Genomic DNA, 56,988 nt, shown 5'->3' with positions numbered 1-56,988 from the left:
CAGGGTGGCGGGTCACAGTTACCGGCTGCCGCGGGCATTGGCAAGGCATCATGCCCCCAGGTGGCGTCATCTCGGGGCCATCCGTCAGGTCAGCCTGCCCCTGGACGAGATGGGGGCGCGGGCCAACCTGCTGCACATTGAGGCGGGGGGGCGGATCCCGGAGCACACCCACAAGGGATATGAGCTGACCCTGCTGCTGGCGGGCACCATCGAGGATGGCGACACCCGCTATCAGGCGGGGGACTTCATCTGGCGCGATGCCAGCCACGCCCACAGCCCCCGTACCCCGGACGGCTGCCTCTGCTACACGGTGCAGGATGCCCCTGTGCAGTTCACCAAGGGGCTGTCACGGCTGCTCAACGGCATCAGTCAGCACCTCTATTGAGTTGGGCTCACGGCTGCCCGGTGATCGCGGGCTGCCGCGCGACTGAGGCGGTATCACGGCATGAAAAAAGGGACCCTCGGGTCCCTTTTTTGTTGCTTGGGGGCGAAGCCCATCAGGCCACGAAGACCAGGTAGACGACGAAGGCCAGCAGGAAGCGGTAGATGGCGAACGGGATGAAGTCGAGACGACGGATCAGCGCCAGGAAGGTCTTGATGGCGACCATGGCCACCACGAAGGCGGTGACGAAGCCCACCGCAAACATGGGGAAGTCCGCCATGGAGAGGAAATCGCGGCTCTTGTAGAGATCCAGGCCGCTGGCCGCGATCATCATGGGTACCGCCATGATGAAGGAGAATTCCGCTGCCGCGTGGCGGCTGATGCCCATCAGCATGCCGCCGCTGATGGTGGCGCCGGAGCGGGAGAAGCCGGGCCAGAGTGCCAGGCACTGGAACAGGCCGATGCCGAAGGCCTGCTTGTAGCTGATGTCGTCCAGGGTCTCCGCGGTCACGGCGGGGCGGAACTTTTCGGCGATGATGAGCAGGATGCCACCGGCCACCAGGGCATACATCACGGTTTCCGGCCCGAACAGATTGGCCTTGATCCAGCTGTGGATAGCCAGCCCGACGAGCACGGCGGGCAGCATGCCGAGGATGACGTGCACCAGGGAGAGGGTCGCGTGGCCCGGGGTCGGTTTCTGACCGAAGTGAATGCCGATGAGTCCGAACAGGCGGCGCCAGAACATGACGACCACTGCCAGGATGGAGCCGAGCTGGATCACCACCTCGAAGGTGGCGGCCTTGGGTCCTTCAAACCCGAGGAGGTGGCCGACGATGATCATGTGGCCGGTGGATGAGACGGGGAGGAACTCGGTCAGGCCTTCCACTATGCCCAGCACAAAGGCGACGAACAGGGCGTAGGATTCGGTCATGGTGCAGATCTCTTGGTTATGGGGTCTGGATAAAATCAACCCCGAACGGGTCGGGGCGGCCAATGATGGCGGAAAATCGCGCGGGCAACCAGTGAATATTGGGGATTTCAGCGCCCTGTCCCGGCCGGGAAAGGGCGCTGGCGGACCATGCAGGGCGCGGCTTGAAGCATGTTGTCAGAAGCCATGACTGCCCCGTCACGTTCTGACAGGGCCGTCACGCCTGTTGACCTCTGCTTTATGATCTCTTTGTGCTGTCAGGCCAGTATGGACAGGATTTTCTGTTGAAGATCATCGTCCAGGGGGGGCTGCCCCAGGGCGTCGACGGCGCTCCTTATCTGTTGGGGATGGCTGGCGCCGATCAGGGCGCAGCTCACCACGGGGTCGCGCAGCACCCATTGCAGTGCGAGTTGCGACAGGGACTGACCCCGTTGCAGGGCCAGTGCATGCAGGGCGCGGACGGTGGCGAGCTTCTCCTCGGTGATCTGGTCCGCCGTGAGGAAGGGGCTGGCACTGGCGGCGCGGGAATCCGCGGGAATGCCCGCCAGGTAGCGATCGCTCAGCAGCCCCCCCGCCAGGGGGGAGAAGGCGACCACCCCCATGCCGTGCTCCCGGCAGGCCGGCAGGGTGTCGGGCTCAATATCGCGCTGGAACAGGGAGTATTTGAGCTGGTTGACCAGGCAGGGGGTGCCGAGCTCCGCCAGCCGGGCGGCAGCCTTGGCCGCGAGCGGTGCCGGGTAGTTGGAGAGGCCGATGTAGAGCGCCTTGCCCTGGCGCACCATCAGGGCCAGGGCCTGGCAGGTCTCCTCGAGCGGGGTGCGGGGATCCGGCCTGTGGTGATAGAAGATGTCCACGTAGTCGAGGCCCAGACGGCGCAGGCTCTGGTGCAGGCTGGCGAAGAGGTACTTGGCGCTGCCGCCATCGCCGTAGGGGCCGTCCCACATCACGTAGCCCGCCTTGCTGGCGATGATGAGCTCGTCCCGATAGGGAGCCAGGCTCCTCTTGAGCAGCGTGCCGAAGGTCAGTTCGGCAGATCCCGGCGGCGGCCCGTAGTTGTTGGCGAGATCGAAGTGGGTGATCCCCAGATCGAACGCCTGGTGCACCATGGCCTTCGCGGTGGCGGGATCGCTCCCGGCGCCGAAGTTGTGCCAAAGGCCCAGACCGATGCCGGGCAGGCGCAGGCCGTGGCGGCCCGCCGGTCGGTAGGACTGGCGCTGGTAGCGGTCGGGGGCGGCGAGGTAGTTGTCATCCATCACGGTGCGGTTCCTTGGGCTGGTGTGCAATGAGGAGCGGCGGGCCCTGCGGCCGGCCTCACCCCGGCTGATTCGGCGGTGCCATCGGGGCCGCCATGACGTGGCGGCGCGCCCGGGCCCCTTCGTCTGCCCGAGCGGGGCTGTCAGGGGGCAGGCATAAAGCGATAACGGGTCTGGTGGCGATAACGCTGCCCCGGCAGCAACCAGGGATCGCCGAGGGCGGGCCGGTTCGGGCTGTCGGGCAATTGCTGGGCCTCCAGGCAGAAGCCGTCGTAATCCCGGTAGGGTCGGCCCTGACGATCCGGCGTGCCGGTCAGCCAGTTGCCGCTGTAGAACTGCAGGGAGGGCTGATTGGTGTAGACCGCCATGGTCAGCTTGCCATCCCCCGAGATCACCCGGGCGGCCCATGGCTGATTGGACCCACCAAACGGCTCATCAGCAGGCTCAAAATCGCTGTTGTTGAGCAGAAATGCGTGATCGTACCCCTTGGCCAATTGCTGCTGGGGGTGGTCCAGCCACGCCTGGCCGATGGGGCGGGGGGCGCGCAGATCGAAGGGGCCTTCCACCGGGGCGATGGCCAGCGGCAGGCTCTGGTCATCCGTGGGCAGGTAGCGGTCGGCGTCGAGGCTGATGGTGTGGTGGCGGATGTCGCCACCGCCATCCAGGTTGAAGTAGGCGTGGCTGGTGAGGCTGACCGGGCTGGGGGCGTCCGTGCTGGCGCAGAAGTCGACCACCAGATCGCACTGCTCCAGCCGATACTCCAGGCTCACCCTCAGATTGCCGGGAAAGCCCTGATCCCCCGCCTGGGAGAGGAGCGCCAGCTTGACCCTGTCCGCCTCCTGCTCCTTGATCTGCCAGGTGCGGCGATGGAACCCGTCGCGCCCGCCGTGCAGGCAGTTGGCCCCCTGGTTGGCGTCCAGCGTCCAGCACTGGCCTTCCCGCTCAAGGCGGGCGCCGCCGATGCGGTTGGCAAAGCGCCCCGCCACGGCCCCCAGCCATACCTGCTGGGTGAGGTAGGCCTCGTCGGCGCAACCCAGCAGCACCTCCCGCCGCTCTCCCGCCACCGGCAGGGTGAGGGAGGTGAGGGTGGCCCCGTATGCGAGACCGCGCAGCCGCAGTCCCTCCTCGTTTTCCAGCTCGAATCTCATCATGGTTTGCGGTTCCCCGTCGTGATCCCGTCGCCCCCTGTCGGCGTCGCGAGTGCCGGGCAGGGGGCGTCACCCGTTGTCAGGCGTGCGTTACAGTCTGCCGGCCCCTGCGCTGGCACGGCAGACGTAGCAGTCCGCCTTGAGGCCGAAACGGGCCGGGTATTCCGCCTCCACCACGGCGATCACCTCGGCCACCTTCTCGGGGCGCAGCAGGGCGACCACGCAGCCACCAAAACCGCCGCCGGTCATGCGCACACCGCCTTCGCTGCCGATCCGGGCCTTGATGATCTCCACCAGGCCGTCGATGGGGGGCACGGTGATCTCGAAGTCATCCCGCATGGCGGCGTGGGACTGGCCCATCAGCTCGCCGAGGCGCACCAGATCGCCCTGTGCCAGCGCATCGGCCGCCGCCAGAGTGCGGGCGTTCTCGCCGACCACGTGGCGGGCACGGCGATAGCAGGCCTCGTCCAGACCGGCCTTGCCCGCTTCCAGGGTCGCCAGATCCAGGTCGCGCAGGGCCTTGACCCCGTAGTGACGGGCGGCGGTTTCGCACTGCTGACGACGGGTGTTGTATTCGCTGTCCACCAGGCCGCGGCGCACGTTGGAGTTGACGATGAGCACCGCCAGATCGGTGGGCATGGGGATGAGCCGGGTCTCCAGGGAACGGCAATCGAGCAGCAGGGCGTGATCCTGCTTGCCGCTCGCGGAGATCATCTGATCCATGATGCCGCAGTTGCAGCCGACGAACTGGTTCTCCGCCTGCTGGCCGTTGAGGGCGATTTCCGCCTGGCTGATGGCCAGCCCCTGGGCCTCCTTGAAGGCCTGGCCGATGGCCACCTCCAGGGAAGCGGAGGAGGAGAGACCCGTCCCCTGGGGCACGTTGCCGGAGACCACCAGATTGAGGCCGCGCAGGGCGTGGCCCCGTGCCTGCAGGTGTTTCACCACGCCGCGGATATAGTCGCTCCAGCGCTGGCTGGGGTGGTGCTCGATGGGTTGATCGAGACTGAACCGGTCGCGCTGGTTGTCGTAGTCGGCGGCGATCACTTCGACCAGGTTGTCGCCGCGCAGGCCGATGGCGACGCAGGTCTCGTAGTCGATGGCGCAGGGCAGCACGAAGCCGTCGTTGTAGTCGGTGTGCTCGCCGATGAGGTTGACGCGGCCTGGAGCCCGTACCAGCAGGTCGGGTTGTTGCTCAAACTGCTCGGCAAACACGGCGCTGACGCGCTGGCTCGGGGTCATAGGGCCTCCTCGTTGGACTGGTTCTGGTCGTTGTAGTGGATGGGACTGAGGGCGCGCAGCCGTTCCGCCGCCTGTTCCGGGGTGAGATCGCGCTGGGTTTCGGCCAGCATCTCGAAGCCCACCATGAATTTGCGCACCGTGGCGGAGCGCAGCAGGGGCGGATAGAAGTGGGCGTGCAGTTGCCACGCCTCGGGGCAGTCGGAACGGGGCGGGGCGAAGTGCCAGCCCATGGAGTAGGGGAAGCTGCACTGGAACAGGTTGTCGTAGCGGCTGGTGAGCTCCTTGAGCGCGATGGCCAGATCCTGTTGCTGTTCCCGGGTGAGATCCAGCATGGAGGGGACATGGGCCTTGGGCAGCAGCAGGGTCTCGAACGGCCAGGCCGCCCAGAAGGGCACCACCGCCAGCCAGTGGGCGGTCTCCACCACGATGCGGGAGCGATCCGCCAGCTCCCGCTCCACATAGTCCAGCAGCAGGGGGCGGCCGTGTTCGGCCAGCCAGGCGCGCTGGTGCGCCTCTTCCCTGGCAATCTCGTTGGGCAGGAAGTCGCTGCCCCAGAGCTGGCCGTGAGGGTGAGGGTTGGAGCAGCCCATGACGGCGCCCTTGTTTTCAAAGACTTGGACCCATTCCCACTGGTCAGAGAGCTCGGCCACCTGGTCCATCCAGGTGGTGATCACCCCTTCGATGGCGGGCAGGGGCAGCTCGGGCAGGGTCTTGCCGTGATCCGGCGAGAAGCAGATGACCCGGCTGGTGCCCCGGGCGGCTTCCAGCTTCAGCAGGGGATCCGGCGCCGCGTCAGCGGCCGGGGTGTCCTGCATCAGGGCGGCGAAGTCGTTGGTAAAGACGAAGGTGCCCTGATAGTCGGGGTTGATATCGCCGGTCACACGGGCGTTGCCCGCACAGAGGAAGCAGTCGGGATCATGGGCCTGGCTCGGCGCCTGGCTCACCTTCTCGACCTGGCCTTGCCAGGGGCGCTTGGCCCTGTGAGGGGAGACCAGCACGTACTGGCCGGTGAGTGGGTTGAAGCGGCGGTGGGGGTGATCAACGGGGTTGAACATCATCACTCCAGTCTGTGAGTTGAATACATCCGAAGGCGCAGGCCAGGGCCTACGCCTCGTAACCATTGGGGTTGGCGGACTGCCAGCGCCAGCTGTCGGCGCACATGGCGGCGAGATCCCGGCTGGCGTGCCAGTCCAGTTCCCGAGCGGCCTTGGCGGGATCGGCCCAGCACTCGGCGATGTCGCCGGGACGCCGTGGCTCGATCCGGTAGGGAAGGGGCCGACCGCAGGCGGCCTCGAACGCCGCGACCATCTGCAGCACGCTCTGGCCCTGGCCCGTGCCCAGGTTGTAGGCGTGGACACCGCCCCGTCCGGCGCAGTGTTCCAGAGCCTTGACGTGCCCTTCGGCGAGATCCATCACATGGATGTAGTCGCGCACCCCGGTGCCGTCGACGGTTGGGTAATCGTTACCAAAGACCGAGAGGCAGTCGCGCCGGCCGATGGCGACCTGGGTCAAAAACGGCATCAGATTGTTGGGGATGCCCTGGGGATCCTCCCCCAGAGTGCCGGACTCGTGGGCGCCGACGGGGTTGAAATAGCGCAGCAGGGTCATGCTCCAATGGGGCTCGGCCCGCTGCAGATCCTCGAGGATCTCCTCGATGATCAGCTTGGATCGGCCGTAGGGGTTGGTGGCGCTGCGGGGGAAATCCTCCCGGATCGGGGTGCTGGCGGGATCGCCGTAGACGGTGGCCGACGAGCTGAACACCAGATTGCGTACCCCGGCCCGTTTCATCGCCTGCAGCAATACCAGGGTGCCGCTCAGGTTGTTCTCGTAGTAGTCCAGCGGGATGCGGGTCGACTCGCCGACCGCCTTGAGGGCGGCGAAGTGGATCACGGCGTCGATGTGCTGCTCCCTGAAGATGCGATCCAGCAGGGCCGGGTCACGGATGTCCCCCACGTAGAAGCGGGGCTCGCGCCCGCTGATGGCGGCGACACGGGTCAGGACGCTCGCCTTGCTGTTGCAGAGGTTGTCTACCACCACGGGCTCCATGCCTGCGGCCTGCAAGGCCAGACAGGTGTGGCTGCCGATGTAGCCGCAACCGCCGGTGACCAGTACTTTCATCCGTTGTTCCACCCTCAACTCCTCGCATCAGGAAAGCCTGAGCAGGAGTCTAGCCGAGGGGCTGACGGGCAAACTGTGAGCTGCTTAACAAATATGTGTAAACGATTACACTTGTTTTCATCGACCAATGTGGCAAGTTCTGATTTTTCCCCCTGTTATCAGTGACATTGAACGGTATAATGCGGTCAGTTGCAGCGTGAAATAAGTGAAAACAGCATGAGCACCATCAAGGATGTCGCCCGTTTGGCCAATGTGTCAGTGGCAACGGTTTCACGGGTGATGAACAACTCACCCAAGGCCAGTGCCGCCTCCCGCGAGGTGGTGCTGAAGGCCATGGCCGAGCTGGGCTATACCCCCAACGCCAACGCGCGGGCCCTGGTCAGCCAGACCTGTGACACCATGGGAGTGGTGGTGGGCGACGTGGCGGATCCTTTCTTCGGCGCCCTGGTCAAAGGGGTCGCGGCGGTGGCGGTGGAGCAGGGCTTGCATCTGTTGATGGGTAATGGTTTTCACCGCGCCCAGCAGGAGCGGGAGGCCATCGAGCTGCTCATCGGTAAACGCTGCGAGGCACTGGTGGTGCACAGCAAGGCGCTCGGCGACGAGGAGCTGGTCGACTACGCCCTGCGCGCCCCCGGCATGGTGCTGATCAACCGCGACATTCCGAGTCTGAGGGGGCGCTGCATCGCCCTCAACAACCGCCAGGGTGCGGCGACCGCCACCCGTCATCTGCTGGATCTCGGCCACCGCCATATCGCCTTCCTGAGCTCGGATCACGCCATCGAGGATGCGCTGTTGCGCCACCAGGGCTATCAGGATGCCCTGGCGGAGGCGGAGGTCTTCGCCGATCCCGAGCTGGTGGAGAGCGGCATGCCCAATGAAGAGGGGGGCGAGCGCGCCATGCTCAACCTGCTGGCCAAGGGGTTGCCCATCACGGCGGTGGTGGCCTACAACGACGCCATGGCGGCAGGGGCCATCTCTGTGCTGGCGGACAACGGCCTCAAGGTGCCGGAAGAGGTGTCTGTGGTGGGCTTCGATGACATCATCTACGCCAGATACCTGAGGCCCAAGCTCTCCACCATGCGCTATCCCATCGAGCTGATGGCGGCCCAGGCGGCCAAGCTGGCGCTGCAACTCGCCGCAGGGGAGAGCGAATCGGTGCAGAGCCGCATCTATACCCCCACCCTGATCAACCGCCATTCGGTCGCTCCCGTCAGGTCCTGATCGCAGCGCTTGCGCCCGTCGGCGCAAGCGCTGCACCTGGCGAACCCGTACTGCAGCCCATAAAGCGCCCCTCCATCGCTCAGACGATAGATAGCTCAGACCATGGATAGCTGAGAGCATGGCTAGCGCAGACCACAGAGGGTTGCCTGAGGAATGATAACCGTCCCCTCACGCTCCCTGCCTGCCGAACTCGGCAGCTCTTCCCGCTCGTCTGTCACGAGCCCCTCTCCCCCGGTCTGCCGAGCCTCACTTCTTGCCAGATCCTGCCAGACGCCCGCCATGGCTTTTCTCTGCGCCGGGCAGGGGCTCTCGTGGCCTCTGCACACTCCTTCGAGAGGCCGGGCTGCGTGCGTGCCCGGAACCGGGTTGAGGCGCTCCAGCGCCTGATGGAGCGAGGGGGGCGCGATGTCGGGTCTTTGCCATGGCTTGCTCCGCTGGCTCGGCCATTGCCTTCCGGTTTCACACTCCCGGGCATCTTCTGCCCTTCCGAAGGTCCGCTTTTTCCCCCATGGGGTCATTTACCCGGATTTATCCGATTTTTACTCCGTTTTACTTAACAAAATGAGTGTAATCGTTTACATCTGTGTGAGCGGGATCGCCGATCACCGGGCAAAACTCTCCTACACTGCAGTGGTTTTCAGCGTGAATGCAGGGAGAAGTGAAGCATGCTCAGGGAGATAGTGGCCCGTCAGGATTGGCAGACCCAGGGGATCACCGCCGTGAACCGGTTGCCAGCCCATACCCCCTTGTCCAGTTGGCGCAGTGAAGGGGAAGCCAGGATGGGGGGGTTGTCACCTTTCCGCCTGCTGCTGGACGGCGAGTGGCAGTTCTCCTGGTTCGAGGCCCCGGAGCGGGTGCCGGAGCAGTGGCTGGTAGAGGATCTGCCGGATGCCTGCCCCATCAAGGTGCCGGGCAACTGGCAACTGGCTGCGGCCTATCCGGGGGCGCGACCCGTCACGGATGTGCCCATCTACACCAACATCAAGTACCCCTTTCCCTGCGACCCGCCCCGGGTGCCTGCCGAGAATCCCACCGGTTGCTACTCCCGCGAGTTCACCATTGCTGCGGACTGGCTGGCCGAGGGGCAGACCCGGATCATCTTCGACGGAGTGGACAGCGCGTTTCACCTCTTCTGCAACGGCCGCTGGGTCGGCTACTCCCAGGACAGCCGGCTGCCGGCGGAATTCGATCTGACCCCCTTCCTTCAGGCCGGGGCCAACCGCCTCGCCGTCCTGGTGCTGCGCTGGTCTGACGGCTCCTATCTGGAAGATCAGGACATGTGGCGCATGAGCGGCATCTTCCGCTCCGTCAGCCTGCTGCACAAACCGACCCGTCATCTGATGGATATCCGGGTGACGCCCGAGCTCGACGCCTGCTACCGGGATGCCCGCCTCAAGGTTGAATTGCAGGCGGCCAACGGAGCCGGTCTGTCGGTGGAGGCCAACCTCTATGATGGCGACGAGCGGGTTGCGACCCTGCGCCAGCAGATCGGCACCCAGGCCATCGACGAGAAAGGGGTGTATGACGATCGCGCCGAGCTGTGCCTGACGGTAACGGCGCCACACAAGTGGAGCGCCGAGACCCCGCACCTCTATCGCCTGACCCTGACCCTGCTGGACGAGCAGGGAAGCGCTCTCGAGAGCGAGGCCCATGACGTGGGCTTTCGGGCGGTGGAAATCCGTGGCGGCCTGCTGCGGGTCAACGGCCAACCCCTGCTCATTCGTGGCGCCAATCGCCATGAACACCATCCCGCCACGGGTCACGTGGTGACCCCGGCCGACATGGAGCAGGATCTGCTGCTGATGAAGCGGCACAACTTCAACGCGGTGCGCTGCTCCCACTATCCCAATCACCCCGAGCTCTATCGCCTGTGCGACCGGCTCGGCCTCTATGTGGTGGACGAGGCGAACCTGGAGACCCACGGCATGACCCCCATGGGGCGGCTGGCGCGGGATCCCGCCTGGAGCAACGCCTTCCTGGAGCGGGTCACCCGCATGGTGGCCAGGGACTTCAACCACCCCTGCATCATCATCTGGTCCCTAGGGAACGAATCCGGTTATGGTCCGGCCCACGACGCCATGTATCGCTGGGTGAAGGGGGCGGATCCCAGCCGCCCGGTGCAGTACGAAGGGGGCGGGGCCGACACCCCGGCCACCGACATCATCTGCCCCATGTATGCCCGTACCCACCAAGATCAACCCTTCCCGGCGGTGCCCAAGTGGGCGCTGGCCAAGTGGATCGGCCTGCCGGAAGAGACCCGGCCGCTGATCCTGTGCGAATACGCCCACGCCATGGGCAACAGCCTGGGGGGCTATGCCCATTACTGGCAGGCATTTCGCGATCATCCGCGGCTGCAGGGTGGGTTTGTCTGGGATTGGGTCGATCAGGGGCTGGACAAGCAGACCGACGATGGCCGCCATTTCTGGGCCTATGGTGGCGATTTTGGCGACACTCCCAACGATCGCCAGTTCTGCTGCAACGGCCTGCTGTTCCCCGATCGCACCCCCCATCCCTCCCTGTTTGAAGCCCGGCGTGCCCAGCAGCCCTTTGTTCTGACCCTGCAGGGTCGCCAGCCGCTGACGGTGGAGATCCGCAGCGAATACCTGTTCCGCGAGACGGATAACGAGACTCTGCAGTGGCGTCTGTGTGAAGACGGCGTGGTGGTGAGCCAGGGTGAATGCCCGCTCGAGCTGGCCCCCCGGGGGAGCGTAACGCTGACCCTGCTGGAGCAACTGCCGGCCTTTGCGCCGGGGGCGCTCGCCTGGCTGGATCTCGCCATCGTGCAGCCCACCGCCACGGCCTGGGCCGGAGCGGGTCACGAGGTGGCTCGCCAGCAATGCCTGTTGCCCGCGCCCCTGGCGCTGCCGTCGGCCTGCCCGGCGGTCAGCCTGACCGAGCAGCGCGATCACTGGGTGCTTGGCGCCGCAGATTCCCTGTGGCAGCTCGACAAGGCCAGTGGTCGCATCGTCAGCTGGCAGAAGCAGGGCCGCGAGCGGCTGCGCGACGCCATCGCCGATCACTTCTATCGGGCGCCGCTCGACAACGATATCGGCACCAGCGAGGCGGATCACGCCGATCCCAACGCCTGGATTGCCCGCTGGCAGGAGGCCGGACTCAATGATCTGCAGCACCGCTGTCTCGGCCTGGAGGCGAGTCCGGAGCTGGGTCTTATCACGGCGCACCACGGCTACTTCGTGGGTGACGAGCCGAAGATCCTGACCCGCTGGCATCACAGGGTGGACGGGGAGGGCGCCATGCACCTCGCCATCGAGGTGGAGGTGGCCGCCGACATGCCCTCCCTGCCGCGCATCGGTGCCCGGCTCTGGCTGGCCGATGAACCGGCCGAAGGTGCCCCGGTGAGCTGGCTGGGGCTTGGCCCCCACGAGAATTACCCGGATCGCCGGCTCGCCGCCGATCTCGGTCGCTGGCAATTGCCCATCGAGGCGTTGCACACCCCTTATGTCTTCCCGACCGACAACGGACTGCGCTGCGATACCCGCGCACTGCAACTGGGGGATCTGGCGGTGGAGGGGCGCTTCCACTTCAGCGTCAGCCGCTACAGTCAGCAGCAGCTGGCCGAAGCCCGTCACCAGACCGATCTGGTGGCTCTGGGGGGCACGCACCTGTGCCTCGATGGCTTCCACATGGGGGTAGGAGGCGACGACTCCTGGAGCCAGAGCGTGCGGCCCGAGTTCTGGCTGTTGCCGGGGCGTTATCACTGGCACTGCCGTCTGAGCTAGCCGGACCCGCCGTCGCGAGATGGCGAGACTCAAAGGCGGTTTCTCACGTAACTATTTAATTTTTAACAATATTACGGCTATGTAACAGAGTGTAAACGTTTTCATTTTGTTGCCAGGATCACAGACCGCCTCACAACAAACTGATTACATTAGGCTGGCGCCAGCTCAAACGGTGTACAGCATTCCCTACAAAAAACAGATAGAGATCGGAGCATAACAATGAAAAAACTCACGACAGTTGCCACCTTGCTGATGGGACTGATGGCGGGAGCCCAAGCCCAGGCCGATACCCGTATCGGGGTCACCGTCTACAAGTACGACGACAACTTCATGGCCGTGGTGCGCAAGGCCATCGAGAAAGAAGCGGCGGCCACCCCGGGTGTGGAACTGCTGATGAACGACTCCCAGAACGACCAGTCCAAGCAGAACGACCAGATCGACGTGCTGCTGGCCAAGGGCGTGAAGGCCCTGGCCATCAACCTGGTTGACCCGGCGGCGGCCCCTGTCGTGATTGAGAAAGCCCGTGCGGACGAGATCCCCGTGGTCTTCTACAACAAGGAACCGAGCGCGGCCGACCTGGCCAGCTATGACAAGGCCTACTACGTGGGCACCGACTCCAAGGAGTCCGGCATCATCCAGGGCCAGCTGATCGCCAAGCACTGGAAAGCGCACCCCGAGTGGGATCTGAACAAGGATGGCGTCATCCAGTTCGTGCTGCTCAAGGGTGAGCCTGGCCACCCGGATGCGGAAGCCCGCACCACCTACGTCGTCAAGACTCTGAACGATGGCGGCATCAAGACCGAGCAGCTGCACATGGATACCGGTATGTGGGATACCGCCATGGCCAAGGACAAGATGGACGCCTGGATCTCCGGTCCGAACGCCAACAAGATCGAAGTGGTCATCGCCAACAACGACGGCATGGCGATGGGCGCCGTGGAATCCCTGAAGGCCCAGGGCAAGACCGCCATCCCGGTGTTCGGTGTTGACGCCCTGCCGGAAGCCCTGGCCATGGTCAAGAGCGGTGCCATGGCCGGTACCGTGCTGAACGATGCGGCCAACCAGGCCAAGGCCACCTTCGAGCTGACCAAGAACCTGGCCGAAGGCAAGCCGGCCGGTGAAGGCACCAACTGGAAGATCGACAACAAGGTCGTCCGCGTTGCCTACGTGGGCGTAGACAAAGACAACCTGTCCCAATTCGAGTAATTCCTCCCCTCAGGGCAAGGGAGATCCCCTTGCCCTCTTTTCAACCAGATGTGATGGCTGATATGACAACACGGCAACAATCAGAATGGCTGTTGGAGATGATTGACGTCAGTAAGAGCTTTCCTGGCGTCAAGGCACTCGATAATGTCAATTTACGGGTCCGTCCTCATTCTGTGCATGCGTTGATGGGCGAGAATGGCGCAGGGAAGTCCACGCTGCTCAAGTGCCTGTTCGGCATCTACGAGAAGGATCAGGGCAAGATCTTCTTCAAGGGACAGGAGATCAACTTCACCTCGTCCAAAGAGGCGCTGGAGAATGGCGTTTCCATGGTGCACCAGGAGCTGAACCTGGTACTGCAACGCACCGTGATGGACAACATGTGGCTCGGCCGCTATCCCACCAAGGGACTGTTTGTCGACCACGGCAAGATGTATCAGGACACCAAGCATATCTTCGAGGAGCTGGACATCGACATCGACCCCAGGGTCAAGGTCGGCACCCTGTCGGTTTCCCAGATGCAGATGATCGAGATTGCCAAGGCATTCTCCTATGACGCCAAGATCGTCATCATGGATGAACCCACCTCCTCCCTGACCGAGAAAGAGGTCAACCACCTCTTCAAGATCATCAACAAGCTCAAGGAGAAGGGGTGCGGCATCGTCTACATCTCCCACAAGATGGAAGAGATCTTCCAGCTCTGTGACGAGATCACCATATTGCGGGATGGCCAGTGGGTGGCGACCCAGCCCCTCAAGGGCATGACCATGGATCAGATCATCGGCATGATGGTCGGCCGCGAGCTCACCCAGCGCTTCCCGGAAAAAACCAACCAGCCCAAAGAGGTGATCCTCGAGGTCGAGCACCTGACGGCCAAGAACCAGCCTTCCATCAAGGACGTGACCTTCAACCTGCACAAGGGGGAGATCCTCGGCATCGCCGGTCTGGTGGGGGCCAAGCGCACCGACATCGTGGAGACCCTGTTCGGCATCCGCGATCGCAGCGAAGGGACCATCAAGCTGCACGGCAAAGAGGTGGCGAACCACAACGCCCACGAGGCGATCCAGAACGGCTTCGCCCTGGTGACCGAGGAGCGCCGCTCCACCGGGATCTATTCACGCCTCGACATCGCCTTCAACTCCCTGATCGCCAACATGGACAACTACAAGGGATCCATGGGGCTGCTCAGCGACAACAAGATGAAGAGTGATACCCAGTGGGTCATCGACTCCATGCGGGTCAAGACACCGACCCAGCAGACCCAGATCGGCTCCCTCTCCGGTGGCAACCAGCAGAAGGTGATCATCGGTCGCTGGCTGCTGACCCAGCCCGAGATCCTGATGCTGGATGAACCGACCCGGGGTATCGACGTCGGCGCCAAGTTCGAGATCTACCAGCTCATCCTGGAGCTGGCGAAGAAGGACAAGGGCATCGTCATCATCTCCTCCGAAATGCCGGAACTGCTCGGCATCACGGACCGCATCATGGTCATGAGCAATGGCCGGGTCGCGGGGATTGTCAACACCAAAGAAACTGACCAGAGCGAGATCCTGCGCCTGGCATCTCTGTACCTATAAAGACAGGAAGACATTATGGAGTCGGCTAAAAATTTCAATCTGATGCAGGCGCTCAAAGAGAACGGCATCTATGTGGTGTTGCTGGTGTTGCTCATGATCATCGTGATCAAGGAGCCCTCCTTCCTCAGCCTCACCAACCTCAGCAACATCCTGACCCAGTCCTCGGTACGGGTCATCATCGCCCTCGGGGTGGCGGGCATCATCATCACCCAGGGTACTGACCTGTCGGCCGGTCGTCAGGTCGGTCTGGCGGCGCTGATCGCGGCCACCATGCTGCAGGCCCTGACCAACGTCAACAAGGTCTTCCCCACCCTGGGGGAGGTGCCCATTCCGGCGGTGATCCTCCTGGTGTGCGTGGTGGGCGCCCTGATTGGTCTGGTCAACGGCCTGATCGTCGCCTACCTGAACGTGACGCCCTTCATTACCACCCTGGGCACCATGATCATCGTCTACGGCATCAACTCCCTCTATTTCGACTCCGTAGGGGCTTCCCCGGTAGCCGGGTTTGATCCTCGCTTCTCCAACTTTGCGCAGGGCTTCATCCGGATTGGCGGGTTCAAGCTCTCGTACCTGACCTTCTATGCGGCCATCGCCAGCGTCTTCGTCTGGGTGCTGTGGAACAAGACCCGCTTTGGCAAGAACATCTTCGCCATCGGTGGCAACCCGGAAGCGGCCAAGGTGTCCGGCGTCAACGTCGCCGTCAACCTGGTGGTCATCTATGCCCTGGCCGGTGTCTTCTACGCCTTCGGCGGCATGCTGGAAGCGGGGCGGATCGGCAGTGCCACCAACAACCTCGGCTTCATGTATGAGCTGGATGCCATCGCGGCCTGCGTGGTGGGGGGCGTTTCGTTTGCCGGCGGTGTGGGAACTGTCGCGGGTGTGATCACCGGCGTACTTATCTTCACGCTGATCAACTATGGTTTGACCTACATCGGTGTCAGCCCTTACTGGCAGTTCATCATCAAGGGCGGCATCATCATCCTGGCGGTAGCCCTGGACTCCATGAAGTACGCCAAGAAGAAGTAAGCATTGGCAGGGAGGGCCGGGTCATCCCGGCCCTTTCACTCTGGAGGGACCCATACCATGGCATTCAAAGTCAAAATCAACGTGCTGCTGCTGCTCGCCATTCTGGTCACCATCGGTACCGCCTGGTTCAGCGTCAACCACTTCATCAGCGGCTACATCCGCACCCAGGCCACCCAGAACATCAACGAGCAGATCACCCTGGTCAGGGAGAAGCTGGCGGGTGACATCAACCAGAAGGTGCTGCTGGCCGCCAACCTCAACCTCGGGGTGACCAGCGTCAAGAAGGCGCTGCAGGAGACCGGCTTTCACAACATCGTCAAGCTCATTGGCGACATGGCATTCGACGCGAACGGGGTCATCGACGACAAGGCCAGGGTTGACGCCCTGCGCAAGCTGATCCCCGCCGCCAACAACCAGATCACCGTCAGCCCGCTGGAGCAGCTGGACGGCAAACCCGTCATCTCCATCCTGGTGCCGCGCGGTGCCGACTCCGCCTACCTCTACTACCTCGACATGAGCGAGTTCAAGACGCTGCTGACCAAGGTAAGCGGGGAAGGGCGTTACTTCTCCCTCACCGACAGTCAGGGACAGGTGCTCTACAGCAGCAAGCCCCAGGGAGAGAGCGAGAGCCGCCCCAACAAGCTGGATATTCGCGGCAGCGAGTGGACCCTGACCGGTTATGTGGATCTCGACTATATCCGGGCCATGACCCAGGCGCTCAACGGCAAGATCACCCTGGCCCTGCTCGGGGTGGCGGCGCTGGTACTGGCCCTCTCCATGGTGGCCCTCAACCTGGCCTATAGACCCATCCTCTCCTTGCGCGACCTGGTGCAGGAGCTCTCCCAGGGCAATGGGGATCTGACCCGCCGGCTCACGGTGACCAGCAAGGATGATCTCGGCCAGATCTCGGCGGGCATCAACCGTTTCATCGAGCAGTTGCAGGGCATGATGGGGGAGGTGAGACAAGCGAGCGGCCAGCTCAATGAAGGGATATCGGCATTGGCGAGGCAGACGGGGTCAGCCCAGGGCCTGCTGGCGGAGCATGTGCGGGAGACCGAACAGGTTGTCACCGCCATCAACGAGATGAGCCGTACTGCCGTCTCGGTATCGGAGAGCGCGGCCAATACTGCCCAGCTGACCGGCCAGAGCCAGCAACTGGCCAACCAGTCGCGTCAGGTGGTGGATCAGGCCATGGCCAGCGTCACTGCGCTGGTGACGGAGGTGGAGGCCACGGCACACTCCATCGAAGCCATGCAGCAGGATGTGCAGCAGATAGGCTCGATTCTCGGGGTCATCGGTGGCATCGCAGAGCAGACCAACTTGCTGGCCCTCAACGCCGCCATCGAGGCGGCCCGGGCTGGTGAACAGGGGCGGGGGTTTGCGGTGGTGGCGGACGAAGTGCGCTCTCTGGCGGGACGCACCCAGAAGAGCACTGCCGAGATCCAGACCATGCTGACCCGGCTGCAACGGGGCACCCAGACCGTGGTGGCCGCCATGGGCAACACCCGGCAGAGTTGCCAGGATGCGGCGGAAAACACCAGCAAGGTGAATGCGTCACTGGATCTGATGGCAGGAGAAGTGGTGGAGATCAACGATCTCATCAGCCATATCGCCACGGCCGCGGAGGAGCAGAGTGCCGTTGCCGAGGAGATCAATCGCAACATGAGTGCCATCGCCGAGGTGATCACCCAGCTCAAGGGGAATGGCGAGCGCACCGTGGACAGCTCGAATGCCATGCAGCGCACCTATGACAGGCTGCGGGAGATAGTGGGGCACTTCCGGCTGGAATAGCGCCGGCTGGGCGAGTCCGGGGCATCCTGGCCAGCAACATCGTGGCCGGGGTGACCCATCAGCGGGCTGACGTGAAAAAGGCCCAAAAAAGATGGGGGCGACTTGCGTCGCCCCCGATAGTCTTATCGCTCATATCCTTGAACGAAGTTGCTCCCTGCAATCCCTGACTATACCTCTTCCTTTAGGTTTCCCCTTCCCAATCCTTTGGGGTGTCCTTTAGCCATCATGGCCTGACGAGTCATCCGTTCCCGTCGCACTTTCTCCGTCCTGGGAGGTGTCCTTTACCACATCCTGTGGTGAGTCCATTTGCCCAACCCTGGCAGCCAGTCTTCCTGACCGACTTCATTGCGTCCGTGCAGGAGTAACTATAAGGATTTCGCGCAGGGCGACAATGACATGCTGAAAAACGTTTTATTCAAACTGGTTTCCCGCGAAAGGATAATGAAGTTATCTTTTTTAAAATCATGGTTTTAATGATCTATCGTGCTGTTTTTTCACGCGTATCTTCCGACTATGGCGAGAATTTTGTTGGCACTTTACTTACGCAGTATATGGCGAATGTCTCACAAGGCGTTTAACTGCGGTTCAGAATCCTGGGAGGCCGGTCAGTGTCGATCGCAGATGAGGGCGGGCAGCGGGCATGATGCTGGTGGCGTGGTCCGGATCCCATTCAGGAGATAAAGGAGGTAAAGCGGGGATGACCCAAGAGGAGCTCGCCTCCCCTTGGGCGAGAGGGTCAGGGGTGCTGGCTGCCACCGTACCATTGGCATAGGTAGGCGGGTACCAGCATCTGGGGTGCCTGGTCAACGTGACAGACCACCAGCGGCATGGCGGGGGCTCCCTGGGCATGCACCAGGGCCGGTGTCATGGGCAGGACCAGGGCGACGAACAGAAACAGCGACGGGATCTTCATGGTTATCTCCTTGGTGACGGGAACGAATGTGACAAGCATCACTTTTTGAGTTAAGGCGAACCCGAAATCGGCGCAAGGTGACTGAAAAAATTCAACTAATGAAAAAACTTTGAATCCCGGTTGCACTCCGGTCGGTGAAAAAGTCGCCATCAGGATGCGTGCAAAATGCATATCCATATAAAAGAGATAGTGCACACGACTTGGCGATGAGGCTCGCCATCTGGCCCGGGCGGGCCGCCATGATCTGGGACAAGAGATGGATTATTCAGCGATAAAGGAGCAGGTGATTATTTATGTGAGAGCAAACGGGATGATAAGCGAGGATAAATTCAAAGGTGGGTGAACTTTATTCAAAAAATGAGCGTTTTGATTTTAATGCAGTGATTTATTTGATGTTTTTTATTGGTGGCTATCCATTTGTGGATACCATAGATGAATGAAATTGCGCTCTTTGTGGAATATATTGGGGCTTTATTGCGTATTTATGCCGGATGGAGGGTGAGGAAAATGTCAGATATGTAAACTCCATCATAAATTAACTTCTGAATTTATGCAGTCTCGGGTGAATGTGATCAATGTCCAAGTTTGGTGGAGTTGCCAGACCTAATCTCTGCGTCGAAAGGCAAGGGCAGGATAGAACACAAGCCGAGTACCCTACATAAAGAATATCCCGCCTTAGCCACGAGCCTGAATAGAAGGAATCTATTCAATCACTCGCAGGGACCACTGCTAGACGGAATATCATCATGAGCAAATTTTATGTAGGTTCTGAAGTTGGCCAGTTGCGCCGTGTCATGTTGCACCGCCCCAACCTCAGTCTGAAGCGTCTGACCCCTTCCAACTGCCAGGATCTGCTGTTTGACGACGTCCTGTCCGTGGAACGTGCCGGTCAGGAGCACGACAAATTCGCTCAGGTACTGCGCGATCAAAATGTCGAAGTCTTCCTCCTGACCAATCTGCTGGCGGAAACCCTGGACGTGCCGGAAGCCAAAGCCTGGCTGCTGCAACACCAGGTCTCCGACTATCGCCTCGGCACTGCCCTGGCCAACGACGTGCGCTGCTTCCTGGCGGACATGCCTCACCGCGAGCTGGCCCGCATCCTCTCCGGCGGCCTGACCTACTCCGAGATGCCCTACAGCGGCGTCAACATGGTGGTCGGCATGCATGCCCCGACCGATTTCATCATCGAACCGCTGCCCAACCACCTCTTCACCCGCGATACCTCCTGCTGGGTCTATGGCGGCGTCTCCATCAACCCCATGGCCAAGGCCGCCCGTCGTCGCGAGACCAACCACGTGAAGGCCATCTACCGCTGGCACCCGCAGTTTGCCGGCCAGGAGTTCATCAAGTACTTCGGTGACGAGGAGCGCGACTACGACAACTCCACCATCGAAGGGGGCGACGTCCTGGTCATCGGCCGTGGCGCTGTGCTCATCGGCATGTCCGAGCGCACCACGCCACAAGGGGTGGAGCATCTGGCCCGCAGCCTGTTCAAGCACGGTCAGGCCAAGCAGGTCATCGCCATGGAGCTGCCAAAACACCGCAGCTGTATGCACCTCGACACCGTCATGACCCACATGGATGTCGACACCTTCTCCGTCTATCCGGAAGTCATCCGCAAGGATGTGAACTGCTGGAGCCTGACCCCGGGCGGTGCCACCGGGATGAACATCAAGGAAGAGGGTTACTTCGTCACCGCCATCGAGAAGGCGCTGGGTGTCGATCAGCTCAAGCTCATCACCACAGGTGGTGACACCTTCGAGGCCGAGCGCGAGCAGTGGAACGATGCCAACAACGTGCTGACCGTGCGTCCCGGCGTGGTGGTGGGTTACGAGCGCAATACCTACACCAACGAGAAGTACGACAAGGCAGGCATCACAGTGCTGCCCATCCCAGGTGAAGAGCTGGGACGTGGTCGCGGCGGCGCCCGCTGCATGAGCTGCCCGATGGAACGCGACGGCATCTAACAAGACGGCGTGGCGCCGGCAAGAGGCCGGCGCCACAGATACCAAGACTCGAGAGTAACACTCATGAAAAAACCAACTGTCGTCGTCGCCCTAGGTGGCAATGCTCTGCTCCGTCGTGGCGAGCCGCTCGAAGCTGACATCCAGCGCAAAAACATCGCCACCGCGGCCAAGACCATCGCCCTGATCGCTCAGGAGTACAACGTGGTGCTGGTGCATGGCAACGGCCCGCAAGTCGGTCTGCTGGCCCTGCAAAACAGTGCCTACACCAAGGTATCCCCCTATCCGCTGGATGTGCTGGGTGCCGAGTCTCAGGGCATGATCGGCTACATGCTGATCCAGGAGCTGAAGAACCTGATGCCGAGCCGCAACGTCACCGCCCTGCTGACCCAGGTGCAGGTCGATCCCAAGGATCCGGCGTTTGCCAATCCGACCAAATTTATCGGCCCCGTCTACGAAGAGGCTGAAGCCCGCACCCTGGCAGAAGAGAAGCACTGGGTGGTCAAGGCTGACGGCAAGTTCTTCCGCCGCGTGGTGCCGTCCCCGCTGCCCCAGCGCATCGTCGAAGGCGACGCCATCGAGACCCTGATCGCCCAGGGCCACCTCATCATCTGTACCGGTGGTGGCGGCATTCCGGTGACCTGGGATGGCCAGAGCCTGACCGGCATCGAGGCCGTCATCGACAAGGACATGTCTGCCGCCTACCTGGCCAAGCAGATCAAGGCCGACGCCCTGCTGATCCTGACCGATGCCGATGCCGTCTACCTGGATTGGGGCAAGCCGACCCAGCGTCCGCTGCGGATCACCAGCCCGGACGAGCTGGCCGGCGTCAAGTTCGATGCCGGCTCCATGGGGCCCAAGGTCGAAGCCTCCTGCGAATTCGTCAAGGCGACCGGCGGCATGGTCGGGATCGGTTCCCTGGAAGATGGCCTGGCCATCCTCAAGGGGGAAGCCGGCACCAACATCGTCGCCACCAATACCGTCAATGCCTGAGCCAAGGCTCTGGTCTGAACAACTGCGTAGTCAATGACACTGCCAAATTGGTCTGAACAAATATAGAGAGAACTCATCATGGCTTTTAATCTGCGTAACCGTAACTTCCTGAAACTGCTGGACTTCACCCCGCGCGAAATCCAATACATGATCGACTTGGCCATCGACCTGAAGAAAGCCAAATACGGTGGCTATGAGCGCAAACACCTGACCGGCAAGAACATTGCCCTGATCTTCGAGAAGACCTCCACCCGCACCCGCTGTGCGTTCGAAGTGGCGGCCTTCGACCAGGGCGCCCAGGTCTCCTACCTCGGCCCGAGCGGTTCCCAGATCGGTCACAAGGAGTCCATGAAGGACACCGCCCGGGTGCTGGGCCGCATGTATGACGGCATCGAATACCGCGGCTACGGTCAGGAGATCGTCGAAGAGCTGGGGGCCCACGCCGGTGTGCCGGTCTGGAACGGCCTGACCAACGAATTCCACCCGACCCAGATCCTGGCGGACTTCATGACCATGCTGGAGCACGGCAAGGGCAAACGTCTGGATCAGATCAAGTTCGCCTACCTGGGTGACGCCCGCAACAACATGGGCAACTCCCTGATGGTGGGTGCCGCCAAGATGGGCATGGACATCCGTCTGGTCGCGCCGAAAGCCTTCTGGCCGGAAGAGGAGCTGGTTGCCACCTGCCGCCTCATCGCCGAAGAGACCGGTGCGCGCATCCACCTGACCGAAGACGTGAAAGAGGGTGTGCTGGGTGCCGACTTCCTCTACACCGACGTCTGGGTCTCCATGGGCGAAGCGAAGGAAGCCTGGGATCAACGGGTGAAGCTGATGACCCCGTATCAGGTCAACATGGACGTCATCAACGCGACCAAGAACCCGGATGTGAAGTTCATGCACTGCCTGCCGGCGTTCCACAACGACGAGACCACCATGGGCAAGGAAGTGGCCGACAAATATGGCATGAAGGGCCTGGAAGTGACCGAGGACGTGTTCGAATCCGAGCACAGCATCGTGTTCGACGAGGCGGAAAACCGGATGCACACCATCAAGGCAGTGATGGTGGCTACGCTGGGCGACTGACGTCGTCAGTGGTGCCGGGGGGTGACCCCCGGCTTTTCAACCATGTGACAGCGGCATAATACCTCCAACCCTACGACCCGCAGCCTGCATGGATACCACACCCACAGAAGGAAGCTGGACCATGACCAAATTCAAGTTCCCGTCAGCCTACACGATACTGTTTGTGCTGATCGCCCTGGTGGCCGCCCTGAGCTGGATAGTGCCGGCCGGCAAATACGAGATGACCATGAACGAGGCCCTCGGCAAGGAAGTGCCGGTGGCTGGTACCTACAAACTGGTGGATGCCAATCCCCAGGGGATCGTCGACGTGCTGCTGGCACCCATCGACGGTCTCTACAACCACGACACCTATGAGGCTGGCGCCATCGACGTCTCCCTCTTCATCCTGATCATCGGTGGCTTCCTTGGCATCGTGACCAAGACAGGTGCCATCGATGCCGGCATCGAGCGCGTCACCGATCGCCTGCGTGGCCGTGAAGAGTGGATGATCCCGATCCTGATGGCGCTGTTCGCCGCAGGGGGCACCATCTACGGCATGGCGGAAGAGTCCCTGCCGTTCTACACCCTGCTGGTGCCGGTGATGATGGCGGCCCGCTTCGACCCCGTGGTCGCCGCCGCAACCGTGCTGCTGGGGGCCGGTATCGGTACCCTGGGCTCCACCATCAACCCGTTCGCCACCGTGATCGCCGCCAACGCGGCCGGCATCTCCTTCACCGACGGCATCTGGTTGCGGGTCGCCATGCTGGTGGCCGGTTGGCTGATCTGCGTGGCCTATGTGATGCGTTACGCCAAGATGGTGCGAAGTGATCCCAGCAAGTCCCTGGTGGCCGACAAGTGGGAAGAGAACCGTGCCCACTTCCTCGGCAACAAGAGCGACCAGATGCTGGAGTTCACCACCACCCGCAAGATCGTGCTGGGCATCTTCGTCGCCGCCTTCGCCGTGATGATCTACGGGGTGGCCGTGCTGGGTTGGTGGATGGCGCAGATCTCCGGCGTGTTCCTGGCTGCCGCCATCATCGTCGGCGTCATCTCCCGCATGAGCGAGGAGGAGCTGACCTCCAACTTCATCGACGGTGCCCGCGATCTGCTCGGCGTGGCCCTCATCATCGGTATCGCCCGCGGTATCGTGGTGGTGATGGACAACGGCATGATCACCCACACCATTTTGCACAGTGCAGAGGGGATAGTGACCGGCCTCTCCACCATCGTCTTCATCAACGTGATGTTCGTGCTGGAAGTGGTGCTCTCCTTCCTGGTGCCGTCCTCCTCCGGTCTGGCGGTGCTGACCATGCCGATCATGGCGCCGCTCGCCGACTTCGCCAACGTGGGCCGCGAGCTGGTGGTCACCGCCTACCAGTCCGCCTCCGGCCTGGTGAACCTGGTGACCCCGACCTCCGCCGTGGTCATGGGGGGACTGGCCATCGCCAAGGTGCCCTATGTGCGCTGGCTGAAGTGGGTGGCCCCGCTGCTCGGCATGCTGACTGTGCTGATCGTGCTCTGCCTGAGCCTGGGTGCCGTGCTGGCATGAATGCCGACAGACATAGGGACAACAACGGGAGCCTGGGGCTCCCGTTTTTGATGGCTGGCAAGGCGGGGCGCCCGGGCTCTCCCGTGGCCTGGCTCCTTGCCGCGCGGGCAACAAAAAGGCGACCCCGGGGTCGCCTTCTGGCATCCAGCAGGGGTCAGCGGGCGTTTTCCAGGGTGCGCACCACGGCGGCGTGAGCCTGGCGGGTTCGGCTGATGTGGCGCGGGGCGATCAGTACCACGTCGTTGCCGGCCACGGCCCCCAGGATCTCGGGATTGGCGTTGCGATCCAGCAGGCGAGCCACCACGGTAGCGGCCCCCGGGGTGGTATGCACCAGCACCATCTGCTGGTTGTGGACCACGGCGCGCACCATGTCGTGGATGGAGCGGGTGCTGCCGGCGGGCTCCAGCTGCTCGTCCACCAGGGTGTAGACCTTCTTGCCGTTGGCGTTCTGGGCCTTGGCGACCCCGAGACGGCGCAGCAGGCGGGAGATGGTGGACTGGCTGATGTCCGCAAAACCGCGGGCGGAGAGCTCGCGGCGGATCTCCTCCTGGGTGCTGTAGCAGTGCTGGCCGATGATCTGGCGGCAGGCGTCGAGCTGGGCCAGGTCGGACTCTGGTTCTGCTGGGCGGCTGAGGGTGTTGACCATGGCGACTTCCTTTGGCGATGAGCGATGGCGGTCTCGCCCAGTCTGTCGTTCCGGCTTTTCATAGCGAAAAACACTAATGAGGAGCACTCAAGCAGGGGATGAGCGAGGTATATCCATTACGGGATGGCAAATTATAACCAAAGGGGGAATAAGTGATGTGACAGGGTTCAAAAATGGGCCCGATGGGGCCCACATGGATATCTTTTGTCGGCAGGAAATCAGTAGCGTTCGCTGACGATGTCCTGGGTGAAGGACTTCTCGCAGTATTTGCACTTCATCCGCACCGCCCCTTTCACCTCGCGCACCCGGAAGTAGCTCTCCACCGGTTCGTTGTGGGAGATGCAGTTGGAGTTGGGGCAGTGGAAGACCCCTTCGATGAACTCCGGCAGCGCCAGCTGGTGCTTCTTCACCACCACGAAGTCTTCGATGATGTTGACGGTCGCCTTGGGGGCGAACAGGGCGAGCTGGTTGGCCTGCTGCTCGGTCAGACGGGTGTTCTCGATCTTGATGAGATCCTTCTTGCCGAGGGCGCCGGATTTGAGGTTGAAGCCGACGGTGATCCGCTCCTGGGTCTCGATCAGCTGGAACAGCTTGAGGATCTTGATGCCCTGGCCGGCGGGGACGTGGTCGATGACGGAGCCGTGACGGATGGCTTCGACTTGCAGTTGGTTCTTCTCGGACATGATGTTCCCCTTTCCCTTAGACGGTTTCGTTCAGTACCAGTGCCAGCAGTGCCTGGCGGGCATAGACCCCGTTCTCCGCCTGCTGGAAGTAGTAGGCGTGGGGGGTCTTGTCGACGGCGACCTCGATCTCGTCAACCCGGGGCAGGGGATGGAGGATCTTCATGGTGGGCTTGGCCCCTTCCAGGGTCGCCAGCTCCAGCACGAACTTGGCGGCCATGTGCTTGTACTCGGTCTCGTCGAAGCGCTCCTTCTGGACGCGGGTCATGTAGAGGATGTCGAGCTCCGGCATCACCTCTTCCATGGTCTCGTGCACGCTGAAGCGGATGCCCTTCTCTTCCAGCTCCTCGCAGAGGTAGTCCGGCATGGCCAGCGCCTCCGGGGAGATGAAGAAGAAGCGGCAGTTGAACAGGCTCAGGGCCTGGGCCAGGGAGTGGACGGTGCGGCCGTACTTCAGGTCACCGACGAAGGCGACGTTGAGGCCGTCCAGCTTGCCTTGGGTCTCGTGGATGGAGAAGAGGTCGAGCAGGGTCTGGGTGGGATGCTGGTTGGAGCCGTCACCGCCGTTGATGACCGGCACCCGGGAGAACTCGGAGGCCAGACGGGCTGCCCCTTCCTTCGGGTGGCGCATCACCACCGCATCGGTGTAGGAGCTGATGATCTTGATGGAGTCGGCCAGAGTCTCACCCTTCTTGGCGCTGGTGTTGCCGCCGTCGGCGAAGCCGATGATGTTGCCGCCCAGGCGCTGGACCGCGGTCTCGAAGGAGAGACGGGTGCGGGTGGAGGCTTCGAAGAAGCAACTGGCGACCAGCTTGTCTTTCAGCAGGCGGCTGTCGGGTTCGGCCTTCAACCGCTGTGCGGTGGCGACCACCAGTTCCATGTCGGACCGGGTCAGATCCGAGATGGAGATGACGTGTTTGTTATAGAGTGGATTGGTCATCGTCTGCATTCCCTTTGGCATCAATGAAGGTTTTTCGGGCACAAAAAAAAGCCCCTGAAACAGGGGCTCTTTTCAAAAAAAACGGGGGATCTGTGGGACGGGAACCGGAAACAACGGGGCCGCTCTGGTGCGCTCCACCCGTCTGCAAGGCTGCTTTTTTCATCAAAAACGGCATTGTCCTGTCCCGACCTTTTTCAAAACCGCACCGATTATAGGGCTGGTTTTTGAATTGTCAAAAATTTATTTCAGAGGCAGGATTTGGCCGGAAAAACGTTTAAGTGTCGCGAACGGGTCGACAAATCCAGAGTGCGTGCTGCGCCTGCAAGGGGGCGCCATCGGCGGCCATGCTGCGCAGGTAGCCGAGCCTGTGGTGCCCCTCCAGCAGGCAGTAGGGATGGGGCAGGGGGTGACCGTCCGGGTAGCAGGTGCCCGGGGCGGTGGCGAGGACGATGACAGGCTCGGACCAGGTGCCCCGGTGCAGCATGTCATCGCCGAGCCAGGAGCGGCGCACGTAGCGGTTGCTGCGCAGCATCTCGCCCCAGCGATCGATCACCTCCATGTGGCGGGAGTCTATCTGCTCGATAATCTGCGCGGTGGGCCAGTGCTCGCACTCGAACTGGTGGCTGGCGAGATCGATAAAGCTCCAGTTGGATTCAAAACCGCGCCAATGACGGTAAATCCACTGGGCGAGCACATTGGAGGGAATGGAGGGCACCAGGGGAGAGACTCTGTCCAGATAGTCGGCCAGGGTCTCCGTCTTGCGCTCATCCCGGAAGTTGAGGGGCGCAAGCTGTTGCAGCAGTCGGTAATTGAGCATGGGCAGCCTCCCTGAGCCTGGTTTCACCCTACCCCCATTTGTGTCCCATTCCTACCCCGTCGGGGCTGCAAATACAGCAGCTTACCCCCGCTCCTTGTTGGAATTGCGGGGATCTGCTCGTCATTTGTTCGATCGCATCGAAAGTGAGAAAAAAAGCCTTTACCTTTGACCTCCGCTTTGTATACTACGCCTCGTTTGTTGCAGGGGCGTAGTTCCAATTGGTAGAACAGCGGTCTCCAAAACCGATGGTTGCGGGTTCGAGTCCTGCCGCCCCTGCCATTTTTCAGAAAGGCCAGCTCATTGAGCTGGCCTTTCGCATTTCCGGCGTTTGCCACCGCCTCCGTTAGCCTCTTTTTCCCCGCTTCGCCGCTGCCATTTCTGTCAATGGAGGCCGCTTTTCCCCTGTGCTACACCTTGCTTCCTGCCAGATGGCGCCCTCAGGCGCATTGCATCCGGCGGGCCCAAGGCGCTTCAACAAGGAGAGAGCGATGAACAAGGCAGTGGATACGCGTCACCCCCATGCCCATGCCGGTGGCTGGGTCCCCCGGGATCAGGCCCATGTGGCGCGCTGGGTACAGCGACTGCGTCAGGCGGTCACCCGCCAGCCTCGCCCGCTGGTGGCCCCGATCGCCGGATTGAAGGCGCTGGTGGAGCAGGATCCTCTCCTGCATCAGCAGGCCCAGGGGATGTTTGACGAGGCGTGGCAGCACGAGCACAGCACGCCGCTCGGTCAGGTCCAGGTGCGCAGCTTCGATGAGTTCCTGCAGCTGCTCAACGGCATCATGACCACGGCCCCGGAAGCCTATCAGGATGTGCAGACCCAGGAGCCTGCCGGGCTGATCGGATTCCCCATCAATGCCCTGCTCAACTGGCCCATGGCGACGGCCGCCGGGTACGACTTCTTTGCCAATGCGCTGGTGAACCAGCAACTGCGCAAGATCCTCGGTTACTGGGCCGACTTCCTGCAAAGTCCCGCGTCCCGTTATGTGCTGACGGAGTCGGTGAGCCCCCTGGATCGCCAGACCCTGATCGTCCCCTGGCTCGGGGAGGTGGCGAAACGGGAGATGGTCAAGGTGGCGCAGGGGGCGCTCGGGGCCGGCGACAACCCCACCCCAGAGCGCTTCGGGGGGATCTTCCACACCGTGCCGGGAGAGGAATACGAGGGCTTCGCCAGCTGGGACGACTTCTTCACCCGCCGCTTCTGCCCCGGCGTGCGGCCGGTGACGGCCCCGGACGATGACAGCGTGATCGCCAACGCCTGCGAGTCGGCCCCGCTGCAGGTGGTGACCGGGGTAAGACGGCAGGACGCCTTCTGGCTCAAGGGGCAGCCCTATTCCCTGGACAACCTGCTGGACTTCGACCCGCGCGCCGCCGCGTTCGAGGGGGGCACCCTCTATCAGGCCTTCCTCAGCGCCCTCAGCTATCACCGCTGGCACAGCCCGGTGAGCGGCACGGTGCGCTCGGTCAAGGTGGTCAACGGCAGCTACTACCTGGCCAACCGCCACCAGGGTTTCGACAGCCCGGCGGGGCCCGACCCCAGCGCCCCGAACCAGTCGCAGCCCTTCCTCACCGCGGTGGCGACCCGGGCACTCATCTTCATCGAGGCGGACAACCCCAAAATCGGCCTGATGTGCGTGGTGCCGGTGGGCATGGCGGAGGTGTCGAGCTGCGAGGTGACGGTGCAGCCGGGGCAGCGGATCGCGAAGGGGGAGCAGCTCGGCATGTTCCACTTCGGCGGCTCCACCCACTGCCTGCTGTTTCGCCCCGGTGTCGAGCTGGCGTTCGACTTCTACGGCCAGCAGCCGGGGCTGGAGGCGACCAACCTGAGGATCAACACGGCGCTGGCGCGGGTGACATAACCCTGCTCCCTGATGGTACGAGGCCGCCCTTGAGGCGGCCTTGTTGTTTGTCCATCAGATGGCGCCGATCTGCGTCTTGAGGGTTTCCACCAGCCGCTGGTGGCGGGCGGGGAGCGGCCACTCGGCGCGGTAGATCAGCCAGAGGGTGTCGATCACCTCAATGCTGCTCTGGATCACCCGGATCTGCTCCTGTTGGGCAAAGGCGGTGACGGCGAAGCGGGGCAGCACGGTAAAGCCGAGGCCGCGGGCGACTGGCTCCAGGATCAGGCCGATCTGGTTGGTAAAGCCGCGCAGCGGGATCTCGTCGAAGCGCTGGCCGGGATAGCGTCGTCCCAGCAGGCGCTGAGCCATGCTGCGGCCATCCGGGTGGTCAATAAAGCCGAGCTGACAGAGGTGCTGCCAGCTCGGCTCCTCGCCGTCGTTGGGTACTACCAGACAGAGGGGTTCGCGGGCGAAGGGCTCGGCGGCTATGCTGGGGTGCTCCGGCGGTTGATCCACCAGTCCCAGATCGCTGCGCCCCGCCAGTACCGCCTGCACTATGTCGGGGGTGGGGGCAAAGCGGTGCTGGATGGTGAGTCCGGGATGCTCCTGTTGCTGATCGAGCAGCAGGGGATAGAGCAGCAGGCCGATGCTGCCCGGGGTGGCCAGGGAGACGCTGCCGCTGTGGGGATCGTCATCCGACAGGCGGGCCCGGAGCCGTTCGGCGGCCTGCGCCTGCTGGCGGGCGAAGTCGAGCAGCACCAGCCCGCGCGGGGTGAGCTCCAGCTGACGGGGCTTGCGTAGCAGCAGGGGGCCGAATTCGGCCTCGAGGCGCGAGATATGCTGACTGACGGCGGCCTGAGTGAGATCCAGCCGATCGGCGGCACGGGTAAAACTGCCGGTTTCATGCACCACCACCAGGGTGTGGAGCCAGAGTGGATTAACCATAAATTTAATTTATGTATTCCATTAGTTTGACCTTATTTTTCATTATGGCGTCTCTTCCTATCATGTCACCTGTTTCCCACACACAATTTCAAGGTGACTTATGACTTACCCGCGCAACTTCTCCCACATCGGCATCACGGTGACTGACCTCGACAAGGCAGTCGAGTTCTATACCAAGGTGATGGGCTGGTATCTCATCATGCCGGCGACCACCATCACCGAGGATGACTCCGCCATCGGCGTGATGTGCAACGACGTATTTGGCCCGGGCTGGGGCTCTTTCCGCATCGCTCATCTCTCCACCGGCGACAAGATCGGCATCGAGCTGTTCGAGTTCCCCAACAGCGAGCAGCGCGAAAACAACTTCGAATTCTGGAAGACCGGGGTGTTCCACTTCAGCGTGCAGGATCCGGATGTGGAGGGGCTGGCGGCGCGCATCGTCGCAGCGGGTGGCAAGCAGCGGATGCCGGTGCGCGAGTACTATCCGGGCGAGAAGCCCTACCGCATGGTCTACATGGAAGATCCCTTCGGCAACATCATCGAGATCTACAGCCACAGCTATGAGCTGACCTACTCCGCCGGTGCCTATCAGGGGTAAGCGACAGGCCGCCTTAGGGCGGCCTTATGGTGTCTGCGGGTGTCAGCATGGAATAGTGAACAGTCTGTTGCTGGTAGTGCGTTCTGTTGTTGATAGATGAAAAAATATCAGGATTCACTAAAGACCGTTCATCATTGTGCCGATAGAACTACCAAGATGGGGGTATTCCCGGCCCCCGGCTACCACAAGGATTCGTTGTCATGACTCTCTCGTTGCGCGGCAAGCTGCTCGCGGCCAGCCTGGGGGTAGTGCTGCTGATGGCAGCCCTGCTCGGTATTGTCGCCTTCCACACCCTCAAATCCCGCACCCTTGACGCCATCCAGAGCGAGGCGGTCAACTACGGTCACGCCCACTCGGTGGCCATCGGCAACTGGCTGGAGGATCGCAAGCACGCGGTCGACGCCCTGGCCGCCGTCATTGCGCGCGACCCCGACACGGCCCTGGTGCCCCACCTGTTGCAGACCCGCACCTCCGGCGGTTTCGGCCTCACCTATTTTGGTTCGGCGCAGGGGGAGATGACCCGCCACGATCCCGCCCTCAACACCGCCAACTATGACCCCAGGGCCCGCCCCTGGTACCAGAACGCCGACAAGGCGGGCAAGCTCATCGTCACGCCGCCCTATGTCAGCGTGACCATGCAGCAGATGGTGGTGACCCTGGCCGAGCCGGTGAACCACCAGGGCCGGGTGATCGGGGTGGCCGGGGCGGATCTCTCCCTCGACGCCCTCATCGACGAGGTGCTGGCCATGAAGGTGCAGGGAGAGGGCTACGCCATGCTGCTCGATCGCACCGGCCTCATCGTCGGCCACCCGAACAAGGAGCTGGCGCTCAAGCAGGTGGCGGAGCTGGATCCCGGCCTCACCGGGGCGGCGCTGGATGCGTGGAGCCGCGACGGCGAACTGCACGGCGCCAACTTGAACGGGCGCGAGGTGCTGCTCTCGGTGCAGGGCGTGCCCGGCACCGACTGGCTGCTCGCCATGGTGATGTACAAGGAGGTGCTGGAGGCGCCGCTCGCCTCCCTGCTGTGGCAACTGGTGGGGCTGACCCTGGTGCTGCTGCTGGTGTTCGGTGCCCTGCTCATCGCCATGTTCAACTACCTGTTCGCGGATCTGGGACGGGTCTCCAGGGCGCTCGCCGACATCGCCCACGGGGAGGGGGATCTCACGGTGCAGATCGCCACCCGCAGCCAGGATGAGGTGGGGCAGCTGGCCCAGAACTTCAACCAGTTCGTGGCGCGACTGCACGGCATCGTCAGCCGGTTGCGGGACGTCACCGTCGAGCTGGCGGCCCAGTCCCGCACCCAGGCGGCGGGGGCCGAGGCCCGCAGCCAGCGGGTGCGCCAGCAGCAGGACGAGATCGTCATGGTGGCGACCGCGGTGACCGAGATGGCCTCCGCCACCCAGGAGATCGCCGGCAACGCCGAGTTTGCCGCCAACACCGCCGGCGATGCGGTGCGCCTCGCGGTGGCCGGCCAGTCCCAGGTCGGCCAGAGCCAGCGCAGCATCACGGGGCTGGCGGGGGAGGTCTCCGACGCCAGCCAGACCATCCACGAGCTGGATGGCCACGCCCAGCAGATCAGCGGCATTCTGGCCACCATCAGCGGCATCGCCGAGCAGACCAATCTGCTGGCCCTGAACGCCGCCATCGAGGCGGCTCGGGCCGGGGAGCAGGGGCGCGGCTTTGCTGTGGTGGCGGACGAGGTGCGGGTGCTGTCGCGCCGCACCCACGACTCCACCGCCGAGATCCAGCAGATGATCGAGGCGCTGCAGCAGACCACCCGCAAGGCGGTGGGCGGCATGGAGGCCAGCCGCCAGCTGGCGGGCACCAGCGTGGAGGACGCCGAAGCGGCGAATCTCAGCCTGGGCAGGATCAACGAAGCCATCGGCGCCATCAGCGACATGGCGACCCAGATCGCGGCGGCGGCCGAGGAGCAGACCTCGGTGACCGGCGAGATCAGCCGCAACACCGAGAATATCCGCCACGTCTCCCAGGCGCTGGCGGCCCAGGCTGGCGAAGAGGCCGCCCAGGCGGCCCAGCTCAAGTCTCTCACCGAGCGGCTGGAGCAGGAGATCGGGCGCTTCCGGCTCTAGGCTGGGACCCGGATGTGACAAAGGCGACCCCGGGGTCGCCTTTATTCATCCTGTGTATGGATATTATTTCGTCATGCACCCGCTGAATAATGCCGGGTCCTGGCCCTGCAACGGGCGCAGGCAGAGGCTCAGAGAGGCTTGATGTAGCTGTAGAATTCGTTGTCCCGCTGGTAGCCGTGCCCTTCGTAGAGGGCCTGAGCCTGCCGGTTGTCGGTGGCGGTGCTCAGCATCAGGAAGGCGGCGCCCGTCTCCTGACCGTGGCGATCGGCCCGCGCCAGCAGCGCCTGGGCCACTCCCTGCTGGCGGGCCGCCGGCGCCACGAACAGATCGTACAGCAGCCAGACGGGCTTCAGGGCGAGGGAGCAGAACAGGGGATAGAGGTGGGCAAATCCCAGCACCTCTCCCGCCTCGCTCTGGGCCACGAAGAGCACCGACTCCCCGGCGGTGCAGCGCTCCAGCAGGAAGGCTTCGGCGGCCTCGGGCCGGGCAGGCAGCTGGTAGAACGCCCGGTATTCCACGAACAGGGGGGTGACCCGGGGAATGTCCCCGGGGGTGGCCTGGAAGATCCTCATGGGGCGTTCCCCGCCGGATCCTGGTTGACCCAGATCAGCCGGTCGGTGGCAAAGCCGAGCCCTCTGGCCCGCTCGACCAGGGCCTCTACCTTCTCTTTGGGGGGATGGGGCGTGCGGGAGAGGATCCAGAGGTACTGGAGGTTGTAACTGCTCACCAGGGAGAGCTCATAGTCCGTCGCCAGCACGTTGTAGCTGCCGTAGAAGGGGCCGAAGAAGCTCACCTTGAGGCGCCCCTCGTCGCTGTCGCCCACGAAGTAGGCGCGCCCCTCGGCCTCGCGCCACTCCCCCTGTTCGTCCTGCCCCCGGTTGATCACCCTGACACCGCCGTCATCCCGCAGGCTGTAGGTGGCGGTGACCCGGTTCAGGCCGCGCTCGAAACCGTGATCGAGGCGGGCCACCTCGTACCAGGTGCCCAGGTAGCGGTCGAGCTGGAAGGGCTTGACCACCTGGTGTCCCGGTGGAATGCCGGTGCAGGCGGTGGCCAGCAGGGTCAGAACGAGCAGGATCAGTGTGCGCATGTCATCCCTCCACGATACGCAGTTGTCCCGAGCGGAAGCGTGCCGCGTGTTCGCTCGGGGTGTTGCCAAAGAAGCGTTTGTATTCGCGACTGAACTGGGAGCCGCTCTCGTAGCCTACCTTGTCCGCCGCCACCCCGGCCTTGAGGCCGTCGTGCAGCATCATCAGCCGCGCCCGGTGCAGGCGCAGGGTCTTGATGTACTGCAGGGGCGAGGTGGCGGTGGCCGCCTTGAAGTGGTGGTGGAAGGCCGAGACGCTCATGTTCGCCTCCCGGGCCAGCTCCTCCACCGTCAGGTTCTCGGTAAAGCGCTGCTCCATGATACGCAGCACCCGGGCTATCTGGCTCACCTGGCTGTGACGGCTGGCCATGGCCAGCAGGGCGGGGGCCCCCCCTTCGTGCAGGGCGTGGAACAGGATCTCGCGCACGATCTGGGGCCCCAGCACCCGGGCGTGGAGCGGCTTGTCCATCACGTCGATGAGGCGCTCCACCGCGCAGAGCATGGTCTCGGAGAGGGGCACGGAGACGACGCCGCGACCCGGTTCCGCCGGGGCGGGGGCCGCGTCCCCCATCTCCAGCAGCAGGGCCTGCAGCGCCGCCACGTCGATCTCCACCGAGAGCCCCACCAGGGGGGATTCGGGGGAGGCGAAGCACTCGCACTCACAGGGCAGCGGCAGGGTCATCATCAGGTAGTGCTCGGGGTCGTAGCGGAAGGTGAAGTCCGAGAGATAGCCCACCTTGTGCCCCTGCAGGATGATGATCATGCGCGGGCGGTAGAGCACCGGGATGCGGTCGTGATGCTCCGTGGTGTAGATGAGGTGCACGCCGGGCACGGGGGCGGCGGTGATCCCCGGGTGGGGGGCCAGGGCGGCGAGTCGGCTGGCGAGGGCGGACTGGTGTGTCGCCGCGATGGGCTGATTTGTACTCATTTATCCAGGCTCAGTAGAAATAGGCAAGAAATCGGCAGAAAGTTCCCTTGATGGTAGGGGGTTATAAGAGAAAAATGCAACCCATACCTTACCGACTACGACCACCCCGGGAGATCCCATGAACAACTTCATCCTGCACACCCCCACCAAGGTGCTGTTCGGCAAGGGCCAGGTGGCCCAGCTGCGCGGCCAGGTCCCCAGCGACGCCCGCATCCTCGTCACCTACGGCGGTGGCAGCGTGGTGCGCAGCGGCCTGCTGGACCAGATCCGCAGCGAGCTGGCCGGCCTGACCCTGTTTGAATTTGGCGGCATCGAGCCCAACCCCACCTACGAGACCCTGATGGGTGCCGTCGAACTGGCCCGCGCCGAGAAGATCGACTTCCTGCTGGCGGTGGGTGGCGGCTCCGTGCTGGACGGCTCCAAGTTCATCGCCGCGGCCGCTCACTACGATCCGGCCAGGGATCCCTGGCACATCCTCGAGACCGTCGGGGGCGAGGTGGCCTCCGCCATTCCCCTGGGCAGCGTGCTGACCCTGCCGGCCACCGGTTCCGAGATGAACATGGGCGCCGTCATCACCCGCAAGAGCACAGGGGACAAGCAGCACTTCTTCTCGCCCTTCGTGATGCCGCGCTTCGCCGTGCTCGACCCCGTGCTCACCTACACCCTGCCCGCCCGTCAGGTGGCCAATGGGGTGGTGGATGCCTTCATCCACACCCTGGAGCAGTACCTCACCTACCCGGTGGATGCCAAGGTGCAGGATCGCTTTGCAGAAGGGCTGCTGCTGACCCTGGCGGAAGAGGGGCCCAAGGCGCTGGTGGAGCCGGAAAACTACGACGTGCGTGCCAATATCATGTGGAGCGCCACCCTGGCGTTGAACGGCCTGATCGGAGCCGGTGTGCCCCAGGACTGGGCCACCCACATGCTGGGCCACGAGATCACCGCCCTGCACGGTCTGGACCACGCCCAGACCCTGGCGGTGGTGCTGCCCGCCCTGCTGCAGGCCAAGCGCGAGCAGAAGCGCGCCAAGCTGCTGCAATACGCCGAGCGGGTCTGGGATCTGCGCAGCGGCAGTGACGAGGCGCGTATCGACGGTGCCATCGCCGCCACCCGCGACTTCTTCGAGCGGATGGGGATCAAGACCCGGCTGCGGGATTACGTGGCCGACGCCCGGATCGACGCCCTGCTGGCCAAGCTCGAAGAGCACGGCATGACCGCCCTGGGTGAGCACGGCGACATCGACCTGGCCCAGAGCCGGCATATTTATGAGGCGGCCTGGTAAGCAGAGCGCGCCTGAAACGGGCCCAAGGCCCGGTTGCACCAGGGGGCCCGAACCCGCCAGCAGGCGGGGACGCGGCCCCCTGATCGTTGCAAAATGGTTACTTTTTCCCTTTTCATCTCATCAGATGAGCCAACGGCAGATTTCGTAAGAACAAAAAACGCTAAGGTAGAGGCCGGGTTAAACATTTTTTTTGACTGGTTGGATCACTTTTTTTAGCGCTTTTTGCTGGTATAAGCCCCTAATTTGGTTTGTTTTTTTTAATCATGGTCCGGGATGGGCTGAATTCTGTACCCGCCCGCCCGGGGCCGTGGTTGTAATAAAACTCCAAAATTTGATACTAATCACCCTCGCGCCTGAAAAGCGGGGGCCTGACCGTGACAGGAGGTCGAGGTGAAGCCTGCTGATTTTCATAACAAAGGGCCCGTGACCTGCACTTTGATCATGCCTTGTCCCCTCAGACATGAGAGACTTGGCGATGATTGTTTATTAACCATCAGGGAATAGTCATGCAGATTGGAATACCGAGAGAGAGTCTCGCCGGTGAGACCCGGGTCGCAGCGACCCCGGCCACTGTCGAGCAGCTGAAAAAGCTCGGCTTCGAGGTTGCCATCGAGGCAGGTGCCGGCCTGCGAGCCAGCTTCGATGATGCCGCCTTCGAGGCTGCCGGTGCCAGCGTGGTACCGAACGTCTGGCAAGCCGACCTCATCTTCAAGGTCAACGCGCCGACCGAGGCCGAAATCGCACAAATTAAGGATGGTGCCACCCTGGTGAGCTTCATCTGGCCCGCCCAGAACCCCGAGCTGGTCAAGAAGCTTTCCGAGCGCAACATCAATGTGATGGCGATGGACATGGTGCCGCGGATCTCCCGTGCCCAGTCCCTCGACGCCCTCTCTTCCATGGCCAACATCGGTGGCTATCGCGCCGTCGTGGAAGCCGCGCACCAGTTCGGTCGCTTCTTTACCGGCCAGATCACCGCCGCCGGTAAAGTTCCGCCCGCCAAGGTGCTGGTCATCGGTGCCGGTGTGGCCGGTCTGGCCGCCATCGGGACCGCCGGTTCCCTCGGTGCCATCGTGCGTGCCTTCGATACCCGTCTGGAAGTGGCCGAGCAGATCGAGTCCATGGGTGGGGAATTCCTCAAGCTGGACTTCGGCGGCGAAGATGGCGCTTCCAGCGACGGTTACGCCAAGGTGATGAGCGAAGAGTTCATCAAGGCCGAGATGGAGCTGTTCGCCCAGCAGGCCAAGGAAGTGGACATCATCATCACTACCGCCCTGATCCCGGGCAAGCCGGCACCCAAGCTCATCACCAAGGAAATGGTGGACAGCATGAAGCCGGGCTCCGTCATCGTGGACATGGCGGCCCAGGCCGGCGGCAACTGCGAATACACGGTACCGGGTGAACTGCATGTCACCGACAACGGCGTCAAGGTGATCGGTTACACCGATCTGCCGGGCCGCCTGCCTGCCCAATCCTCCCAGCTCTACGGCACCAACCTGGTGAACCTGATGAAGCTGATGTGCAAGGAGAAGGACGGCAACGTCGCCATCGACTTCGAAGACGTGGTGCAGCGCAACATGACGGTGGTCCAGGCCGGTGAAGTGACCTTCCCGCCCCCCGCCATCTCCGTCTCTGCCGCCCCGCAGAAACCCGCTGCCGCCAAACCGGCCGCCAAGAAGGAAGAGGCCAAGCCCTCCAACAAGAAGTTCGTGTTCGGTGCCCTCGGCATCGCCGCCTTCGGTTGGGTGGCCGCCGTAGCGCCTGCCGCCTTCCTCTCCCACTTCACCGTCTTCATCCTGGCCTGCGTGGTCGGTTACTACGTGGTGTGGAACGTCTCTCACGCCCTGCACACGCCGCTGATGTCGGTCACCAATGCCATCTCCGGCATCATCGTGGTCGGTGCGCTGTTGCAGATTGGACAAGGGTCGACTCTGGTCACCGTGCTGGCCTTTGTCGCCGTGCTGATTGCCAGTATCAACATCTTCGGTGGCTTCACCGTCACTCAGCGCATGCTGAAGATGTTCCGTAAGGATTAAGGGGGTTTAACGTGTCTCAAGGACTGGTAACAGCATCCTATATCGTTGCCGCCGTGCTCTTCATCCTCAGTCTCGCGGGACTGTCGAAGCAAGAAACGGCCAAGCATGGCAACCTGTTCGGTATCGCGGGGATGGCCATCGCCCTGCTCGCCACCGTCTTCAACCCGGAAACCAGTGGCGTCCACTGGATCATCCTGGCCATGGCCATCGGTGGCGCCATCGGCGTGCGGCTGGCCCTCAAGGTCGAGATGACCGAGATGCCCGAGCTGGTGGCCGTGCTGCACAGCTTCGTGGGCATGGCAGCGGTGCTGGTGGGCTTCAACAGCTTCATCGATCTGCACCCCTCCGCCCCCGCTGAAGTGGTGGTCTCCGTCGGTTCCAACCTGGATGCGACCCTGGCAGCCGCCCGGGCGGCGTTCGAGCAGGCGGCAAGCGTCGCCCAGGTCGAGCACCTCTCCGGCGCCATGCTGAACATCCACCTGGTGGAAGTGTTCCTGGGCGTCTTCATCGGTGCCGTGACCTTCACCGGTTCCGTGGTGGCGTTCGGCAAGCTGCGTGGCCTCATCTCTTCCAAGCCGCTGATGCTGCCGCACCGCCACAAGCTGAACCTGCTGGCCGTGGTGGTCTCCATCGCACTGATGATCCACTTCGTCAACGCCGGTGGCTCCACCTTCGCCCTGCTGGTGATGACCCTGATCGCCTTCGCCTTCGGCTGGCACTTGGTCGCCTCCATCGGTGGTGCGGACATGCCGGTGGTGGTCTCCATGCTGAACTCCTACTCCGGTTGGGCAGCGGCGGCGGCGGGCTTCATGCTCTCCAATGACCTGCTGATCGTCACCGGTGCCCTGGTGGGTTCCTCCGGTGCCATCCTCTCCTACATCATGTGCAAGGCGATGAACCGCTCCTTCATCTCCGTGATCGCAGGAGGCTTTGGCTCCGACGGCGTGGCCTCCACCGCCGAGCAGGAGCTGGGCGAATACCGCGAGACCAACGCCGAAGACGTGGCCGACATGCTGAAGAACGCCAGCTCCGTCATCATCACCCCAGGCTACGGCATGGCGGTGGCGCAGGCCCAGTACCCGGTGGCCGAGATCACCCAGAAGCTGCGTGATCGCGGCGTCAAGGTGCGCTTCGGCATCCACCCGGTGGCCGGTCGTCTGCCTGGTCACATGAACGTGCTGCTGGCGGAAGCGAAAGTCCCCTATGACATCGTGCTGGAAATGGACGAGATCAACGATGACTTCGCCGACACCGACGTGGTGCTGGTGATCGGTGCCAACGACACCGTCAACCCGGCCGCCATGGAAGATCCGGGCAGCCCCATCGCCGGCATGCCGGTGCTGGAAGTGTGGAAGGCGCAGAACGTCATCGGCTTCAAGCGCTCCATGAACACTGGCTACGCCGGTGTCCAGAACCCGCTGTTCTTCAAGGAGAACACCCAGATGCTGTTTGGCGATGCCAAGGCCAGCGTCGAGGCCATCCTGAAGGCGCTGTAAGCGTTGACCGGATGAGACAAAAAGGGGGCTTCGGCCCCCTTTTTTTATGACCAGAGTGGATGACCGTGGCAGGGAACAGGCAGGCGGTGGTGCCTGCCTGTCCGGACTGACTGGCGAGCCCTGGCTCAATTAAAGTTGAGCAAAAGCACCAAAAAACCACCTTGAAGGCCTCTCATGAGGCCTTTTTGTCATTTTAGTCGTGATTTTGCTCACATTTTGTGGTGTTGTCTCACCAGTCGGGCATAATGCCCGCGCAAAAAGCGGATTTGCTCAATTTTATTTGAGTCCGCTTCGAATATCCTTACCCAACGTTGACCGGATGACCCCATGACCGAGGTAGCTCCCTTGCGCGACGCCAGCACACTGACCGATGAAGAGTGCCATCTGATTGCCAGCTTCGAGCCTGCGGTGGCGGCGCTGTCCGCCCTGTTTGGCCCGGGCTGCGAGGTGGTGCTGCACGCCTTTGACAGCCTGCACGCCTCCGTCATCAAGATTGCCAACGGCCACATCACCGGCCGCCAGGAGGGAGCGCCGGTCACCGATTTTGCGCTCGACAAGTTGCACAGTGCCGCCGGCAGCCAGTGGAGTAGTTATTTCTCCCGCACCCGGGAGGGCACCCTGCTGAAGTCCTCGTCAATCACCATCAGCAACCGCGAGGGCAAACCCATCGGTATGCTGTGCGTGAATTTCAGCCTGGACACGCCCCTTGGCAGCCTGCTCGACACCTTTGCCCCGCCCGCAGTGCCCCCTGCCCACGGCACCGAGACCTTCGCCAGCTCGGTGGATGATCTGGTGGCGCAGGTGATCGCCAAGGTGGACAGGGATCCCGGGCTGGGCAGCAACGTTCGCAACAAGGCGATCGTGCACCGGCTCTACGACATGGGCATCTTCGAGATCAAGGATGCCGCCCAACTGGTGGCCGAACTGCTCGGTATCTCCCGCCATACCGTTTACCTGCATATCCGCAATCACAAGGCGGAACTGGCCGAACAACAATGACGAGCCCGCACGCGGGCGCCATGAACATGAGACACATCGCAATGAACGCACAATGGACCGACTTTATTACCCTGCTCAAGCGTGAAGTGGTGCCGGCCCTCGGCTGCACCGAGCCCATGTCGGTCGCCCTGGCGGCGGCCAACTGCCGCAAGCTGCTGGGGCAGGTACCGACTCGCACCCGCGTCTGGGTCAGCGGCAATCTGTTCAAGAACGGCATGGGGGTCGGCGTGCCCGGCACCGGCATGATCGGCCTGCCGGTGGCCGCCGCCGTCGGCATCACCGGTGGCAACCCGGATGCCGGGCTGGAGGTGCTCAAGAGCCTCACGCCGGATCAGGTCGAGGCGGCCAAGGGGCTGCTGCCCACCATAGAGGTGGATGTGAAGGATGTGCCCGACGTGCTCTACGCCGAGGTGCTGGCCGAAGTGGAGGGGCACAGCGCCCGGGTGGTGATCTGTACCGACCACACCCGCATCGTGCTGACGGAGAAGGATGGCGAGGTGCTGATGGTGCAGGACAGCGCCCCCGGGGTGCAGATCCAGCCAGCCAAGGCCAACAAGCCCGCCATGACCCTGAAGGAGATCGTGGCCTTCGCCCTGGAGGTGCCGCTGGCCGAGATCGACTTCATCCGCGAGGCGGCCACCATGAACCAGGCGCTGGCGGACGAAGGGCTGCAGGGCTATGGCCTGCGCATCGGCAAGATCCTCACCGATCAGGTGGAGCGCAAGCTGCTTTCCGACGATCTGATGACCCTGGCCATGCGCCTGTCGTCTGCCGCCTCCGATGCGCGGATGGATGGCGCCATGCTGCCCGCCATGTCCAACTCCGGTTCCGGCAACCAGGGCATTGCCGCCACCATGCCGGTGGTCGCCGCCGCCCGCTTCCTCAAGGCCGATGACGAGCAGCTAGCCCGTGCCCTGGTGATGAGCCACCTGGTGGCCATCTACATCAAGGCCTACCAGAACAAGCTCTCCGCCCTGTGTGCCGCCAGTACCGCCGCCATGGGATCGGGGGCCGCCATCACCTGGCTGCTGGGAGGCCAGTTCGAGCAGATCAGCCACTGCATCAACAACATGATTGGGGATGTTTCCGGCATCATCTGCGACGGCGCCGGCAGCGCCTGCTCCATGAAGGTCTCCACCTCCACCTCGGCGGCGGTGAAATCCTCGCTGATGGCCATCAACAACCTGCGCGTGCCCCAGAGCGAGGGGATCGTCTCGGACGACGTGGACCAGACCATCGCCAACCTGGGCCGCCTCTCCAGGGAGGGGATGCTGGATACCGACATCGAGATCATCAACATCATGCGGGCCAAGCAGCAGGGTAAGCACCAGTGACCCCGGAGTGCCGCCGTCGGCCATAAAAAAACCGGAGCCAGTGGCTCCGGTTTTTCATTGTCCGTTCGCTACTCAGCCGCGACCGAGACGGTTGTCCGGGTAGTTCTTGGCCAGCACTTCTCGGGCATGCTGGGCCAGGGTCGGCATCTTCAGCGTGTCATAGGCGTTGACCATGATTTCCAGCGCCTTCTCGGTCTCCACCGTGTCGGGATAGGTCTCGACGATCAGCTTGGCGCGGTTGGCGGCGGCGATCAGGGCGTCACGCTTGACGTAGTACTCGGCTACCCCCAGGTCATAGCGGGCAAGACGGTTCTTCAGGCCGATCATGCGGGCACGGGCATCGGCTGCATAGCTGCTGTTGGGGTAATTCTGCAGCAGGGTCTTGAAGTCCTGGAAGGCCTGACGGGCGTAGGAGGGGTCCTTGTCATCCCGATTGATGCCGAGGAAATCCTGGAAGAAGTTGTAATCCGCCGCCATGTTGGTCAGGCCGCGCATATAGAAGACGTAATCGATGTTCTTGTGCGCCGGGTTCAGGCGGATGAAACGGTCGATGTTGGCGATCGCCTGGGCGGTATCATCCTGCTTGTAGTAGGCATAGATGAGATCGAGCTGAACCTGGTTGGAGTAGGCACCGAACGGGTAACGAGAGTCCAGCGCTTCCAGCAGTTCGATGGCATTGAGGTAGTTGCCGGTATCCAGTTTGATGCGGGCTTTCTGGTACAGAACTTCCGGCGGTTCGTCGGGAACCTTGGGTTTGGTGCTGGAACAGCCAGTGATCAGAGTAGCGACCAAGGCGAGCGACATCAGCAGGTGAGACTTCTTTCCCATCAACAACATCCGGTCCATTTCCACGAAATTGGCAAAGTATCCGTTATGCTTGGCTAAAAGAAAAGCTAGAATACCCGGATTATTTCGAATTGATACCCCCGCTCAAGAGACCATACATGAGCCAGCATATTGAACTGACAGGCGAATTTCAGGATCACCAATTCGGGCAACGACTCGACCAGGCCCTGGCCGAATTGTTTCCCGACTACTCCCGGACCCGCATCAAGGAGTGGATTTTACAGGACAGAGTGACCCTGGACGGTCAGGTTGCCAATACCCCGCGCGAGAAAGTGGTGGCCGGGCAGCAGGTACATGTGAATGTGGAACTGGCAGACGACACCCGCTGGGATGCCCAGAACATCGAGCTGAACATCGTTTATGAAGATGAACACATCCTGGTGATCGACAAGCCGGCCGGCCTGGTGGTTCACCCGGGCGCCGGTACGCCGGACGGCACCGTGCTCAACGCCCTGCTGCACCGCTACCCCGGCATCGCCGAGGTCCCCCGTGCCGGTATCGTGCACCGTCTGGACAAAGACACCACGGGGTTGATGGTGGTGGCCAAGACCATTCCCGCCCAGACCCACCTGGTGGAAGCCCTACAGGCACGCCAGATCACCCGTGAGTACGAGGCGATTGCCATCGGTCACATGACCGCCGGCGGCACCGTCGATGCTCCCATCGGTCGTCACCCGACCCAGCGTACCCACATGGCAGTGGTGCCCAACGGGCGCGAGTCCGTCACCCACTACCGGGTGCACGAGAAGTTCCGTGGTCACACCCGTCTGCGGTTGCGCCTGGAAACCGGCCGTACCCACCAGATCCGTGTCCACATGGCCCACATCAAGCATCCGCTGGTGGGGGATCCCGCCTACGGTGGCCGTCTGCGTCTGCTGCGCAACGCCACCCCCGAACTGACCGAGGCCCTGCGCGCTTTCCACCGTCAGGCGCTGCACGCCACCATGCTGAAGCTGGCGCACCCCATCACGGGTGAAGTGATGGAGTGGCACTCCCCCACGCCGCAGGACATGGTGGCGCTGATGGAAGTGCTGCGGGCTGATACTCTGGCCAATCCAGACGATTTAGTCTGGAATTGATGGGCTGATGGCTGTGCTGCACACCAAGATCACCCTGGCCAATCCAGACGATTTAGTCTGGAATTGATGAGCTGATGGAAGTGCTGCATACCAAGATCACCCTGGCCAATCCGGACGATCTGGTCTGGAACTGATCCCGGGGGCGGCCTTGCGACGATTCCTGCCGTAACCTGCCCTCCATGATCTGATGCGGGGCCCCTTGACTGGTTGCAGCCAAGGGGCCCCGTTTTCATATGAACGAAAGGAGCCACAGATGAACTGGATCGCACCCGACTGGCCCGCACCGGGCAATGTCAGGGCTCTCTCGACCACCCGGGACGGCGGCATCAGCGAAGGGGTCTTTGCTGGTCTGAACCTCGGGGCCCATGTGGGCGATGCACCGGCCAGGGTCGAGGCCAACCGCGCCCGACTGCAACAGGTGGCGGGGATCCCCGGCACTCTCAACTGGCTCAACCAGGTACATGGCATCGCCGTCCATCCGGTGAGCGACCGTTATGAGCGCGCACCGGATGCCGATGCCGCCTGTGCGCATGAGACGGGGCAGGCCTGCATCGTGATGACTGCCGACTGCCTGCCGGTGCTGTTCTGCGATCGGGCAGGCACCGTAGTGGCGGCGGCCCATGCCGGTTGGCGCGGACTGCAGGGGGGCGTATTGGAGGCAAGCATCGCCGCCATGGGCTGCGAGCCTGGCGAGATCCTGGCCTGGCTGGGCCCGGCCATCGGTCCCGCCGCGTTCGAAGTGGGTGGCGAAGTGCGTGAGGCCTTCATGACGGAGCAGGCGGAAGCGGCGACTGCATTCGTGCCATCCCTCAACGAAGGGAAATGGCTGGCGGATATCTACCAGCTGGCCCGACTGCGCCTCGCCCGCGCCGGTGTCACCGCCATCTATGGCGGCGAATACTGCACTTTCAGCGACAGCGAGCGCTTCTACTCCTATCGCCGCGACGGGCAGACGGGTCGCATGGCCTCCCTTGTGTGGCTGGAAAAATAGCCGAAGAGGCGCTCGCGAGTGGCCGCAAGCGCCTCTTTACTCCCTGGTGATGGCCCTTTGGCGGCCATGTCTTGCTGCCGAGCAGGCTCAGGGCAGCAGGCTGCCATTGGGAGGTCGTTTTCCCTCGGTCATTGCTATTGAGGAAAAAATAAACAGCCACCCCTTGAAATTGCCCTTCAAGACCACATCTTCCTTGTCAGAAAGCGATGTTGTTGCCGCGCATGCGGCGTCTGTCTTGAAGGGGGAGTGCAATGCGCCTCGATCGCCTGACCAGCAAATTCCAGATTGCCATTTCCGATGCCCAGTCTCTTGCACTGGGTCGTGACCACCAATTCATCGAACCCGTCCATCTGATGAGCGCCTTGCTCAATCAGGACGGCGGATCCATTCGTCCGCTGCTCACCTTGACCGGGCTCGACATCAATACCCTGCGCTCGCGCCTCGGCGAGGAGCTGGATCGCCTGCCCCGCGTCAGCGGGGTGGAAGGGGACGTACAGCTCTCCAACGGCCTCGGCCGCCTGCTCAACGTCTGCGACAAGCTGGCCCAGCAGCGCAAGGATCAGTTCATCTCGTCCGAGCTGTTCGTGCTGGCGGCCCTGGACGAGAAGGGGACGCTGGGCGAGCTGCTGCGTGCCCAGGGGCTGACCAAGGAAAAACTCGAGGCAGCCATCGACAAGGTCCGTGGCGGCAAGAAGGTGGAGGATGCCAACGCCGAGGAGAATCGCCAGGCGCTGGAGAAGTACACCATCGATCTCACCGAGCGGGCCGAACTCGGCAAGCTCGACCCGGTGATCGGCCGGGATGACGAAATTCGCCGCACCATCCAGGTGCTGCAACGCCGCACCAAGAACAACCCGGTGCTGATCGGTGCCCCCGGCGTCGGCAAGACCGCCATCGTCGAGGGTCTGGCCCAGCGCATCATCAATGGCGAAGTGCCGGAAGGGCTCAAGAACAAGCGGGTGCTGTCGCTCGACATGGGGGCCCTGGTGGCCGGAGCCAAGTATCGTGGCGAGTTCGAGGAGCGGCTCAAGGCGGTTCTGAACGATCTGGCCAAGGAGGAGGGCAGCGTCATCCTCTTCGTGGACGAGCTGCACACCATGGTCGGCGCCGGCAAGGGCGAGGGTGCCATGGATGCGGGCAACATGCTCAAGCCCGCCCTGGCCCGCGGCGAGCTGCACTGCGTCGGGGCCACCACCCTCGATGAGTACAGGCAGTACGTGGAGAAGGATGCCGCGCTGGAGCGCCGTTTCCAGAAGGTGCTGGTGGAGGAGCCCTCGGTGGAGGACACCATCGCCATCCTGCGTGGCCTGAAGGAGCGCTACGAGCTGCACCACCATGTGCAGATCACCGACCCCGCCATCGTCGCGGCGGCCCAGCTCTCCCACCGCTACATCGCGGATCGCCAGCTGCCTGACAAGGCCATCGACCTTATCGACGAGGCGGCGGCCAGCATCCGGCTCCAGATCGACTCCAAGCCGGAATCCCTGGACCGGCTCGAACGGCGCATCATCCAGCTCAAGCTGGAGCAGCAGGCGCTGATGAAGGAGGACGATGACGCCAGCCGCAAGCGCCTCGATCTGCTCAATCAGGAGCTGACGGAAAAAGAGCGGGAATACAACGAGCTGGAAGAGGTGTGGAAGGCCGAGAAGGCTGCCCTCGCCGGGACCCAGCACATCAAGGCGGCGCTGGAGCAGGCCCGTCAGGATCTCGAGGTGGCGCGCCGCGCAGGGGACTTGGGCCGCATGTCCGAGTTGCAGTACGGCCGCATCCCCGAGCTGGAGAAACAGCTGGATCTCGCCACCCAGGCCGAGATGCAGGAGACCAGCCTGCTGCGCAACCGGGTCACCGACGTGGAGATCGCGGATGTGCTGGCGCGCTGGACCGGCATTCCGGTGGCCCGCATGCTGGAAGGGGAACGGGAGAAGCTGCTGCGGATGGAGGATCAGCTGCACAGCCGGGTGATCGGCCAGGAAGAGGCGGTGGACGCCGTCTCCAACGCCATTCGCCGCTCTCGTGCCGGGCTGTCCGACCCGAACCGCCCCATCGGCTCCTTCCTCTTCCTCGGCCCCACCGGGGTGGGCAAGACCGAGCTGTGCAAGGCGCTGGCGGAGTTCCTGTTCGATACCCAGGACGCCATGGTGCGGATCGATATGTCCGAGTTCATGGAGAAACACAGCGTGGCCCGTCTGGTGGGGGCGCCTCCGGGATACGTGGGTTATGAAGAAGGCGGTTATCTGACCGAGGCGGTGCGTCGTCGCCCCTACTCGGTGATCCTGCTGGACGAGGTGGAGAAGGCGCATCCCGATGTCTTCAACATCCTGTTGCAGGTGCTGGACGATGGCCGCCTGACCGACGGTCAGGGGCGTACCGTGGACTTCCGCAACACGGTCGTCATCATGACCTCCAACCTCGGGTCGGATCTCATCCAGGAGCACCACTCCGAGAAGGATTACGACGAGATGAAGGCCATGCTGATGGAGGTGCTGACCCGCAGCTTCCGGCCGGAATTCATCAACCGGATCGACGAGACCGTGGTGTTCCACCCGCTCGGTGAGGAGCACATCAAGTCCATCGCCCGCATCCAGCTCAAGAGCCTGATGAGCCGTCTGGAGTCCCAGGGCTTCGAGGTGGAGGTGAGCGAGGAGCTGCTGACCAAGCTGGTTCATGCCGGGTTCGATCCCGTCTACGGGGCGCGTCCCCTCAAGCGGGCGATCCAGCAGAAGGTGGAGAACCCGCTGGCCCAGGCCCTGCTCAGCGGCCGGGTCATCCCGGGCAAGACACTGCGGCTGGGGGCCGACAGCAACGGCCTCACCATGACCCAGTAATGGGATTGTCGATGAAAAACGCAGGCCTCGTGCCTGCGTTTTGTTTTCTGAGGGATTGAGATGCTGAAGTTTTCCGTGCTGGTGGATGACGACGTTCATCTGCCTGGCTGTCTGCCCGAGCGAGGGCTGGCGCTGCTGCTGGAGTGTGACGGCCTCAGGGTGCTGTTCGACAGCGGCCGTGGCCGGGCGCTGTGCCACAACGCCGCCGTGATGGGGATCGATCTCGCCTCTCTCACCCATGTGGTGCTCTCTCACGGTCATTACGACCATGTGGGCGGGGTCGGCTCGCTGCCCGCCTATCCAAGACCCATCCCGCTCATCGCCTGTCCGGACGTGTTCTGCGAGCGGGGCTACTTCCTGTCGCTGCCCTTCTGGCGGCGCAACCTCTATCGCCTGTCGGGGGCGCTGGCTCGGGAGTCGCTGTCGGCCAGAGGCTTGCTTCCCCACTGCTCGTCCGAGCCGATGTGGCTCTCGGATCGTCTGGTGTTCCTCGGCAGCATTGTGCGGCGCGACCGGGCTGCGCCTTCGCTGCTCGGCTACATAGTGCGGGGTGGGCGGGTGGAGAAAGACCTCATCAGCGACGACTCGGCGCTGGCCTACAAGAGCGAGCAGGGGCTCATCGTCTTTATCGGCTGCGGTCACGCCGGGGTCGAGAACATCATCGAGTGGGCCAAGGAGGTGTGTGGCGACGAGCGGATCCACGCCGTCATCGGCGGCCTGCACCTGAAGTTTTCCGGCCCAGAGCGGGCGGTGGCGCTCGGAGCCTATCTGCAGGAAGAGGCGGTGGAGCGGTTGTTTGCCTGCCACTGCACCGGCAGCAGAAAGGCGGGGCTGCCGCGCCAGCACCAGATCGGGGCGGGTTTTGAGCACAGTTTTTCGGCGTAAAAAAAACGGCAATCCGAAGATTGCCGGGAGGAATGTATTCGATGCGATCTGACGTGGGTTGAGCGGATCGCAGGGGCAAGCCCCAGGGTCGGCAGGCACAGTCAGCGACCATGCCCGCCTTACAGTCAGCCGGGATACGCTCTCCACCCCGGCTGACCAGCTTCTCTATCGCGTCTGTCCCGCGCCGTGTTGCCGCGATAGGAGGACAGATGCAATCAAATCAATTCGTTACAGCATGCCTGGGATGGCAGCCTTCATTTCAGATGGCCAGACGCCGACCTGGACCTGACCAATGTGCTCCTTTTGCAGCAGCAGCATGGCGAGGCGGGATTGGCCGATGCCACCACCGATGGTTTGCGGCATGCGTGCTGCCAGCAGATCCTGATGCCAGTCGTATTGCAGGCGATCCTCGTCCCCGGTGATGGCGAGCTGGCGGCGCAGGGCCTCTGCGTCCACCCGGATCCCCATGGAGGAGATCTCGAAGCTGTCTTCCAGCACCGGGTTCCACACCAGGATGTCACCGTTCAGACCCGCCAGCCCGAGCTCGCTCTCGCTGCTCCAGTCGTCGTAGTCCGGGGCACGGACGTCGTGGCGTTCGCCGTGGGAGAGGGCGCCACCGATGCCGATGAGGAAGACCGCCCCCAGCTCTTTGGCGATGGCGCGCTCGCGTCCCTTGGCATCGAGGTCCGGGTAGCGGGTCAGCAGCTCTTCACTGTGCAGGAACTGAATATCCGCCGGCAGGAAGGGGGTCAGGTCGTGCTCGGCACAGACCGCGCGCTCGGTGGCCTTGATGGCGGCCCAGATGCCGCGCACCGTCTCCTGCAGATAGGCCAGATCCCGGCGCTCGCCCGGCATCACCTTCTCCCAGTCCCACTGGTCGACGTAGACGGAGTGAATGGGGCTGAGACGTTCCTCGTCCGGACGCAGTGCCTTCATGTGGGTGTAGATGCCTTCACCCGGGCCGAAACCGAAGCGACCCAGAGTCTGGCGCTTCCACTTGGCCAGGGAGTGGACCACTTCATAGCTGTGCTCCGGCAGGGTTTTCACCTTGACCTGCACTGCATGCTCGTAGCCGGAGAGGTTGTCCTGGGTGCCGTCACCGACCCGGCTCAGAATGGGGGCTTGTACCTCCATCAGGCCGAGTTGCAGTGCGAGTTGGCGGGAGAACATCTCTTTGACGAAGCTGATCTGCTGTTGGCTGCGGATGTAGTGCTGTTTCATGCTGAATTACCTGTCGTGAATCCGTTGAATGCGGTGATTCTTCAACAGAACGCCAACTAAATTCAATATTCGATAATTGAAATAGGCTTTGTGTGTTTTTTTCTTCAAAATAAGCCATCAATTAATGATGAATCATTAAAAGGAGCGCAAAAAAGTGTCAGAAAATTATCGGATCGATAATCTCGATCAGGCCATCCTTACCGCCCTGATGGAGAATGCGCGCCTGCCTTACGCCGAACTGGCCAAACAACTGCTGGTGAGCCCGGGCACCATCCACGTGCGGGTAGAGAAGATGAAGCAGGCGGGCATCATCGAGGGAACGCGGGTGCAGGTGAACCCCAAGAAGCTGGGCTACGACGTCTGCTGCTTCATCGGGATCAACCTCAAGAGCGCCAAGGATTACCCGTCGGCCCTGGCCAAACTGCAGGCGCTGGACGAGGTGGTGGAGGCCTACTACACCACGGGCCACTACAGCATCTTCATGAAGGTGATGACCCGCTCCATCGACGAGTTGCAGACGGTACTGATCCACAAGATCCAGACCATCGACGAGATCCAGTCCACCGAGACGCTGATTTCGCTGCAAAACCCGATCCTGCGGGATGTGAAGCCCTGAGTCGGGTGGTCTGAGGGGGGCGTAGAGATCCCTCTCCCGTGCGAGACCCTGTTCGCGCAGCAGAATGCGACCCTGTGGGCTATGACACCCTGACCGGTGGATCAGGGTTCGATATAGGGGATGCCGTATTTGTCGTAGAGGGCCTTGAGCCGGCCGTCCCGCTTCATGTGCAGCAGTTCGGCATCATAGGCGGCCATCAGGGCCGGGGTGTCGGCATCGGCCCGGGAGCGGGTCCAGACATTGAAGTAGGGGCTGGTCTTGAGGGGTTTTGGCAGGTAGTCGAGCTTGCCTTTCAGTCCCTCCTCTCTTATCTGGGTGAAGGCGGTGACCAGGGACATGGGCACCACGTCGATGCGACCGGCGATGAGTTTGCGCAGTTGCAGCTGGTTGATGGGGATCTCCTGGAAGTGATAGCTCGGGTCTGTCATGGCTGCCGCGAGCTCGGGGGTATAGGAGAAATCCCGGGTGACACCGATGCGCCAGGGTTTGAGATCCGTCAGATGGTCATAATGGATCCGGCCTGCGGACTCCTTGCGTATGAAGAAGTGCCAGCTATGGAGCATATGGGCCTGTTTGGGGTAGAGCAGATAGGCCTCCCGCTCCGGTTTGTAGGAGTGGGTCAGCAGCAGATCATAGAAGCCGCTTTCGGCATTGCGGGTGAGCCTGGCCCCCGAATCGATGAGCTCAATCCTGATGGGAGTATGGAGCGTGCCGAAGATGGCGGTGACGAGATCAACATCCAGCCCGCGAGGGTGTCCCTGTGCATCCAGCCACTTGAGAGGGGGCTCCAGGATGCCACCAATGACCAGCTCCCTGGCTGACAGCCAGCAGGGCAGCAGCAAGCAGAATACGAGCAAGCGTCGCACGTTACATCTCCTGAGCACTCGGGACGGGGTCGCATCCGGCAGGGACTGTGACCGGCACCTATCTAACTAGAGACGACCACGGATGGCAAACCCTGAAATGGGGAGGGGACAAACGAACGGTGCCGGTGGGAGGGGGGCGGCGCTGCCTCGACAGGCCGCCCCGTGGCAGAGTCGGGCGGGATGGACCAGCCACTCGCCGGCTGTGGGCGGGAGGGTGGTCGGCATGAAACGTGTGCGAGGTGGCCTGCCTCAGGTTGCCTGACACTGTTTCATCTGGGTGTTGAGGGCCTGCATCACCTGACGACGGCTGATGATGCCCGTTACCTTGCCTCCCTCCATTACCGGATAGACCTTGGGTCTGGCCCCGGCCATCTGGCGGGCGAGATCCACGATGTTGTCATCGGGAGAGACGAACAGCGGGGCCCGGCTCATCAGATCTTCGACCAGAGTACGGGTGTCGCAGTGATAGCTGCCCGTGAGCAGGGCGGGAATGCAATCCTGCTCGGAGAGAAATCCGACGAGGTGCTGATGGTCATCCAGTACCGGCAGGCCCCCCAGGTTTGCCCGATGGAGTCTGTCCAGCGCCTCGGCCAGACCGAGGCCGGGGTGCAGTGAGTGGGTCAATGGCTGCATATGATCGCGAATTTGTAGCATGATGGTGGCTCTATGGGGGTCGATGGGGCCACTATGCCCGGTGGCCGTGACAGGGGGCCAATGGGTTTTGCCTCGGACATCGATAGGTCATGGCCGATGAATGGGCCCTCCGTGCGATCCTGCATGGATCGGGGAGGGCGACAACCACAAGGAGAGGGTATGCGTGCATTGGTAACGGGCTGTGGCCGTCGCCTGGGATTCTATCTGTGCGAGCAGCTGGTGGCCGCTGGCTGGCAGGTGACGGGCAGCTATCGCAGCGAACGGCCCGAGCTGGATCGTCTGCGAGACGTGGGCGTCGAGCTGGTACAGGCGGACTTCACCCGGGAAGAGGAGGTAGGCGCCGTGGTGACGGCGCTGGCGGCCCATGAGGATCTTGCCCTGATCATCCACAATGCCTCCGCCTTCGAGCCCCAGGCGGCGGATCCTGCGGTGCAGCTGGCCCAGTTTGATCAGTTCTACCGGGTACACATGGCGGCTCCCTTCCAGCTCAACCGGGCGCTGGCCCCCGCCCTTGCCCGCCAGCCCAACGGGGGCATCATCCACATCACCGATATCTACATCCATGCCCCGGCGCCCCAGTTTGCCGCCTACGTGGCCACCAAGGCGGGAGCCCATTCCCTGGCCATGAGCTTTGCCCGCGAACTGGCACCCGCCGTGCGGGTCAACACCATAGAGCCTGGCCCCATCCTGTTTCTCGACGAGCACGGGGATGACTGGCGCCAGCAGGTGCTGGCGAAGACGCCGCTGGCGCGGGAAGGGGGTCTGGAGCCCATCTGGCAGGCGGTACAGATGCTGATGAAGAACGACTACATGACCGGGGCCAGCATCCGGGTGGACGGGGGGCGCGCCCTCGCCGTCATCTAGGGCAAGGCGGGCCGCCATGACATGAGGCGCCTTTGGGTGCCTCATGTGTGTGAACGGCTCAAGGGTGCCGGATGGCGGCGTGCCGGGAAGGGGGGCCGGGGTGGCCGTTGCCGGGAAGCAGGGCCTCGTCTTGCTGGCAGAGATGGATGGGGGCCTGGCCGATGCGCTGCTTCGCAAACACCTTGCTGCCCGGCAGGCCGAGGGTCACCTTGCCGGAGTCCACACTGCCGCCCTGATACATCTCCGCCAGCAGATCCCCCAGGTAGGCATCCACCCCGGCCTCGGCGAAGTCATCCCGTTCGCCGCAGGCCAGTATGTCGATGTCCAGTGGCCTGTCCGCCACCTTGCACAGGGGGTGGCTGCGATCCCGGCCATGAGCCAGCTCCATGGTGACAAACTCGGCCTTGAGCTGGACGGGGGAGAGGTCGCTCTGGACGACGAACAGGCAGTTGAGGAAGTCGTGGCGTGAATGCATGCCCACGGGCTTGGTCTGGATGACGGAACTCAGGTGAAGGCGACCAAAGCGGGCCAGCAATTCGGCGACGGCCTGACTGACGTGCAGGGAGGGGTCGAGATTGGATCCAATGCTACAGAGGTAAAACATGCTTTCCATTCCTTGGGTTGGGCTCGTCTGAAATATATACGCAGCTCACGGTTATGGGATTCACTATGAATTAACATGTCGTTATCTGTTGTGATCCAACGCTGATTGGCAGAAAGGAGGTTTGCATGAGCGTAGAAATGAAATGGGCACTGTTGGCCGCGTCAGGGGCCCTTGCCATGATCATTGTCATCTGTGTGGCGTCCGTCGGCCTGGCGTGAATCCGGCCTCGGTGAGCAATCAAACCGGCTTTATGGCCGGTTTTGCTTTTTGGGGCAGTGCGGATATGCTGGCTCCCCCATGACGAATCGAGACCGCAGAAGATGACCAAGGTTCGGCCCCGCTCCCTGCTCCAGGTAGTACTGATGGGCTTCGTGCTGGTGCTGATGCCCCTGGGGGGCATGATCTGGCACGACAGTCAGGCTCTCTCCCACCTGGGCCAGCTCACCAGCGACGAGATGGAACGTGCGGTGCGGGACACTCGCCGGGCGACGCTGCTATCCACCCAGGCCATCGATCTGGAGCGCGCCCTGCGCCGCTATGCGGTCCTGGGTGATGACCGCATCCTGGCCAGTTATCGGCAGCAGCTGGTGCGCTACCGGGAACTGCTCGCGACCCATCAGGACTCCATTCCGGATGCCGAGGTCTACGGAGATCTCGAGGCGACGCTGGTCTGGCTCGACGGCCTGCAGGATCTGCGCAAGGCCAGGCAGGAGGCGACCAGCCCCCGTTTCACCGACTTCAACGAACTGAACCAGCAACTGGAAGTGGTCACCCGCAGCCAGGTGGATGATCACGTGACCCGCATGCGGGGCGCCATCGTGGAGCTGAAACAGCAGATCTGGTGGGTCAGCGGCTTCGTGGTCGGGCTCAGCCTGCTACTGGTGTTGCTCTTTACCTACCTCATCATCCACCCGGTACGTCAGATTGAGTCGCGGATCCTGAGTCTGGGCGCAGGCGTCGAGCCGGATCAGCGCCCGGTGGATGGCCCGGCCGAACTGGTGCTGCTGGGGGAGCGGATCAGCTGGCTGCACGACAAGCTCAAGGAGCTGGAACAGCAGAAATACCAGTTCCTGCGCCACGTATCCCACGAGCTGAAAACCCCCCTTGCCGTGCTGCGGGAGGGGGCTGATCTGCTCTCGGAGCAGCTGGTGGGGCCCCTCAACGGGGATCAGCAGGAGATCTGCCAGATGCTGGAGGAGAACAGCCGCCGTCTGCAGACCCTGATCGAGCGGCTGCTCGACTTCAATCGCCTCAGCCAGCAGGAGGTGTTCACCCTGTCCGAGGTGCCCCTGGCGCCCTTGTTGTCAGACTTGTCCGAAGAGTACCGGCTCGCGCTGGAATCCAAGCAAATCAGTGTACACTTGCCGCCCGAGCCCATCAGCCTGCGGGCAGAGCCCTACCGCCTGCGACTCATCCTCGACAATCTATTTTCCAACGCGGTCAGCTATGGCGCCAGGGGCGGACAGATCTGGATCCGCGCCGGGGCGGGGGCGGGCGGCGGCTGGCTGGAGGTGGCCAACGAAGGGCCTGTCATCCCGCCAGACGAGCGGGAGCGCATCTTCGAGCCCTTCGAACAGGGCAGCATAGTGCGTCAGGGATTGCTGAAAGGCTCCGGCATGGGCCTCTCCATTGCCCGGGAGTCTGCCATGAGCCTGGGCGGCGAGCTCAGGCTGATCGAGGATGCCCAGGCGGATGTCTGTTTCCGGCTGGATTTGAACGTGCGTCCGAGCTGACGGGCGTGGCGGCGACCCCGCAGGTGCGGGTGGCGCCTTGACACCGAATATTGAGAGGAGCGGGCAGGTGCCTGTTCCCCACCAGGATCTGAAGTGACATTCAAGATGAAACGATTTGTGATTCCCGTATTGATGATAGGCCTGCTCGCTGGCTGTTCCCTGCTGCCTTCTACCAGCCTCACCGAGCCTTCCCAGGAGGCGATCGCCAGGCGGATGGAGTTTGCCAACAAGGAGATGCAGGTGCGCCTGCAATACTCGGACTGGCTGCTGGCCAGCCATCCCCAGCAGCGGATGCAGGAGCGCCAGCGACTGGCCGGCGCCACCGACCTCGAGAGCCGGGTCAGCCTGGCCATGGTCAACACCCACCCGTCCGAATCGGTGGCCAGCCGCCGGGCCGGGCTGGATCAGCTGAAGGCTCTGTTGCCGGAGCTCGGTCTCGATGCCCAGGCCTTCCTGCGCAGCTGGATCGCCCTCGGGGAGGAGCTGCTGGTGCGAGACAGCCGCCGCGACGATCAGAGTCAGGAGGTGAAGCGTCTGCGCCAGCAGATAGAGCAGCTCTCTGCCATCGACGAGCAGCTCAACCAGCGTAAGCTCAATGGGGGAGGTCAGCCATGACAGCTCCGGACCGCGCCGTAATGACCGCGTTTTTCGCCAAGAGGGGGTGAGAGCATGAGCCGTATTCTGCTGGTGGACGATGATGCCAGCCTGCTCAAGCTGATGAGCATGCGCCTGCGCAGCCAGGGTTACGAGGTGGATACCGCCGACAGCGCCGAAGGAGCGCTGGACAGGCTGCGCCAGCAACGGGCCGACCTGGTGCTGAGCGATCTGCGCATGGGGGGCATGGACGGGCTGGCGCTGTTCGAGCGGATTCAGTCCCAGTGGCTCGGCATGCCGGTGATCATCATGACCGCCCACGGCACCATTCCCGACGCCATTCAGGCGACCCGCTCCGGGGTGTTCAGCTTCCTCACCAAGCCCATCGACAAGGACGAGCTGCTGGTCACCATAGAACATGCTCTCAGCCTGACCCGTCCGAAGCAGCAGCAGGAGTGGCAGTCCCTCATCCAGACCCGCAACCCGCAGATGGAGCAGTTGCTGATCCAGGCGAGCAGCATCGCCACCATGGACGTGCCCGTGCTGATCCTGGGCCCCTCCGGCGCCGGCAAGGGGGTGATGACCCAGGCGCTGCACCAGGCCAGCCACCGCCGCGACAAGCCGCTGCATACCATCAACTGTGCGGCTCTGCCCTGGCCCGTGCTGGACTTGCAGCTGTTTGGCGAGGATGGCCAGTCCGGCCTGTTTGCCGAGGCCAAAGGCGGCACCCTCTTCCTCGACGAGATAGGGGATCTGTCGGAGTCACTCCAGGCCAAGTTGCTCCAGGTGCTGGCGGAGTATGGTCAGGGCACCCCCGAGGTGCGGGTCATCAGCTCCAGCCATCAGGATCTGGTGACCGCCATGGAAGAGGGGCGTTTTCGCGAGGATCTCTTCTACCGCCTCAACGTGGCCAACATCACCCTGCCGCCGCTGAGCGCCCGTAGCGAGGATATCCCCCTGCTGGCCCGTCAGGCGCTGGACGATTACCGCAACCGTCACCCCGATTGTGCCGCCCTCGGCTTCTCGCCGGAGGCGCTGGCCCTGCTGGCCGCGGCGGCCTGGCCGGGCAACGTGCGCCAGCTCTGCGGAGTGGTGGAGCAGCTCGCCAGCCTCTGCTGCAGCCCGGTGATAGGCGCGGCCATGGTGGAGTCGGCCCTGAGTGGCGGCGGTGGCGGCATTCCCTCGTTCAACGAGGCGCGGGCCGAGTTCGAGAAGGAGTACCTGATCCGGCTGCTGCGCACCACGGAAGGCAATGTGACCCTGGCGGCCAACATGGCGGGGAGAAACCGCACCGACTTCTACAAGCTGCTGAATCGGCACGGCATCGAGGCGGCCAACTTCAAGTCGAAGGGATAGAAGGGATAAATGACAGAGGGGCGGCCCGTCGATG

Annotated in this window: 49 protein-coding genes and 1 tRNA gene (1 of these 50 only partly in view); 30 read left to right on the top strand and 20 right to left on the bottom strand. The window is 62.9% G+C overall.

Going from position 1 to position 56,988, the window contains the following annotated elements; all coding sequences use genetic code 11:
* A protein-coding gene (locus tag AB5Y80_RS01765) for a ChrR family anti-sigma-E factor (RefSeq protein ID WP_368172454.1) crosses the window boundary here: on the top strand, positions 1 to 385 show its 3' portion. It extends 281 nt beyond the left edge of the window; 385 of the gene's 666 nt are visible here — the last part of the coding sequence; its start codon lies off the left edge, out of view; its stop codon occupies positions 383 to 385.
* 112 nt (positions 386 to 497) lie between these two features.
* Here AB5Y80_RS01765 and bacA read toward each other — a convergent pair whose 3' ends face one another.
* From bacA to galE, 6 genes are all read right to left on the bottom strand, one after another.
* On the bottom strand, positions 498 to 1,313 hold the full coding sequence (bacA, locus tag AB5Y80_RS01760) for an undecaprenyl-diphosphate phosphatase (RefSeq protein ID WP_053288020.1): 816 nt from the start codon (positions 1,311 to 1,313) through the stop codon (positions 498 to 500).
* Between the two features lie 254 nt (positions 1,314 to 1,567).
* A complete protein-coding gene (locus AB5Y80_RS01755) occupies positions 1,568 to 2,563 on the bottom strand; it encodes an aldo/keto reductase (protein WP_323902774.1) in 996 nt (331 codons plus the stop codon).
* A gap of 143 nt (positions 2,564 to 2,706) precedes the next feature.
* Positions 2,707 to 3,774 carry a galactose-1-epimerase gene (locus AB5Y80_RS01750; protein WP_368172472.1) on the bottom strand — a complete coding sequence of 356 codons (1,068 nt, stop codon included), beginning with the start codon at positions 3,772 to 3,774 and terminating at the stop codon, positions 2,707 to 2,709.
* Positions 3,775 to 3,801: 27 nt separating this feature from the next.
* Complete coding sequence (galK, locus tag AB5Y80_RS01745; RefSeq protein ID WP_042882341.1) at positions 3,802 to 4,950, bottom strand: galactokinase; 1,149 nt, start codon at positions 4,948 to 4,950, stop codon at positions 3,802 to 3,804.
* Positions 4,947 to 6,005 (bottom strand): UDP-glucose--hexose-1-phosphate uridylyltransferase, encoded by a 1,059-nt coding sequence (locus AB5Y80_RS01740; protein ID WP_323891880.1) that lies wholly within the window; start codon positions 6,003 to 6,005, stop codon positions 4,947 to 4,949. The genes galK and AB5Y80_RS01740 overlap by 4 nt, the downstream gene beginning before the upstream one ends.
* A 49-nt stretch (positions 6,006 to 6,054) precedes the next feature.
* A complete protein-coding gene (gene galE, locus AB5Y80_RS01735) occupies positions 6,055 to 7,068 on the bottom strand; it encodes a UDP-glucose 4-epimerase GalE (RefSeq protein ID WP_368172453.1) in 1,014 nt (337 codons plus the stop codon).
* 216 nt (positions 7,069 to 7,284) lie between these two features.
* Here galE and AB5Y80_RS01730 point away from each other — a divergent pair, with 216 nt between their 5' ends.
* From AB5Y80_RS01730 to AB5Y80_RS01705, 6 genes are all read left to right on the top strand, one after another.
* On the top strand, positions 7,285 to 8,289 hold the full coding sequence (locus AB5Y80_RS01730; RefSeq protein WP_010676018.1) for a substrate-binding domain-containing protein: 1,005 nt from the start codon (positions 7,285 to 7,287) through the stop codon (positions 8,287 to 8,289).
* 665 nt (positions 8,290 to 8,954) lie between these two features.
* The gene (locus AB5Y80_RS01725) at positions 8,955 to 12,029 is read left to right on the top strand and encodes a beta-galactosidase (protein ID WP_368172452.1); all 3,075 of its coding nucleotides are present in this window, start codon (positions 8,955 to 8,957) and stop codon (positions 12,027 to 12,029) included.
* 219 nt (positions 12,030 to 12,248) lie between these two features.
* On the top strand, positions 12,249 to 13,235 hold the full coding sequence (gene mglB, locus AB5Y80_RS01720; protein WP_010676016.1) for a galactose/glucose ABC transporter substrate-binding protein MglB: 987 nt from the start codon (positions 12,249 to 12,251) through the stop codon (positions 13,233 to 13,235).
* Positions 13,236 to 13,288: 53 nt separating this feature from the next.
* Positions 13,289 to 14,809 (top strand): galactose/methyl galactoside ABC transporter ATP-binding protein MglA, encoded by a 1,521-nt coding sequence (gene mglA, locus AB5Y80_RS01715; RefSeq protein WP_010676015.1) that lies wholly within the window; start codon positions 13,289 to 13,291, stop codon positions 14,807 to 14,809.
* A 15-nt stretch (positions 14,810 to 14,824) separates the two neighbouring features.
* Positions 14,825 to 15,835 (top strand): galactose/methyl galactoside ABC transporter permease MglC, encoded by a 1,011-nt coding sequence (gene mglC, locus AB5Y80_RS01710; RefSeq protein WP_010676014.1) that lies wholly within the window; start codon positions 14,825 to 14,827, stop codon positions 15,833 to 15,835.
* A 57-nt stretch (positions 15,836 to 15,892) separates the two neighbouring features.
* Positions 15,893 to 17,626 (top strand): methyl-accepting chemotaxis protein, encoded by a 1,734-nt coding sequence (locus tag AB5Y80_RS01705; RefSeq protein ID WP_039039635.1) that lies wholly within the window; start codon positions 15,893 to 15,895, stop codon positions 17,624 to 17,626.
* A 736-nt stretch (positions 17,627 to 18,362) separates the two neighbouring features.
* Here the strand turns inward: AB5Y80_RS01705 and AB5Y80_RS01700 are convergent.
* A complete protein-coding gene (locus AB5Y80_RS01700) occupies positions 18,363 to 18,539 on the bottom strand; it encodes a hypothetical protein (protein WP_102983722.1) in 177 nt (58 codons plus the stop codon).
* A 746-nt stretch (positions 18,540 to 19,285) separates the two neighbouring features.
* Here AB5Y80_RS01700 and arcA point away from each other — a divergent pair.
* The 4 genes from arcA (at position 19,286) to AB5Y80_RS01680 (ending at position 24,107) form a co-directional block, all read left to right on the top strand.
* A complete protein-coding gene (gene arcA, locus AB5Y80_RS01695; protein ID WP_104452124.1) occupies positions 19,286 to 20,506 on the top strand; it encodes an arginine deiminase in 1,221 nt (406 codons plus the stop codon).
* 63 nt (positions 20,507 to 20,569) lie between these two features.
* Positions 20,570 to 21,496, top strand: a complete 927-nt coding sequence (gene arcC, locus AB5Y80_RS01690) for a carbamate kinase (RefSeq protein WP_368172451.1) — start codon at positions 20,570 to 20,572, stop codon at positions 21,494 to 21,496.
* Positions 21,497 to 21,574: 78 nt separating this feature from the next.
* Entirely contained in the window at positions 21,575 to 22,579 is a 1,005-nt protein-coding gene (gene argF, locus AB5Y80_RS01685; protein WP_041211943.1) for an ornithine carbamoyltransferase, read from the top strand.
* Between the two features lie 121 nt (positions 22,580 to 22,700).
* Positions 22,701 to 24,107: a YfcC family protein gene (locus tag AB5Y80_RS01680; protein WP_010676008.1), complete on the top strand. Its 1,407-nt coding sequence runs from the start codon at positions 22,701 to 22,703 to the stop codon at positions 24,105 to 24,107.
* Between the two features lie 154 nt (positions 24,108 to 24,261).
* On the opposite strand, the gene AB5Y80_RS01675 is transcribed toward AB5Y80_RS01680, so the two are convergent.
* From AB5Y80_RS01675 to AB5Y80_RS01660, 4 genes are all read right to left on the bottom strand, one after another.
* Positions 24,262 to 24,753, bottom strand: coding sequence for an arginine repressor (locus AB5Y80_RS01675; RefSeq protein WP_039039633.1), 492 nt, complete (start codon positions 24,751 to 24,753; stop codon positions 24,262 to 24,264).
* A gap of 218 nt (positions 24,754 to 24,971) precedes the next feature.
* Positions 24,972 to 25,436, bottom strand: coding sequence for an aspartate carbamoyltransferase regulatory subunit (gene pyrI / locus AB5Y80_RS01670; protein ID WP_010676006.1), 465 nt, complete (start codon positions 25,434 to 25,436; stop codon positions 24,972 to 24,974).
* 16 nt (positions 25,437 to 25,452) lie between these two features.
* Positions 25,453 to 26,373: an aspartate carbamoyltransferase gene (gene pyrB / locus AB5Y80_RS01665; protein WP_010676005.1), complete on the bottom strand. Its 921-nt coding sequence runs from the start codon at positions 26,371 to 26,373 to the stop codon at positions 25,453 to 25,455.
* A 274-nt stretch (positions 26,374 to 26,647) separates the two neighbouring features.
* Positions 26,648 to 27,190 carry a hypothetical protein gene (locus tag AB5Y80_RS01660; protein WP_042015644.1) on the bottom strand — a complete coding sequence of 181 codons (543 nt, stop codon included), beginning with the start codon at positions 27,188 to 27,190 and terminating at the stop codon, positions 26,648 to 26,650.
* Between the two features lie 202 nt (positions 27,191 to 27,392).
* Here AB5Y80_RS01660 and AB5Y80_RS01655 point away from each other — a divergent pair.
* Positions 27,393 to 27,469 (top strand) — tRNA-Trp (locus AB5Y80_RS01655).
* Between the two features lie 209 nt (positions 27,470 to 27,678).
* On the top strand, positions 27,679 to 29,049 hold the full coding sequence (locus AB5Y80_RS01650) for a phosphatidylserine decarboxylase family protein (RefSeq protein ID WP_368172450.1): 1,371 nt from the start codon (positions 27,679 to 27,681) through the stop codon (positions 29,047 to 29,049).
* Positions 29,050 to 29,103: 54 nt separating this feature from the next.
* Here AB5Y80_RS01650 and AB5Y80_RS01645 read toward each other — a convergent pair whose 3' ends face one another.
* Positions 29,104 to 29,976 carry a LysR family transcriptional regulator gene (locus tag AB5Y80_RS01645; protein ID WP_368172449.1) on the bottom strand — a complete coding sequence of 291 codons (873 nt, stop codon included), beginning with the start codon at positions 29,974 to 29,976 and terminating at the stop codon, positions 29,104 to 29,106.
* A 100-nt stretch (positions 29,977 to 30,076) separates the two neighbouring features.
* Between AB5Y80_RS01645 and AB5Y80_RS01640 the strand changes: the two genes are divergently transcribed.
* On the top strand, positions 30,077 to 30,574 hold the full coding sequence (locus tag AB5Y80_RS01640) for a lactoylglutathione lyase family protein (RefSeq protein ID WP_041209527.1): 498 nt from the start codon (positions 30,077 to 30,079) through the stop codon (positions 30,572 to 30,574).
* Positions 30,575 to 30,774: 200 nt separating this feature from the next.
* Positions 30,775 to 32,664 (top strand): methyl-accepting chemotaxis protein, encoded by a 1,890-nt coding sequence (locus AB5Y80_RS01635; protein WP_368172448.1) that lies wholly within the window; start codon positions 30,775 to 30,777, stop codon positions 32,662 to 32,664.
* Positions 32,665 to 32,792: 128 nt separating this feature from the next.
* On the opposite strand, the gene AB5Y80_RS01630 is transcribed toward AB5Y80_RS01635, so the two are convergent.
* Genes AB5Y80_RS01630 through AB5Y80_RS01620 form a run of 3 tightly spaced genes read right to left on the bottom strand, consistent with a single transcriptional unit; the run spans position 32,793 to position 34,679 of the window.
* Positions 32,793 to 33,236, bottom strand: coding sequence for an N-acetyltransferase (locus AB5Y80_RS01630; protein ID WP_270830176.1), 444 nt, complete (start codon positions 33,234 to 33,236; stop codon positions 32,793 to 32,795).
* Positions 33,233 to 33,754 (bottom strand): lipocalin family protein, encoded by a 522-nt coding sequence (locus AB5Y80_RS01625; protein WP_223915494.1) that lies wholly within the window; start codon positions 33,752 to 33,754, stop codon positions 33,233 to 33,235. Before AB5Y80_RS01625 ends, AB5Y80_RS01630 begins: the two co-directional genes overlap by 4 nt.
* Before the next feature lies 1 nt (position 33,755).
* Complete coding sequence (locus AB5Y80_RS01620; RefSeq protein WP_010675998.1) at positions 33,756 to 34,679, bottom strand: AraC family transcriptional regulator; 924 nt, start codon at positions 34,677 to 34,679, stop codon at positions 33,756 to 33,758.
* Positions 34,680 to 34,797: 118 nt separating this feature from the next.
* Here AB5Y80_RS01620 and yqhD point away from each other — a divergent pair, with 118 nt between their 5' ends.
* The 5 genes from yqhD (at position 34,798) to AB5Y80_RS01595 (ending at position 41,820) form a co-directional block, all read left to right on the top strand.
* Positions 34,798 to 35,958: an alcohol dehydrogenase gene (yqhD, locus tag AB5Y80_RS01615; RefSeq protein WP_368172447.1), complete on the top strand. Its 1,161-nt coding sequence runs from the start codon at positions 34,798 to 34,800 to the stop codon at positions 35,956 to 35,958.
* A gap of 506 nt (positions 35,959 to 36,464) precedes the next feature.
* Positions 36,465 to 37,991: a Re/Si-specific NAD(P)(+) transhydrogenase subunit alpha gene (gene pntA, locus AB5Y80_RS01610; RefSeq protein ID WP_290434932.1), complete on the top strand. Its 1,527-nt coding sequence runs from the start codon at positions 36,465 to 36,467 to the stop codon at positions 37,989 to 37,991.
* A gap of 11 nt (positions 37,992 to 38,002) precedes the next feature.
* Positions 38,003 to 39,487, top strand: a complete 1,485-nt coding sequence (pntB, locus tag AB5Y80_RS01605) for a Re/Si-specific NAD(P)(+) transhydrogenase subunit beta (protein WP_010675995.1) — start codon at positions 38,003 to 38,005, stop codon at positions 39,485 to 39,487.
* Positions 39,488 to 39,814: 327 nt separating this feature from the next.
* A complete protein-coding gene (locus AB5Y80_RS01600) occupies positions 39,815 to 40,486 on the top strand; it encodes a transcriptional regulator (RefSeq protein ID WP_368172446.1) in 672 nt (223 codons plus the stop codon).
* Positions 40,487 to 40,512: 26 nt separating this feature from the next.
* On the top strand, positions 40,513 to 41,820 hold the full coding sequence (locus AB5Y80_RS01595) for an L-serine ammonia-lyase, iron-sulfur-dependent, subunit alpha (RefSeq protein WP_324018681.1): 1,308 nt from the start codon (positions 40,513 to 40,515) through the stop codon (positions 41,818 to 41,820).
* A gap of 72 nt (positions 41,821 to 41,892) precedes the next feature.
* Here the strand turns inward: AB5Y80_RS01595 and AB5Y80_RS01590 are convergent, their stop codons facing one another.
* Positions 41,893 to 42,648, bottom strand: a complete 756-nt coding sequence (locus AB5Y80_RS01590) for an outer membrane protein assembly factor BamD (RefSeq protein WP_039039695.1) — start codon at positions 42,646 to 42,648, stop codon at positions 41,893 to 41,895.
* Positions 42,649 to 42,764: 116 nt separating this feature from the next.
* On the opposite strand from AB5Y80_RS01590, the gene rluD reads away from it, so the two are divergent.
* From rluD to AB5Y80_RS01570, 4 genes are all read left to right on the top strand, one after another.
* Complete coding sequence (gene rluD / locus AB5Y80_RS01585; protein WP_042864780.1) at positions 42,765 to 43,745, top strand: 23S rRNA pseudouridine(1911/1915/1917) synthase RluD; 981 nt, start codon at positions 42,765 to 42,767, stop codon at positions 43,743 to 43,745.
* 253 nt (positions 43,746 to 43,998) lie between these two features.
* The gene (gene pgeF / locus AB5Y80_RS01580) at positions 43,999 to 44,736 is read left to right on the top strand and encodes a peptidoglycan editing factor PgeF (RefSeq protein ID WP_042882772.1); all 738 of its coding nucleotides are present in this window, start codon (positions 43,999 to 44,001) and stop codon (positions 44,734 to 44,736) included.
* 251 nt (positions 44,737 to 44,987) lie between these two features.
* Positions 44,988 to 47,561, top strand: a complete 2,574-nt coding sequence (clpB, locus tag AB5Y80_RS01575) for an ATP-dependent chaperone ClpB (RefSeq protein ID WP_039039623.1) — start codon at positions 44,988 to 44,990, stop codon at positions 47,559 to 47,561.
* Between the two features lie 60 nt (positions 47,562 to 47,621).
* Complete coding sequence (locus AB5Y80_RS01570; protein WP_201901987.1) at positions 47,622 to 48,446, top strand: MBL fold metallo-hydrolase; 825 nt, start codon at positions 47,622 to 47,624, stop codon at positions 48,444 to 48,446.
* 228 nt (positions 48,447 to 48,674) lie between these two features.
* On the opposite strand, the gene asnA is transcribed toward AB5Y80_RS01570, so the two are convergent.
* Complete coding sequence (asnA, locus tag AB5Y80_RS01565; protein ID WP_368172445.1) at positions 48,675 to 49,667, bottom strand: aspartate--ammonia ligase; 993 nt, start codon at positions 49,665 to 49,667, stop codon at positions 48,675 to 48,677.
* 154 nt (positions 49,668 to 49,821) lie between these two features.
* Here asnA and asnC point away from each other — a divergent pair, with 154 nt between their 5' ends.
* A complete protein-coding gene (asnC, locus tag AB5Y80_RS01560) occupies positions 49,822 to 50,283 on the top strand; it encodes a transcriptional regulator AsnC (RefSeq protein ID WP_010675986.1) in 462 nt (153 codons plus the stop codon).
* A 101-nt stretch (positions 50,284 to 50,384) separates the two neighbouring features.
* Here asnC and AB5Y80_RS01555 read toward each other — a convergent pair whose 3' ends face one another.
* Both AB5Y80_RS01555 and AB5Y80_RS01550 read right to left on the bottom strand, forming a co-directional pair.
* Positions 50,385 to 51,149 (bottom strand): substrate-binding periplasmic protein, encoded by a 765-nt coding sequence (locus tag AB5Y80_RS01555; protein ID WP_368172444.1) that lies wholly within the window; start codon positions 51,147 to 51,149, stop codon positions 50,385 to 50,387.
* Between the two features lie 249 nt (positions 51,150 to 51,398).
* Positions 51,399 to 51,803, bottom strand: coding sequence for a CBS domain-containing protein (locus tag AB5Y80_RS01550; RefSeq protein WP_039039619.1), 405 nt, complete (start codon positions 51,801 to 51,803; stop codon positions 51,399 to 51,401).
* A gap of 159 nt (positions 51,804 to 51,962) precedes the next feature.
* On the opposite strand from AB5Y80_RS01550, the gene AB5Y80_RS01545 reads away from it, so the two are divergent.
* A complete protein-coding gene (locus tag AB5Y80_RS01545) occupies positions 51,963 to 52,667 on the top strand; it encodes an SDR family oxidoreductase (RefSeq protein ID WP_039039618.1) in 705 nt (234 codons plus the stop codon).
* 58 nt (positions 52,668 to 52,725) lie between these two features.
* Here the strand turns inward: AB5Y80_RS01545 and folK are convergent, their stop codons facing one another.
* A complete protein-coding gene (folK, locus tag AB5Y80_RS01540) occupies positions 52,726 to 53,271 on the bottom strand; it encodes a 2-amino-4-hydroxy-6-hydroxymethyldihydropteridine diphosphokinase (protein ID WP_042014359.1) in 546 nt (181 codons plus the stop codon).
* A 125-nt stretch (positions 53,272 to 53,396) separates the two neighbouring features.
* On the opposite strand from folK, the gene AB5Y80_RS01535 reads away from it, so the two are divergent.
* From AB5Y80_RS01535 to AB5Y80_RS01520, 4 genes are all read left to right on the top strand, one after another.
* The gene (locus AB5Y80_RS01535) at positions 53,397 to 53,489 is read left to right on the top strand and encodes a YnhF family membrane protein (protein ID WP_010675981.1); all 93 of its coding nucleotides are present in this window, start codon (positions 53,397 to 53,399) and stop codon (positions 53,487 to 53,489) included.
* 102 nt (positions 53,490 to 53,591) lie between these two features.
* A complete protein-coding gene (locus AB5Y80_RS01530) occupies positions 53,592 to 55,004 on the top strand; it encodes a sensor histidine kinase KdpD (RefSeq protein ID WP_042014357.1) in 1,413 nt (470 codons plus the stop codon).
* Between the two features lie 105 nt (positions 55,005 to 55,109).
* Positions 55,110 to 55,619, top strand: coding sequence for a hypothetical protein (locus AB5Y80_RS01525; RefSeq protein WP_039039694.1), 510 nt, complete (start codon positions 55,110 to 55,112; stop codon positions 55,617 to 55,619).
* 54 nt (positions 55,620 to 55,673) lie between these two features.
* On the top strand, positions 55,674 to 56,954 hold the full coding sequence (locus AB5Y80_RS01520; protein ID WP_041214273.1) for a sigma 54-interacting transcriptional regulator: 1,281 nt from the start codon (positions 55,674 to 55,676) through the stop codon (positions 56,952 to 56,954).
* Positions 56,955 to 56,988 lie beyond the last annotated feature (34 nt).

The organism is Aeromonas sp. R2-1 (assembly GCF_040908425.1).
GTDB classification, from domain to species: domain Bacteria; phylum Pseudomonadota; class Gammaproteobacteria; order Enterobacterales; family Aeromonadaceae; genus Aeromonas; species Aeromonas caviae.
The sequence above is the reverse complement of the archived record's forward strand: the minus strand, read 5'-3'. Positions and strand labels throughout refer to the sequence as shown.

Excerpts from the sequence above, each read along its gene's own strand:
- bacA (WP_053288020.1), bottom strand. The coding sequence starts at position 1,313 with ATGACCGAATCCTACGCCCTGTTCGTCGCCTTTGTGCTGGGCATAGTG.
- AB5Y80_RS01755 (WP_323902774.1), bottom strand. The coding sequence starts at position 2,563 with ATGGATGACAACTACCTCGCCGCCCCCGACCGCTACCAGCGCCAGTCC.
- galK (WP_042882341.1), bottom strand. The coding sequence starts at position 4,950 with ATGACCCCGAGCCAGCGCGTCAGCGCCGTGTTTGCCGAGCAGTTTGAG.
- AB5Y80_RS01740 (WP_323891880.1), bottom strand. The coding sequence starts at position 6,005 with ATGTTCAACCCCGTTGATCACCCCCACCGCCGCTTCAACCCACTCACC.
- galE (WP_368172453.1), bottom strand. The coding sequence starts at position 7,068 with ATGAAAGTACTGGTCACCGGCGGTTGCGGCTACATCGGCAGCCACACC.
- AB5Y80_RS01730 (WP_010676018.1), top strand. The coding sequence starts at position 7,285 with ATGAGCACCATCAAGGATGTCGCCCGTTTGGCCAATGTGTCAGTGGCA.
- AB5Y80_RS01725 (WP_368172452.1), top strand. The coding sequence starts at position 8,955 with ATGCTCAGGGAGATAGTGGCCCGTCAGGATTGGCAGACCCAGGGGATC.
- mglB (WP_010676016.1), top strand. The coding sequence starts at position 12,249 with ATGAAAAAACTCACGACAGTTGCCACCTTGCTGATGGGACTGATGGCG.
- mglA (WP_010676015.1), top strand. The coding sequence starts at position 13,289 with ATGGCTGATATGACAACACGGCAACAATCAGAATGGCTGTTGGAGATG.
- mglC (WP_010676014.1), top strand. The coding sequence starts at position 14,825 with ATGGAGTCGGCTAAAAATTTCAATCTGATGCAGGCGCTCAAAGAGAAC.
- AB5Y80_RS01705 (WP_039039635.1), top strand. The coding sequence starts at position 15,893 with ATGGCATTCAAAGTCAAAATCAACGTGCTGCTGCTGCTCGCCATTCTG.
- AB5Y80_RS01700 (WP_102983722.1), bottom strand. The coding sequence starts at position 18,539 with ATGAAGATCCCGTCGCTGTTTCTGTTCGTCGCCCTGGTCCTGCCCATG.
- arcA (WP_104452124.1), top strand. The coding sequence starts at position 19,286 with ATGAGCAAATTTTATGTAGGTTCTGAAGTTGGCCAGTTGCGCCGTGTC.
- arcC (WP_368172451.1), top strand. The coding sequence starts at position 20,570 with ATGAAAAAACCAACTGTCGTCGTCGCCCTAGGTGGCAATGCTCTGCTC.
- argF (WP_041211943.1), top strand. The coding sequence starts at position 21,575 with ATGGCTTTTAATCTGCGTAACCGTAACTTCCTGAAACTGCTGGACTTC.
- AB5Y80_RS01680 (WP_010676008.1), top strand. The coding sequence starts at position 22,701 with ATGACCAAATTCAAGTTCCCGTCAGCCTACACGATACTGTTTGTGCTG.
- AB5Y80_RS01675 (WP_039039633.1), bottom strand. The coding sequence starts at position 24,753 with ATGGTCAACACCCTCAGCCGCCCAGCAGAACCAGAGTCCGACCTGGCC.
- pyrI (WP_010676006.1), bottom strand. The coding sequence starts at position 25,436 with ATGTCCGAGAAGAACCAACTGCAAGTCGAAGCCATCCGTCACGGCTCC.
- pyrB (WP_010676005.1), bottom strand. The coding sequence starts at position 26,373 with ATGACCAATCCACTCTATAACAAACACGTCATCTCCATCTCGGATCTG.
- AB5Y80_RS01660 (WP_042015644.1), bottom strand. The coding sequence starts at position 27,190 with ATGCTCAATTACCGACTGCTGCAACAGCTTGCGCCCCTCAACTTCCGG.
- AB5Y80_RS01650 (WP_368172450.1), top strand. The coding sequence starts at position 27,679 with ATGAACAAGGCAGTGGATACGCGTCACCCCCATGCCCATGCCGGTGGC.
- AB5Y80_RS01645 (WP_368172449.1), bottom strand. The coding sequence starts at position 29,976 with ATGGTTAATCCACTCTGGCTCCACACCCTGGTGGTGGTGCATGAAACC.
- AB5Y80_RS01640 (WP_041209527.1), top strand. The coding sequence starts at position 30,077 with ATGACTTACCCGCGCAACTTCTCCCACATCGGCATCACGGTGACTGAC.
- AB5Y80_RS01635 (WP_368172448.1), top strand. The coding sequence starts at position 30,775 with ATGACTCTCTCGTTGCGCGGCAAGCTGCTCGCGGCCAGCCTGGGGGTA.
- AB5Y80_RS01630 (WP_270830176.1), bottom strand. The coding sequence starts at position 33,236 with ATGAGGATCTTCCAGGCCACCCCCGGGGACATTCCCCGGGTCACCCCC.
- AB5Y80_RS01625 (WP_223915494.1), bottom strand. The coding sequence starts at position 33,754 with ATGCGCACACTGATCCTGCTCGTTCTGACCCTGCTGGCCACCGCCTGC.
- AB5Y80_RS01620 (WP_010675998.1), bottom strand. The coding sequence starts at position 34,679 with ATGAGTACAAATCAGCCCATCGCGGCGACACACCAGTCCGCCCTCGCC.
- yqhD (WP_368172447.1), top strand. The coding sequence starts at position 34,798 with ATGAACAACTTCATCCTGCACACCCCCACCAAGGTGCTGTTCGGCAAG.
- pntA (WP_290434932.1), top strand. The coding sequence starts at position 36,465 with ATGCAGATTGGAATACCGAGAGAGAGTCTCGCCGGTGAGACCCGGGTC.
- AB5Y80_RS01600 (WP_368172446.1), top strand. The coding sequence starts at position 39,815 with ATGACCGAGGTAGCTCCCTTGCGCGACGCCAGCACACTGACCGATGAA.
- AB5Y80_RS01595 (WP_324018681.1), top strand. The coding sequence starts at position 40,513 with ATGAGACACATCGCAATGAACGCACAATGGACCGACTTTATTACCCTG.
- AB5Y80_RS01590 (WP_039039695.1), bottom strand. The coding sequence starts at position 42,648 with ATGGGAAAGAAGTCTCACCTGCTGATGTCGCTCGCCTTGGTCGCTACT.
- rluD (WP_042864780.1), top strand. The coding sequence starts at position 42,765 with ATGAGCCAGCATATTGAACTGACAGGCGAATTTCAGGATCACCAATTC.
- pgeF (WP_042882772.1), top strand. The coding sequence starts at position 43,999 with ATGAACTGGATCGCACCCGACTGGCCCGCACCGGGCAATGTCAGGGCT.
- clpB (WP_039039623.1), top strand. The coding sequence starts at position 44,988 with ATGCGCCTCGATCGCCTGACCAGCAAATTCCAGATTGCCATTTCCGAT.
- AB5Y80_RS01570 (WP_201901987.1), top strand. The coding sequence starts at position 47,622 with ATGCTGAAGTTTTCCGTGCTGGTGGATGACGACGTTCATCTGCCTGGC.
- asnA (WP_368172445.1), bottom strand. The coding sequence starts at position 49,667 with ATGAAACAGCACTACATCCGCAGCCAACAGCAGATCAGCTTCGTCAAA.
- AB5Y80_RS01550 (WP_039039619.1), bottom strand. The coding sequence starts at position 51,803 with ATGCTACAAATTCGCGATCATATGCAGCCATTGACCCACTCACTGCAC.
- AB5Y80_RS01545 (WP_039039618.1), top strand. The coding sequence starts at position 51,963 with ATGCGTGCATTGGTAACGGGCTGTGGCCGTCGCCTGGGATTCTATCTG.
- folK (WP_042014359.1), bottom strand. The coding sequence starts at position 53,271 with ATGTTTTACCTCTGTAGCATTGGATCCAATCTCGACCCCTCCCTGCAC.
- AB5Y80_RS01535 (WP_010675981.1), top strand. The coding sequence starts at position 53,397 with ATGAGCGTAGAAATGAAATGGGCACTGTTGGCCGCGTCAGGGGCCCTT.
- AB5Y80_RS01530 (WP_042014357.1), top strand. The coding sequence starts at position 53,592 with ATGACCAAGGTTCGGCCCCGCTCCCTGCTCCAGGTAGTACTGATGGGC.
- AB5Y80_RS01525 (WP_039039694.1), top strand. The coding sequence starts at position 55,110 with ATGAAACGATTTGTGATTCCCGTATTGATGATAGGCCTGCTCGCTGGC.
- AB5Y80_RS01520 (WP_041214273.1), top strand. The coding sequence starts at position 55,674 with ATGAGCCGTATTCTGCTGGTGGACGATGATGCCAGCCTGCTCAAGCTG.